Below are 55190 nucleotides of genomic sequence, written 5' to 3'. Positions count from 1 at the left end.
CAGTTCCACGCCCATCTGCTGCGCCAGGAAGGCGTGTTCGAAGTAGGCCGAGTTGTACATGCCGGGCGTCAGCACCACCACGGTGGGGTCGTCGCCGCCATGCGGCGCGACTTCGCGCAGGTTGTCCAGCAGCAGGTCGGGGTAGTGCGCGACCGGCTCGACCTTGATGCGGCCAAAGGCGTCAGGCATGAGCCGCATCGACATCTTGCGGTTTTCCAGCATGTAGGAAACCCCGGACGGCACGCGCAGGTTGTCCTCCAGCACGTAGAACTCGCCCGCGCCGGCTCGCACGATGTCCACGCCCGCAATGTGGCAATAGATGTCCTCGGCCACGTCGACGTCCTGCATCTCGGGGCGGTACTGGGCATTCAGGAACACCTGCTGGGCCGGCACGATGCCGGCGCGCACGATGTCGTGGCCGTGGTAGATGTCGCGGATGAACAGGTTCAGGGCGCGCACGCGCTGCTTCAGGCCGGCTTCCAGGTGCCGCCATTCCTCGGCCGGGATGATGCGGGGGATGAGGTCGAACGGGATGAGGCGCTCGGTGCCGGCGGCGTCGCCCGCGACCGAAAACGTGATGCCGACGCGGCGAAAGCTCAGGTCGGCTTCCAGCCGGCGCACGGCCATGGCCTCGTCCGATTGCTCGTTGTGCCAGCGCTCGAAGGCCTGGTAATGGGAGCGTATGCGATTCTCGCCATCGCGCATCTCGTCATACGCGGGGGGACGGGCGGGTCGGTCCTTCATGGCTCCTCCGATGCAGATGCTTGCGGCCGCTTGCGCGCGGCCGTCGTCCGGCCGTTGCCGGCTGGTCCTGAGTTACAAGCAACCCTCATGCCAGCTTTTGCGGCAGACGGGGGATTTCAAGACCAATATGCGCTGAAGGCGGAGGAATTGCCATCCCCAGGGCGGGCGATCGTGCAAATCCGGGGACGGGCCGCGACGGGCGGCCTCGCATGCGCCGTGACGCCGTGCACCGTCCTGGTGCGCGGCGCCGGCCGAAACTGGTGCGTCAGTTCAGCCGGTAGGAATGCAGGGTGGTGCCGCCCGTGCCGCCTTGCTCCAGCGGCGCCTGCGGCACCCAGCCGTCCTGGGTCAGCACCGCGTCCAGCCGGACGTCATGCGCGGCGGGGACGTATCCCGGATCGAGCTCGCCGCAGCTCCAGGCGATGCCGATGGCGATAAAGGGGTGGCCGCGCTGGCGCAGGGCGGCGAGCGTGCGGTCGTAGTAGCCGCCGCCATAGCCCAGCCGGTCGCCCTGTTCCGTATAGCCCAGGGTGGGCACCAGCACCACGTCGGGCAGCAGTTCCGGGCCTGCCACGGGTTCCTGGATCCCGTATGGGCCGGCGCGCAGCTCGGCCTCGGGCGTCCACGGCAGGAATGCCAGGGGCGCGTTGCGCTCGCGCACCACGGGCAGCGCGACCGTCATGCCGGCTTCGGCCCACTGCGTCAGCAGGGGGCGCAGGTCGGGTTCGTCGGCCATGGGCCAGAAGGCGGCGACGGTGGTGGGGGCCGGATTGCCCGCCTGCACGGCCTGGTCGCTGGCCACGTTCAGCCAGGTGAAGAGCCGTGCGCGCATGAGCAATCCGCCGCGGCTGCGCTGATCTTCCGGCAATTCGGCGCGCAATTTGCGCAATCGCGTGCGGTGGACTGCGGTATCCTCTGGAGTATTTTGCGTAGTCATGCGGTGGCTGTAACCGGGGGGTTGAAGATGAAGGCAAACATGCTGAAGACGAACTTGCGTATCGTCGGCGCGCGGATCGGCACCCGTGTCAGCATGCGGCTTGGCATGCGGGAGCGTCCCACGACGGACACCCGACAGCCCTCACGGTATCAGAATTCTCCGCCGCAAGCCGCCGCCGACGCCCGTGCGAGCCTGCGCCGCTGGCTGCCCCTGCTGGCGCTCTTTACCGCCGCCTGTGCCCCGGTGGACGCGCAGCAACGCAGCGCCGCCATCAATACCCAGCCCCAGCCCGCCCCGCAGGCGGCCCAGCCGATGATCGCCGTGCCCCCCGCGGTGCTGGCGGGCCTGCCCCCCACCGCGGAAACGCCCGCGCTGGCCGCCGTCGTGGCCGCCCGCGAGGCCATGAATCGCAAGCAATGGTCCGTGCTGGGCGCGCTCGTGCCGCAGGCCAAGGGCGATCCGCTGGGCATGTACCCCGAATACTGGCTGCTGCGCTATCAGCTCTGGAGCCCGCCCGCCACCGGCCGTCCCGCCGCAGCCCTGCAGACGTTCATCAGCAGCAACGGCGACGCCTATCTGGCGGACCGCCTGCGCGGCGACTGGCTGCTGGCCGCCGCCCGCAGCGGCGACTTCGAAACCGTGCGCAAGCTCGCGCCCGTCAAGAACAGCAATGCGCAGATCGAATGCGCCATCCTGGACGGCAAGCACATGACCGGCCAACGCGCCACCGCCGAGCAGGCCATGGCCGTGTTCGCGCCGGGCAGCGCGTGCTGGGCGCTGTACGACCAGCTCGTGGCGGACGGCATCCTGGGCTGGGAGCAGCTCGAACCGCAACTGCGTGACGCCATCGAGGCCAACAAGACCACGGACGCGCGCAAGTTCGTGCAGTACATGTTCGAGCCGCGCGACGTGAAGACCTACGATGTCCTCATGAAGGACCCCATGAAGTGGCTGACCCGCCAGGACCGCATGCCGGTGGGCCGCAACGAAAAGGAACTGGTCACCATCGCGCTGGCCCGCCTGGCGCGTTCGGACGTCGGCGTGGCCGATTCCTACCTGCGCCGCGAGTGGGCCAAGTCCATGTCCAAGTCCAACCTGGCATGGGTGCGCGGCCAGTACGCGCTCGCTGCCGCGCTCGATCTGGACAGCCGGGCGAACGACTGGTATCGCGAGGCCGGCCACATCCGCATGACGGAATACAACGCGGCCTGGAAGGTGCGCGCCGCCTTGCGCCAGCCCAAGATCGACTGGAAGTGGGTCGTCGAATCCATCGACGAAATGCCGCCCTCGCAACAGGCGGAGACGGCCTGGGTGTACTGGAAGGCGCGCGGCCAGGCCGCGCTGGGGCACAAGGACAAGGCGCAGGCCGCCTACGCCAGCATCGCCGACCGCTTCGACTTCTACGGCCAGCTCGCGGCCGAAGAGCTGGGCCGCCGCATCGACGTGCCCCCGCGCCCCGCGCCCATCAGCGACCGTGAGATCGCCGAGGCGCGCGCCAATCCGGGCCTGCAGCGGGCCGTCCTGCTGTTCCGCCTGGGCTGGCGCGCCGAGGCGGTGCCGGAATGGAACTACTCGCTGCGCGGCATGAACGACCGCCAGCTCATGGCGGCGGCCGAACTGGCCCGCGCCGAGAACATCTATGACCGCGTGGTCAACACCTCGGACCGCACCGAGAAGGAGTTCGACTTCAGTCAGCGCTTCATCGCGCCCTTCGAGGGACGGGTGACGGCCAAGGCCAACGCCATCGCCCTCGATCCGGCGTGGGTCTACGGGCTGATCCGCCAGGAATCGCGCTTCATCATGAATGCGCGCTCGCATGTGGGCGCCTCCGGCCTGATGCAGCTCATGCCGGCCACGGCCAAGTGGGTCGCCGGCAAGATCGGCATGAGCGATTTCACGCCCGCGAGCGTCAATGATTTCGACACCAACACCGAACTGGGCACCAACTACCTGAACATCGTGTTGCGCGACCTGAACGGGTCGCAGATGCTGGCCAGCGCGGGTTACAACGCCGGCCCGGGTCGGCCGCGCAACTGGCGCTCGACCTTCTCGCATCCTGTCGAAGGCGCCATCTTCGCCGAGACCATCCCCTTCACCGAAACGCGCATCTACGTGAAGAACGTAATGTCCAACGCCACGTATTACGCGGCGATGTTCAGTGGACAACCCCAATCGCTGAAGGAACGCCTGGGCAACGTCGTGCCGGTGGGCACCGAAACCGCCGCCGCGCGATGACGAGGGACCCGGCCACCGAGGGCCTGCGCGCCTATGTCGTGGGCGGGGCGGTGCGCGATGCGCTGCTCGGCCTGTCCCCCGGCGACCACGACTGGGTCGTGGTGGGCGCCACGCCCGAAGACATGACGCGCCGCGGCTTCATCCCGGTCGGCGGCGATTTCCCCGTCTTCCTGCACCCCCGCACGAAAGAGGAATACGCCCTGGCGCGCACCGAGCGCAAGTCGGGGCGCGGCTACAAGGGGTTCACCTTCTACACGGGCGCGGACGTCACGCTCGAAGACGACCTGCGCCGGCGCGACCTGACGGTCAACGCCATCGCGCAGACCGAGGACGGCGACCTCGTGGATCCGCTGGGCGGCGCGGACGACCTGCGCGCCCGCATCTTTCGCCATGTGGGCGACGCCTTCGAGGAAGACCCCGTGCGCATCCTGCGCCTGGGCCGCTTCGCCGCGCGCTTTGCCGACTTCAGCGTGGCGCCCGAAACGATGGAACTGTGCCGCCGCATGGTGCAGGCCGGCGAGGCCGATGCGCTGGTGGCCGAACGGGTCTGGAAGGAGCTGTCGCGCGGCCTGATGGCCGATGCGCCGTCGCGCATGCTGGACGTATTGCAGGCATCCGGCGCGCTGGCGCGCGTGATGCCGGAACTGCGCGGCGCCGACGAGGTCGGCCCGCAGCTGGATCGCGCCGCCGGACTGGGCCTGCCGCTGGCAAGCCGCTACGCCCTGATGTGCAGGCTGACGCCCGAGCGCGAGGCCCTTGGCCGGCGCATGCGCGTGCCCACCGAATGCAATGACTATGCGCGCCTGCTGCCGGAAGTGCTCGGCGCGCTGGATGCCTTGGACGGCATGCCGGCGGGCCCGGATGGCGCCGACACGCAATTGGCGCTGATGGAGCGCGCCGACGCCTTGCGCAAGCCCGGCCGCTTTTTCGATCTGCTGGATGCCGCCGCGATCTTGCGGCCGGTGGACAAGCCCGCCTGGGAGTCGCGGGTGGCGGCGGTGCGCGGCGTGGATGCCGGCGCCATCGCCAAGTCCTGCGCCGGCGAGCCGGCACGCATCAAGGAAAGCGTGCGCCAGGCGCGGCTGGCGCGGTTGCAGGCGGGCTGAGGCCGGTTTTCCCTGGCGGGCGCGTCGCCGGCCCGCCCGGCGCCCGGCTTACAGCTTGCCCAGCCGGTCGCCGCGCGAGAAGCCCGACAGGGGCGCCGTCATGCCGCGCCCGACCGCCAGCACCTTGAACAACTCGCCCATCTCGGCTTCTGACAGCAGCTTCTGCACGGGCGCGACCGCTTGCGCGTAGGCCTGCGCATCCGACGGGTCCAGGCCGGCCAGCAGCTCCATCAGGCCGGCATTCATGAGAAAGCGCGCCTGGGACGTGTAGCCCAGCACCTGCAGCCCGGCCGCGAGCGCGGCATCGGCCATCGCCGTGAAATCCACGTGGGCGGTGATGTCCTGCAGGCCGGGCGCGGTGAAGGGATCGCCGTGCGCGTGGTGGCGCAGATGGCACATCAGCGTGCCGCCGGCGCGTTGCGGATGGTAGTACTCGCTGCGCGGGAACCCATAGTCCACCAGCAGGGCCGCGCCGCGCTCCAGCCAACTGCCCATGGCCGAGATCCAGGCTTCGCCCTGCAGATTGATTTCCGACACGTAGCCGGGCAGCGCCGGCATGCGCGCCGCGACGGCGGCCGCCAGCGCCGCGGGCGCCGGGCGGTCTTCCCAGATGAAGGCGCCGTCGGCATCCAGGGCCACGCCGCGCTCCAGCACGTCGCCCGCGCCGCTCCAGGCAAAGAGCGACACCGGCATCGCGTCCAGCACTTCGTTGGCCAGCACGCAGCCCGAGAACGCGCGGGGCAGGGCGTCCAGCCATTGCACCCGGTCGCCAAAGGGCGCCAGCCGTTCGGCCTGGCGGGCGCGCAGGTCCGCCGACACTTCCAGGATCAGATAACGCGTGTCCGCCAGGCCCTGCGCATCCAGCTCGCGCAATACGCCCTCGGCGAGGGCGCCGGTGCCGGCGCCGAACTCCAGCACGGTGTGCGTGCCGGTCTGGCGCAGCACCTCGGCCGCCTGCCGCGCCAGCGTGCGCGCAAACAGGGGCGTGAGCTGCGGCGCGGTCACGAAGTCGCCGGCGGGCGTTTTACCGCCATCGTCCGCGTCGGCCAGCTTGACGTTGCCCGCCGCGTAGTAACCCAGTCCGGGCGCATACAGGGCTTCGGCCATCCAGTGGTCGAACGGCAGCCAGCCGCCATTGGCCGCGATCGCGGCGCGCAGGTGCGCGGCGACGGCATTGCTGTGTTGCTGCGCGGCGGGGGAGAGCGAGGGCAGATTGGCGGGGGCAGGGCGTTGCATGGGGAATTCAGGCGTGGGTAATACGGCATTTTCCCAAAAAAAAGCCCGCGGCATTTGCCGCGGGCTTTTGGGATCAGTCGGGCTGCTTAGCCGCGGCGATCGTTCGACTTGACGAAGCGCTTGGCGGGACCGCCGGGACGCTTGTCGAACGAGGGCTTGGCACGGAAGCCGCCTTCGGGACGGTCACCGCCGCGAAAACCGCCTTCGCGTTGCGGACGGTCGCCGAAGCTGGGGCGATCGCCGAAGCTGGGACGCGAATCGCGGTCGCCGCCACGGAAGCCGCCTTCACGCGGGCCGCGCTCGCTGAACGGGCGCGCATCGCGTTGGGGGCGGTCGCCGAAGCTGGGACGGTCGCCAAAGCTGGGACGCGAATCGCGATCGCCGCCGCGGAAGCCGCCTTCACGCTGGGGGCGGTCGCCGTAGGGACGATTGCCCTGGTAGCCGCCTTCGCGCTGGGGACGATCGCCGAAGCTGGGACGGTCACCGAAGGAACGCTGGGGACGGTCGCCGAACGGGCGGTCGCCTTGGTAGCCACCTTCGCGCGGCTTGAACTCGCCACGCGGACCGCCGAACGAACGGCCTTCGCGGGGCGCGCCGTCGCGGTTGCCCTGGTAGCCGCCGCCATGGCGCGAGCCGCCGAAGCCGCCGGGACGCTTGCCGAAGGGCTTGCCGCCACGCGGCGCGGCGCCGGTCGACGGACGCGGGGTGCGCTTGGGCTCCAGGCCGGCAATCACTTCAGGGGTGATCGACTGGCCGATGTAGTGCTCGATGCGGCGGACCTTGTGGCGCTCGGAGTGCGTGGCCAGCGTGAAGGCCAGGCCGTTGCGGCCGGCGCGGCCGGTGCGGCCGATGCGGTGCACGTAGTCTTCGGCCTGCATCGGCAGGTCGAAGTTCACGGCGTGGCTGATGCCTTGCACGTCGATGCCGCGGGCGGCCACGTCGGTGGCCACCAGGATGCGCAGTTGGCCGCGTTGCAGTTGCGACAGCGTGCGGGTGCGTTGGCGCTGGTTCATGTCGCCGTGCAGGGCGGCGGCGGCAAAGCCCTGGTCGGCCAGGCGGTCGGCCAGGTCGTCCGCGCCGCGCTTGGTCGACGTGAAGACGATGGCCTGGTCCAGCGAGGCGTCACGCAGCACGTGATCCAGCAGTTGCATCTTGTGGCTGGCGTCGTCCGCGTACAGCAGGCTTTGCGTGATGTTGGTGTGCTTTTCCTTGCTGCCGGCCATCTCGATGCGCTGCGGATCGCGCATCATGCGCGCCGCCAGCTTGGCGATCGTGCCGTCCAGCGTGGCCGAGAACAGCAGCGTCTGGCGGTCTTCGGGCAGGCGGCCGACGATGGTTTCGATGTCTTCGATGAAGCCCATGTCCAGCATGCGGTCGGCTTCGTCCAGCACCAGCGTGTGCACGGTGTTGAGCTTGACGCGGCCCGATTGCAGGTGGTCGATCAGGCGGCCGGGGGTGGCGACCAGCACGTCCACGCGGCGCGACAGCGCCTTCAGTTGCGCGCCGTAGGGCATGCCGCCCACGACGGTGGCGGTGCGCAGGTCGGCCAGCTTGCGGCCGTAGGTGGCGGTGGCTTCGGTGACCTGCAGGGCCAGTTCGCGCGTCGGGGTCAGCACCAGCACCTGGACGCCAACGCCCTTGTTGGCGGGCATCTGGGCAATGCGATGCAGGGCGGGCAGCATGAAGGCGGCGGTCTTGCCGCTGCCCGTCTGCGAGGAAACCATCAGGTCATGGCCGGCCAGTGCTTGCGGAATGGCGGCAGCCTGAACGGGGGTGGGGGTGGCGAAGCCAGCTTCTTGAACGGCCGACAACAGAGCGGGCGCGAGGCCCAGGGTATCAAAAGACATTACTTTCCCTTGCCGCAATCAATGCGACGCAGTGCTTGGTCGGGCCAGGGGATTAGGCGGCCGGATCCAGGCGACGGTTGATGGAGCATCGTGCCGACCGGATCAACCATGCGCGTGGCGCGTTCTCTTGTACAGATTGGAACGCAGGGCGAAAGGAAAGGGGTCAGGAATCGATGATAGTTCGGCATGGGGCCGGGGTCTTGGACTTCCCGGCGGACTGCAAAAAATTCCGCTAAATCAAGGCGGTAAATGCCGAACTCGTTTTGTGCAGTGCGGCGATCATAACCCGAATTCGCCTTGCAGGGGAATTATTTTTTTGTCCAATGCCCAATCAATAGGGTTTTTCCCTTGGTCCCGCAGCCATTCATTGGTGGTCCGGAAATGGCCGCATCCCAGGAAGGGCACGGGCGGCCGCCGGGCCGACAGCGGGGACGGGTGATTGGCCATCAGCACGAGGTGGCCGCTGTCGGGCGGAAGCAACAGCCGCTTGGCCTGCGCGTGCGCGCCCCACAGCATGAACACCTTGGGCGAGGGATCGAGCGCGACGTGTTTGATCAAGGCGTCCGTCACCGTTTCCCAGCCGCGCTTGGCGTGCGACGCGGGCAGGCCGTCCTCGACCGTCAGCGCGGTATTGAGCAACAGCACTCCCTGGTCTGCCCAGGCGCTCAGATCGTTTCCGGCCGGGACGCCGGCTTGCGGGTAGTCGCGCGCGATCTCGTTGAAGATGTTGCGCAGGCTCGGCGGGCGCTTGCAGTCGTCCGGCACGGAGAAGGCCAATCCCTGCGCCTGGCCGGGGCCATGGTAGGGGTCTTGTCCCAGGATCACGACGCGGACGTCCGAAGGCGCCAGGCCGTGCAGGGCCCGGAAGGGCGTGGCGGGGTACACCACCGCGCCCTGCGCGAGGCGCGCTTCGACGTGCGCGGCGGCCGCGGCGAGCGCGGCGGCGACGGCGGGGTCGGCGGATAGCGCGGCCTGCCAGGCGGCGGGAAGTTGTGCTATCTGGGTGGCGAGCGCGTTGGGCGTGAGGCGGTTGTCGATCGGCATGGACGCGATTTTGGCACAGGCGACCGGGCGCATTGCCCGGATATCTTGGCCATATCGGCCGATGTCAGCCCACATCAGCCCCACATCAGCCCCACATCAGCCCTGCGTCAGACCGGCCAGCCGGCCTGGCGGTGCGCCGAATCCCAGAACATCCATTCGAGCTGGGCCGCGTGCGTGTAGGCCTGGTGCATCGCCTGCACGGTCTGCGGCGCGGCCGTTTCCGCGACGCGGTCGACGGTGGCGATCACGGCGCGCACCAACGCGTGGAATTCGTCGCCCGCATAGGTGTCGATCCACGCCGCATATGGATTGGGCCGCACCGCCCGCGCATGGATGTCGCGGCCGATCTCGGCGTAGATCCAGAAGCAGGGCAGCAGGGCGGCCAGGGCGACCGGGTAGGGCGCGCTGAAGGCGGTGGCGATCAGGAAGCTGGTGTAGTGGTGGCTGGCGGGCGTGAGCGGAGTAGCCTCGAAGGTGGGCGCGTCAATGCCGAACTGCTTCATGAACCCGGCGTGCAGGCTGCGTTCGGCCACGACCGCGCCCTTGGCCGCCTCGGCGAACTGCACCACGCCATCGGCATCGTCGGCTTTGGCGGCGGCGATGGCCAGGGCGCGTCCGAACGCCACCAGATAGTGCGCGTCCTGGATCATGTAGTGCTTGAACGCGTCCTCGTCGAGCTGGCCGCTGGCCAGTTCGCGATTGAACGGCATGTCGCGGGTCTTCTCATAGAGCGCGGCGTTGCGGGTCCAGGCGTCGGAGCTGAAAGACATGGAATTCCTCGTAGGCGTGGCCGTGGGGCGCGCACCGTGCGCGCCGTGGGCGGGGCATAAGGGTAACAAGGGGGAAATAGGGAGGAAGCAGGGGGGAAACAGCGCGCCAGCGAGCTGCGCCGGCGGGGGCGGCCCCCTCAGGGCGTTCAGGCGGCGCGCGCGCGGTGGCCGCGGGCGTAGTCGAGCAGGGCGTCGCGCAGCACGATGGCCTGGTTGTGCTCGGTATTGCGCGCGCCATACAACAGGGTCAGGGGACGATCGCCCGCCGCGTCCAGCAGTGCCGTCATGCGCGCTTGCTGTTCGGGCACGGCCAGTTCGGCCAGGTACTTGGCGCGAAACGCGTCCCAGCGGTCCTCGGCATGGCTGAACCATTTGCACAGTTCGGCGCTGGGGGCGATGTCGCGGGCCCACTCGTCCAGCCCCAGGTCCGCCCGCCGCAGTCCGCGTGGCCACATGCGGTCGACCAGGGCAAGGTAGTGTCCTTGCGGACCGGTGCCTTCATAGACGCGCTGCACGATGATGCGGGACGATTTCATGCGGACTCCTGCGGCCGAGGTTGCAGCCAGTCTACTGCAAGCCCTCGCGCCAGGCAGTCAGCGCGCGTCCGATTCTTGATCTCGCGCACGGGCGATGCGCAACACCGCGAATCCCACCAGGGCGGACGCCAGCGACCCGGTCAGCACGCCGATCTTGGTGGCGTCGACCGTGGCGGCGTCGGTGAAGGCCAGGGCGCCGATGAACAGGCTCATGGTGAAGCCGATGCCGCACAGCAGGGCCACGCCGTAGAGCTGGGTATAGGTGGCGTGCCGCGGCAGGGCGGCGATGCCGGCCTTGATGGCAAGCCAGGCAAAGCCGAACACGCCGAGCTGCTTGCCCAGGAAGAGGCCGAGCGCCACGCCCAGCGGCACGGGCTCGGCCAGGCTTTCCAGGCCCATGCCCGCAAAGGACACGCCCGCATTGGCAAAACCGAACACCGGCACGATCAACAGGGCCACGGGCTTGTGCAGCGCATGTTCCAGTGTGTGCAGGGGCGAAGGGACGCGGGTTCCGCCCTGGTGCTGCCGCCGCAGGGGAATGGCGAGCGCGAGCGCCACGCCGGCCAGCGTCGCGTGCACGCCGGACTTCAGCACGAAATACCAGAGCACCGCGCCCAGCAGCAGGTAGGGCGTCAGGCGCAGGACGCCGGCGCGGTTCAGGACGAACAGGCCGGCCAGCAGCGCGCCCGCCATGCCGAGCGCGAACAGGTTGAGCTGTGACGTATAGAAAAGCGCAATGATGACGATGGCGCCCAGGTCGTCCAGGATGGCCAGCGCGGTCAGGAATATCTTGAGCGACGTCGGCACGCGGCTGCCGAGCAGCGCCAGGATGCCCAGCGCGAACGCGATGTCCGTCGCGGCGGGGATGGCCCATCCGCGCAGGGTGCCGGGACTGCCCAGGTTGACCGCCAGGTAGACCAGCGCCGGCACCGCCATGCCGCCCAGGGCGGCCACGCCGGGCAGGACGATGCGGCCCGCGCCGCGCAACTGCCCGTCCAGCATCTCGCGCTTGATTTCCAGGCCCACCAGCAGGAAAAAGACGGCCATCAGTCCGTCATTGATCCAGTGCAGCACCGTTTCCTTGAGCACCACCGGCCCGGCTTGAAAGCCGACCTTGGTGCCGAGCAGGTCGAAGTACGCCGGCGCGACGCCGCTGTTGGCGACCACCAGGGCGGCCAGCGCGGCCGCCATCAGTACGTAGCCGCCGAGCGCTTCGGAGCGCAGGAAGGCCAGGAGGAAAGAGGCGGGCGGCTGCGGACGGGGCGCCCCGGGCGTGGCGGGAGTGTGCTGCATGGACTAGGTGCTTGGGTTTGCTGTCAGAAACCTGAATGGTACCTGAACGGTCGGCATGTTCATGCTTATTGCGGGGAATTTCGCGCAATCAGGGGGCAATTGACGCGATTTCGGGGTGCGGCGGTCCTTGCCGCGCCCGGCGGCTCAATGCCAGAGCAGGGCGTTCATGGCTTCGACCAGGCGGTCGCGATAACGCGGCAACTGCCCCGCGACGTGCGCCTGCCGGGCCTTCCAGGCTGCCGGCTCCGTGCCTGGCGCGATGCGCGGCGCCGCCCAGATCGGGTCGGGAAAATGCCGGTCGCCGCGCCAGCGCGGGATCACGTGCCAATGCAGGTGCGGCACCATGTTGCCCAGCGAAGCCAGGTTGATCTTGTCGGGCGTCAGGATCGATTGCTGGGTTTCCTCGACCACGTACACCGCCCGCATGAGCAGGTCGCGCCCGTGCGTGGACAGGCTGGTCATTTCGGGCAGGTGGCCGTTCCAGATGACCCGGGTGAAGCCCGGGTAGTCGGGGTCATCGACTTCGATGATGCGCAGGTGCGGCCCGCGCCACAGCACCGTGCCGCCGTCCTCCTGGCACAACGGGCAGTTGGGATCGCGCGCGCTCAAGCCAACACCTTGCGGTACTGGATGAAGCCGGACCGGTCGGCGATGTGGTCGTACAGCTGCATGGCGGTGGCGTTGGTCTCGTGCGTCAGCCAGTACACGCGCGCGCAGTTGGCGGCCGCGGCCTCGGCATAGACGTGTTCGATCAGCTTGCGGCCGGCGCCGGTGCCGCGCGCGTCCTGGTCCACATAGAGGTCTTGCAGGTAGCAGTAATCGCCGGCGGTCCAGGTCGAGCGATGGTAGATCCAGTGCACCATGCCGATGGCGCGGCCGCTTTCATAGGCCAGCGCGGCGTGGACGGGCTCGGCGGGGTCCAGGAAGCGCGCCCAGGTGTTGCGGGTCACGGCGTCGTCGATGCTGACGCGGTAGAAGTCCTGGTAGCCCTTCCATAACGGCAGCCATGCGTCGAAGTCTGCGGCGACGATGGGACGGATTTCGGCGGTACTCATGGCGCGAGGCCTCCTGGCGATGTTCAGAGTTGGTTTTCCATGGCTTCGACGATATGCCGCAGCACTTGCAGGCGAGCGTACCGCTTGTCGTTGGCCGACACCAGATGCCAGGGCGCGTGCGCCACATCGGTGCGCATCATCATCTCGTTGGCGGCGGACGCATATTCGCGCCACTTGTCGCGGTTGCGCCAGTCGTCAGGCGTGATCTTGAAATTCTTGAAGGGCGACTTCTCGCGCTCGCGGAAGCGTTCGAGCTGCACCTCGGGCGTGATCGCCAACCAGAACTTCAGCACCAGCGCGCCGCTGGCGGCAAGCTGCTCTTCGAAGTCATTGATCTCGGCGTACGCCCGGCGCCATTTGGCGGGCGGGATCAGCTTCTCGACGCGCTCGACCAGCACGCGGCCGTACCAGGAGCGGTCGAAGATGGCGATGCGGCCATGGCTGGGAAGGCGGCGCCAGAAGCGCCACAGATAGGGCCGAGCCATTTCCTCGGTGGTGGGCGCGGAGATCGGCGTGATGTCGAACTGCCGGGCGTCCAGCGCATGCGTGACGCGGCGGATCGCGCCGCCCTTGCCGGCGGCGTCCTGGCCTTCGAACACCAGGATCAGCGATCGATTGCGGAACTTGTCGGACCGGGCGGCGCAGGCCAGCCGGCCTTGCAGCAGGCCGAGTTCGGACTCGTAGTCGTCCTTGTCTTCCTTGGCGTCGTAGTCCAGCTTGCCCAGTCGGTCGACGATGCGGGTGGAACTGGAATGCGCCACGAAGGCCGGCGGCAGGCGCGGCACGCCTCGGCGGCGCATGGCAAGCAGCACCGCCTCGGCCGTGCGCACGGTGCGCAGGTTTTCGTCCGCGCTGGGGATCACCACCCAGGGCGCATGGCCGCAGTCCGTGTGGTTGAGCACCACGTGAGCGCCGGCCCGGATGCGGTCGAATTTCTTGTTGACCTTGAGATCCACCGGACTGACCTGCCAGGCGGTCTCCGGACTGGCCAAGAGGCGCTGCGTGCGCGCCTTCTGGGCCTTGGCGGACAGATGGAACCACAGCTTGACGATCTGCACGCCCTCCGAGGCCAGCATGGTCTCGAAGCGCATGATGGCGGCCGCGTGCGCCTCGATGGCGTCCGCATTGGGCCTTTTGCGCGCGGCTTCGATCAGCAGCGGCGCATACCAGGAGCCGAACACGATGCCGGTGCTGCCCTTGGGCGGCAGGTCGCGCCAGTAGCGCCAGAGCGGCGGGCGCTCCAGGTCGTCGCCTTCGCGCGGGCCGTAGGCCAGCGTGCGGATGTGGCGCGGGTCCATCCATTCATTGAGCAGATTGACCGTGGCGCCCTTGCCCGCGCCGTCGATCCCCGTCACCACGACCAGCAGGGTCTTGTCGGCCTGCTTGAGCCGTTCGTACTGTGCGTTGACCAGCGCGATCCGCAGCCGCTCTTCGAGCGCTTTGAATTCATCTTTTGACAGGGTGGGGTCGGCTTCGGCTTCGGCGAACATGGATACGTCGGATCGGGTTGCTGCGATCGGGCGATCTTGCGGGATATGGCTGCGCGGCGCAAGTGCGCCGCGCAGCGGCTCAAAGCGCGTTGACGGGAATCTTGAGATATCTCACGCCGTTGTCTTCGGCGGGCGGGAAATGTCCCGCGCGGATGTTGACCTGGATCGCGGGCAGGATCAGCGTGGGCATGCCCAGCGTGGCGTCGCGCCGGGTGCGCATGGCGACGAACTCGTCCTCGCTCACGCCGTCGCGCACGTGGATGTTGGCGCGGCGCTGCTCGGCCACGGTGGTTTCCCAGGCGACCTCGCGGCTTTCCGGCGGATAGTCGTGGCACATGAACAGCCGCGTGGCGTCCGGCAGGCTCAACAGGCGCCGGATCGACCGGTACAGCAGGTGCGCATCGCCTCCGGGAAAGTCGCAGCGCGCCGTGCCCACGTCCGGCATGAAGAGCGTGTCGCCGACAAACGCCGCGTCGCCGATCAGGTAGGCCATGTCGGCCGGGGTGTGTCCGGGCACGTGGATGGCGGTGGCGGTCAACGCGCCGATCTGGAATGTCTCGCCGTCGGCGAACAGGTGGCCGAACTGCGATCCGTCGAGCTGGAATTCGGGTTCCAGGTTCAGGATCTTCTTGAAGACGCCCTGCACGGTCCGGATGCTCTGGCCGATGGCGATGACGCCGCCCAGCTGCCGCTGCAGGTAGGGGGCGGCGGATAGATGGTCCGCGTGGGCGTGGGTTTCCAGCAGCCAGACGGTCCGCAGCCCGTGCTCGCGCACGTAGTCGGCCACGCGGTCGGCATTGGCCGTGCTGCTGCGGCCCGACTTGGGATCGTAGTCGAGCACCGAATCGATGATGGCGCAGGCGCCGCCGGGCCCGGGTTCGTGGATGACGTACGTGACGGTGCCGGTGACGGGGTCGAAAAATGCCTGGATCTGCGGGTTCATGAGTGTTCGCGTGAGGGACTGGCGCGGGGCCTAAGCGGGGCTTGAGCGGGGTGCAAGGGCGGCCCGGCAGGATCACTTTACGACATTAAATAATATTTGCATATAGTTTATTCGCAAATATAATGACATGGCCATTTTCGCTATTCAAAGCAACCGCCCCGCCCATCATGAATGCTCCCCTGACCGACTGCGAACTCGCCGCCCTGCGCGAATCCGCCACCCAGGCTTGCGCCTTGCTCAAGGCCCTGGCCAATGAAGACCGCCTGCTGCTGCTGTGCCAATTGGTCCAGAGCGAACGCAACGTGGGCGAGCTCGAATCGTTGACCGGCATCCGCCAGCCGACGCTCTCGCAACAGCTGGGCGTGCTGCGCGACGAAGGGCTGGTCGCGACGCGTCGCGAGGGCAAGTACATCTACTACCAGATGGCCAGCTTCGAGGTCAGCCAGGTCATGAAGACGCTCTCCAGTTTGTACTGCGGGCGCGCCATGGAGTCACTCAAATGAACGTGGACTGGTCCGCCTTCACCCCGGGCGCCGGCACGGCGGGCGGCCTGCTCATCGGCGCCGGTGCGGTGCTGCTGATGCTGGGCGCGGGACGCATCGCCGGCATCAGCGGCATCCTGGGCGGGTTGCTGACGCCCGAACGCGGCGGGAGCTGGCGGCTGGCCTTCCTGCTGGGGCTGTGCGCCGCGCCCTGGATGTTTCGCGCATTCTCCGAATTGCCGGCCATCACCGTCGATGCCAGCACGCCGCGCCTGATCGTGGCGGGCCTGCTGGTCGGCCTGGGCACCCGCTACGGCTCCGGATGCACCAGCGGACACGGCGTGTGCGGCCTGTCGCGGGGATCGCGACGCTCGATCGCCGCCACGGCCATCTTCATGGCCGCGGGCTTTGCAACGGTCTACGTGCTGCGGCACGTCGTGGGAGCCTGACATGGCCGCACTCTACGCTTTCGCCGCCGGTCTCGTCTTTGGCCTGGGCCTGCTCGTGTCGGGGCTAGCCGATCCCGCGCGCGTGCTGGGTTTTCTGGACCTGGCCGGACTGTGGAATCCCACGCTTGCCTTCGTGATGGGCGGCGCCGTGCTGGCCACCAGCATCGGCTACGCGCTCCTGCGGCGGCGCACGCACAGCCTGTCGGGCGAACCCCTGCGCTGGCCGCAGGCCACGCGGATAGATTGGCGCCTGGCCGGCGGCAGCCTGGCGTTTGGCGTGGGCTGGGGCCTGGCGGGCTTCTGCCCGGGGCCGGCGCTGGTCGCCGCGGCGGCGGGCATCGGCGAGGCCGCGATCTTCGCGGCGGCCATGATCGCCGGCATGCTGATCCACGCGGTCATCGAGCGCGCGCGGCGCCGCGCCAGTGACGCGGCCACCCCCCGCGCCTAGCCCCGCTACTCGTACGTCCGGATGTCGTCGATGACCTTGCCATCGTTCGGCAGGCCGCCCTCGGCCACCCACTCGACGTCGGCGCGCAGCTTGGTCACGTCGCGCGCCGAGTCGGCGATGCGCCGGGCCAGCGCGTCGCTTTGGTCCCGCGTTTCCACCTTCAGCACCATGCGGTCCGAGCCGGTGGTGCCGCTGATGACGAGCCGGGCCCGCAGGATCTCCGGGTGCCGCCGCGCCACATCGGCCACTTGCGACGGATGCACGAACATGCCGCGCACCTTGGTGGTCTGGTCGGCGCGTCCCATCCAGCCCCGGATGCGCGTGTTGGTGCGTCCGCAGGGCGAGATGCCGGGCATGACCGCGGACAGATCGCCGGTGCCGAAGCGCACCAGCGGGTAATCGGGGTTCAGCGTGGTCACGACCACTTCACCGACTTCGCCCTCGGGCACGGGCTCGCCGGTGCCCGGACGCACGATTTCCACGATGATGTCCTCGCCCACCACCAGTCCCTCGCGGGCGGGCGTCTCGAACGCGATCATGCCCAGGTCCGCGCTGCCGTAGGCCTGGTAGCCGTCGATCCCGCGCGCGGCCAGCCAGTCGCGCAGCGACGGGGGAAAGGCCTCGCCCGAGACCAGCGCGCGGCGCAGCGAATCGAGCTTCACGCCCAGTTCGTCCGACTTTTCCAGGATGATCTTCAGGAAGCTCGGCGTGCCGGTGTAACCGCTTGGCGCCAGGTCCTGGATCGCGCGCACCTGCTGTTCGGTCTGGCCGGTGCCGCCCGGGAACACCGTGCAGCCCACGGCATGGGCCGCGGTTTCCATCATCGAGCCGGCCGGCGTGAAGTGGTAGGAAAAGCAGTTGTAGGCCAGTTCGCCGGCGCGAAAGCCCGCGGCGTACAGGGCGCGGGCAAAGCGCCAGTAATCCGACCGCGCGCTTTCCGGTTCGTAGATCGGGCCGGGTGAGGCGAACACGCGCATGGCCTGGCCCCAGCCGATGGCGGAAAAGCCGCCGAAGGCCTTTTCGGGGCCCGCGGCACGGCTTGCGTCGTCGCGGCTTAGCTGCTGGCGCTCCAGCAGTTCATGCTTGCGCAGCACGGGCAGCCGGGCCAGGGCCTCGCGCGAGGTGATCATGGCGGGGTCGACGCCGCGCAGTTGCTCGGCAATGGCCGGCGCGCGCGCGACCGCCCGCGCAATCGCCCCAGGCAGGGCGGCCATCAGATCGCGCTCGCGTTGCTCGGGCGCGCGGGTTTCGAGGTCATCGAAAAACTCGGACATGGGATCGCACCTTCTCGTGTGCCGGTTTGCGGCGCCGTTGCCAGCGCCATGCGGCAAGCGCTGGCTTGCGCGCGTCGGGAATCAGGCCAGCCAGCGTTTGCGGCGGCGATAGAACTTGTTGTCTCGGAAACTCTTGCGTTCCCCGCTGGAAATGCCCAGGTAGAACTCCTTGACGTCCTCGTTTTGCGCCAGGTCAGAAGCGGCGCCGTCCATCATCACGCGCCCGTTTTCCAGGATGTAGCCGTAATCGGCGTACCGGAGCGCGATGTTGGTGTTCTGTTCCGCCAGCAGGAAGCTCACGCGCTCGCGCTGGTTCAGATCGCGCACGATCTCGAAGATCTCTTCGACGATCTGCGGCGCCAGGCCCATGGACGGCTCGTCCAGCAGGATCATGTTGGGATTGGCCATCAACGCGCGTCCGATCGCGGTCATCTGCTGCTCGCCGCCCGAGGTGTATCCCGATTGGCTGGTGCGGCGTTGCTTCAGGCGCGGGAAGTACTGATAGACCCGTTCCAGCGCCGCGCTGGTGTCGGCGCGGCTCATGCTGCGGGTGTAGGCCCCGGTCAGCAGGTTTTCCTCGATGGTGAGATGGGCAAAGCAATGCCGGCCCTCCATCACCTGCACGACGCCGCGCTTGACCAGCTCGGCGGGCGTCAGCCTTTCGATGCGCTGGCCGCGGTACTGGATGTGGCCCTTGGTGACGTCCCCGCGCTCGCCCTTGAGCAGGTTCGAGATCGCGCGCAGCGTGGTGGTCTTGCCCGCGCCGTTCGCGCCCAGCAGCGCCACGATGCGGCCTTCCGGCACCTGCAGGGATACCCCCTTGAGCACCAGGATCACGTGGTTGTAGATCACCTCGATGCCGTTCACATCGAGCAGCACCTTGGGCGCGTCGGCGGCGGCGATATTGGCGTCGTTCATAAACATTCCTGCAGCGTGGCGGCGGCCGGCCGTCAAGGCGGCCGCCGGTTCATATCAACATGCATTGCGCGCCCGCCGCGTTGTCGCGACGGGCGCTCCAGGGGCATCACTCACACTTGCGGGGGGTAATGTTCTTTTCCTTGGCGTACTTGGCGGCCGATTCCTTGACCATGGGGTCCAGGATCGACTTGTCCGACTGATACCAGTCGGAAACGACCTTGAACTTGGAACCGTCCCACTGCACGATGCGGGCCCAGTCGTCGCCCATGTGGTTGGCGCACGAGGTCTTGACCGGACGCATGATCTGGCCAAAGCCCAGCTTGTCGAGCTTTTCCTGGGTCAGGTCCAGGTTCTCGAAGCCCCAGCGCACCTGTTCCGGCGTCAACGCCTTGCCCTTGCCGAACTTCTCCTGCGCGGCGCGGATGGCTTCCACCTGCAGCATCGAGATCATCATGCCGCGCGTGTGGGCGATGGTGCCCAGCGTGGTGTTGCCGGTCTTGTCCGAGCCCTGGCCTTTGTCGTAGACGTACTTCTTCAGATCGTCGTAGACCTTGTCGGTATCGGCGCCGCTGTTGTGGACCGTGATGGCGTTGTAGCCCTTGGCGACATCGCCCAGGTCCTTGACGTCGCCTTCGGAGCCGGCCCACCAGATCGCGTACATCTTGTCGCGCGGATAGCCGCTGGCCTGCGCCTCGCGGATGGCGGTGGGCGTCATGATGCCGGCGCTCCACAGCAGCACGTAGTTCGGGCGGGCCTGGCGGATCTGCAGCCAGGTGGACTTTTGCTCCACGCCGGGGGCGGTCACGGGGTACAGCAGCAGTTCGAAGCCTTCCTTGGCCGCGCGCTTCTGCAGCAGCGGGATCGGCTCCTTGCCGTAGGGCGAATCGTGGTAGACCAGGGCGATCTTCTTGCCCTTGAGCTTGTTCATGCCGCCTTCTTTCTTGGCGATGTCCTGGATCATCACGTCGGCCGCGGTCCAGTACGTGCCCAGCAGCGGGAAGTTCCACTGGAACACGCTGCCGTCCACGGACTGCGACAGGCCATAGCCCATCGTTTCGACCGGCACCTTGTCGATGATCGCCTTGTCGCTGACCGCGAAGGTGATGCCGGTGGACTGGGTATCGAAGCCCGACGCGCCGGTGCCCTTGCCCTTCAGGCGTTCGTAGCACTCCACGCCGCGGTCCGTGGCGTAGGAGGTTTCGCATTCTTCGTACGTGATCTTGACGCCGTTCACGCCGCCATCGCGCTCGTTGATGAGCTTCAGGTAGTCCAGCTTGCCGTCGGCCCAGGGAATGCCCAGCGGCGCGAACGAGCCCGTGCGATACACCAGCAACGGAACGAACTGCTCTTCGGCCGCCATCGCCGGCGTGACCACGGCGCTTGCGGCACCGGCTGCGGCCATCAGGGCTGCCGCCAACTTCAGGTTAAGACGCTTCATCTCCATTTACCTCCTGCGTGGTGCTTGGGTAGTAGACCCTGGGACACCGGGATTGGCCCGGTCTGGAGCCGGGTATTCGGGACGCAGATCCGGGGCGGTCGTGCCGCGACGGATCCACGGAAGTCAAAACGAAACGTGATCAGTGGGGGAACGGCCAGATCCTCAGCTTTTCCTTGCCGATGCTCCACAGGCGAGCCAGGCCGTGCGGCTCGGCGATCAGGAAGAACACGATCAGCGCGCCGAACACCATGTGTTCGATGTGGGCCGCGGTGTCCACCGCCAGCGGCAGTCCCAGCATGTGCGGAATGTTGGACAGGGCCACGGGAACCAGCACGATGAACGCGGCGCCGAAAAAGCTGCCGATGATCGAGCCCAGGCCGCCGATGATGACCATGAACAGGAGCTGGAACGAGCGCCCGAGGTCGAATGCCAGTGGCTCCCACGAACCGAGGTGGATGTAGCCCCACAACGCCCCGGCCACGCCGACGATGAACGAGCTGACCGCGAACGCCGTCAGCTTGGCGTACATGGGACGGATGCCGATGACCGAGGCGGCCACGTCCATGTCGCGGATCGCCATCCACTGCCGGCCGATCGCGCCGCGCACCAGGTTCTTGGCCAGCAGGCTGAAGACCACCACCAGGATCAGTACGAACAGGTACTTCTCCATGGCGCTCTGCACCGGCAGCCCGAAGGCCGTCAGCGGCGGCACCGACACGCTGCCCGAGGACGAGTAGTTGGTAAAGAACGGAATGCGCAGGAACGCCCAATCCACGAAGAACTGCGCGGCCAGCGTCGCCACCGCCAGGTACAGGCCGCGGATGCGCAGGCTGGGTATGCCGAAGATCACGCCGACGACGGTGGCAAAGCACCCGCCCAGCAGGATCTGCAGGATGAGCGGCATGCCCGGAAAGCGCACGCCGAAGTTCCAGGCGGCATAGGCGCCCACCGCCATGAATGCGCCGGTCCCCAGCGAGATCTGGCCGCAGTAGCCGACCAGGATATTCAGGCCCACGGCGGCCAGCGCCAGGATCAGGAACGGGATCAGGATGGCGCGCAGCAGGTAGTCGCTGGCCAGCGCCGGGACGGCGATGAACGCCACCGCCATCAGCAGCCCGATGAAGACGCGATCCTGGCGGATCGGGAAGATCTGCTGGTCAGCGCGATAGCTGGTCTTGAATTGGCCGTTTTCGCGATAGAACATGTTTTATCCTTGGTGAGCCGCGGGCTTAGACGCGGTCGATGATCTTCTCGCCGAACAGTCCTTGCGGACGGAACAGCAGGAACACCAGCGCCAGCACGTAGGCGAACCAGATTTCGATGCCGCCTCCCACGAGCGACCCCAGATAGACCTCGGACAGCTTTTCCCCCACGCCGATGATCAGGCCGCCCAGGATGGCGCCCGGCACCGACGTCAGGCCGCCCAGGATGACGACCGGCAGCGCGCGCAGCGCAGCGGTGGACAACGTGAACTGCACGCCGAACTTCGAGCCCCAGATGATCCCGGCCACCAGGGCGACCAGCCCCGCCACGCTCCAGACGATGACCCAGATGCGGTTCAGGGGAATGCCGATGGACTGCGCGGCCTGGTGGTCGTCGGCCACGGCGCGCAGCGCGCGGCCGGTGGAGGTGTACTGGAAGAACAGGGCGAGCGTCGCCACCAGGAGCGCCGCGATGACGGCGGCCGTCAGGTCCTCCAGGTTGATCAGCAGGCCGCCCTCGAACACCGAGTCCAGGACCAACAGGGGATCCTTGGGCATGCCCACGCTGATGGAATACACCGAGCTGCCGAACGTGATCTGGCCCAGGCCGTCCAGGAAGTAGCTGATGCCCAGCGTGGCCATCAGCAGTGTCGTGGCCTCCTGGTTGACCAGGTGGCGCAGCACGAAGCGTTCGATCGCCACCGCCAGCAGGAACATCACGAAGGCGCTGACGATGAACGCCAGCACGTTGGCCAGGATCATGTTGTCAAAGCCCAGCCACTGCGGCAGCCATTCCGAGAAGCGCGCCATGGACAGGGCGGCCACCAGCACCATCGCGCCCTGCGCGAAGTTGAAGACGCCGGACGCCTTGAAGATCAGCACGAAGCCCAGGCCGATCAGCGCGTACAGCATGCCGCTCATCAGGCCGCCGAGGAAGGTCTCTAGAAAAAATCCCATGTCTGTCCGCCTTAATGCGACACGCCGAGGTAGGCGCGGATCACGTCTTCGTTGGCACGGACCTCGTCCGGCTTGCCGTCGCCGATCTTTTTGCCGTAGTCCAGCACCACCACCCGGTCGGAGATGTCCATGACCACGCCCATGTCGTGTTCGATCAGCACGATGGTGGTGCCGAACTCGTCGTTCACGTCCAGGATGAAGCGGCTCATGTCCTGCTTTTCTTCGATGTTCATGCCGGCCATCGGCTCATCGAGCAGCAACAGGCGCGGCTCCATCGCCAGCGCGCGGCCCAGGTCGACGCGCTTTTGCAGGCCGTAGGGCAGGCGGCCGACCGGCGTCTTGCGGTAGGCCTGGATCTCGAGGAAGTCGACGATGTTCTCGACGAACTCGCGGTGCTGGATTTCCTCGCGCTCGGCCGGCCCCAGGCGCAGCGCCTGCGCCAGCAGGCCGCTCTTCATGCGCAGGTTGCGGCCCGTCATGATGTTGTCCAGCACGCTCATGCCCTTGAAGAGCGCCAGGTTCTGGAACGTGCGCGCGATGCCCATTTCGGCGGCGCGCCGCGGGTTCATCTTCGAAAACCGCTCGCCACGGAACTGGATGCCGCCCTGCTGCGGTGTGTAGACCCCGTTGATGACGTTGAGCATGGAGCTCTTGCCGGCGCCGTTGGGACCGATGATGGCGCGGATTTCATGTTCGCGCACGTTGAAGGAGATGTCCGTCAGCGCCTTGACGCCGCCGAAGGACAGGGAGATGTTCTGCATGTCCAGCATGACATCGCCGATACGCTGGTCGCGGTCGTTGTTGCTCATGGTCTCTACGCGGCTCGGGCGGTGATGGCGGGAAACGTCTTGACCGGGCGGATTTTCAGGTCCGCTGCAATCTTGCCGGTGCGTCCGTCTTCGAATTTCACTTCGGTCTCGATGAACTGCGACTGCTTGCCGCCAAAGAGCGCATCGATCAGCACGCCGTACTTCTGCGCGATGAAGGCGCGGCGCACCTTGCGCGTGCGGGTCAGCTCGTCGTCGTCGGGGTCGAGCTCTTTGTGCAGGATCAGGAACCGGCTCACCTGCGACGCCGCCAGCTTGGGATCGGTGGCCAGGTCTGCGTTGACCTGTTCCACGCATTCCGCGATGAGCTGGTAGACCTCGTCCTTGCCTGCCAGGTCGGTGTAGCCGGCGTAGGGCAGGCCGCGGCGCTCGGCCCAGTTGCCCACGGCTTCCAGGTCGATGTTGATGAAGGCGCACACGTCTTCGCGCCCCGCGCCGAACGCGACCGCTTCCTTGATGTGCTGGAAGAACTTGAGCTTGTTCTCGATGTACTTGGGTGCGAACAGGCTGCCGTTGGCGAGCTTGCCCACGTCCTTGGCGCGGTCGATGATCTTCAGTTGCCCGTCGGTATCCAGATAGCCCGCGTCGCCCGTGTGGAACCAGCCGTCGGCGCTGCGCGCCTCGGCGGTGGCGTCCGGGTTGCGGTAGTACTCCTTGAAGAGGCCGGGGCTCTTGACCAGGATCTCGCCGTTGTCGGCGACGCGGATTTCCACGCCCGCGACGGGCGGGCCGACCGTGTCGTCGCGCACGTGGCCGTCCGGCTGCACGCAGACGAACACCGAGGTCTCGGTGGACCCGTACAGCTGCTTGAGGTTGATGCCGATGGAGCGGTAGAAGACGAAGAGGTCGGGGCCGATGGCCTCGCCGGCCGTGTAGGCCACGCGCACACGGCTCATGCCCAGCGCGTTGCGCAGCGGGCCATAGATCAGCACGTTGCCGACCGCGTAGCGCATGCGGTCCCAGGCGTTCACGGATTCGCCGTCCAGGATCTTCGCGCCCACGCGGCGCGCGAGCTTCATGCAGGCGGCGAACAGCTTGCGCTTGAGCCAGCCGGCGTCCTCCATGCGGATCATCACATGCGTCAGCAGCCCTTCCAGCACGCGCGGCGGCGCAAAATAATAGGTGGGGCCGATGTCGCGCATGTCGATCGACACGGTGTCGGGCGACTCGGGATGGTTCACCGTGAATCCGGTCACCAGCAGCTGCGTGTACGAGAACATGTTCTGGCCGATCCACGCGGGCGGCAGGTACGCCAGCACGTCTTCCTGGTCGGTCAGCTTTTCCATGTCGGAGACGGCGCGCGCGCGGTCGATCAGCGCATGATGGGTCAGCACCACGCCCTTGGGCTTGCCCGTCGTGCCCGACGTGTAGAACATCGCCGCGGCATCGTGCGGCTGCACGGCGGCCACGGCGCGCGCGTAGAAATCAGGGTGTTGCGCGGCGAATTCGCGGCCCAGCTCTTCCAGGCGCTCGTAAGAGAGCAGCATGGGGTCGGCGTAATGGCGCAGGCCGCGCGGATCGTCGAACACGACGTGCTTGAGGGCGGGGCATTGCTCGCGCACCTCGATCATCTTGTCGACCTGTTCCTGGTCTTCGACGACCGCGACGCTGACCTCCGCGTCCTGCAGCACGTAGACCATCTCCTGCGCGACCGCATCCTGATAGAGCGGCACGGGGATCGCGCCCAGCGACTGCGCGGCCATCATGGCCATGTACAGGCGGGGACGGTTTTCACCGATGACGGCCACGTGCATGCCGGGCTGGATGCCGAGCGATGCGAGACCGTTCGCGACGTGACGGACGTGCTCCGCCACTTCGGACCAGGTCAGGGTTTGCCAGATACCCAGGTCTTTCTCTCGTATCGCGGGCCGCGACCCGCGAACGTTGGCATGCGCGAGCAGCAGCGCCGGAAAGGTGTCCGGCGCCGCCGGCATCTGTGCAGATGCGGGCGATGAATGTGCCACGTTGTCTCCTCCGGTTTGGGCGCATCGCGCCTGGCGCCCGTAATGAAACGGCGGTGGCGTCGGCGAGCTTGACCAGTTGGTTTTAGATTTACGGCAGCAGTTAAGGTATAAGGTTGGGTTGCTACCAACTGTCACCATCGCGACATTCAAGGACCTTTTAGGGTATTCCCGATGCAGCTATCCGACTCCCTGCAACTCGCCGCCGCCTGGTTTCGCGTGCTCAACGCCGAACAGCAAACGCGCGTGGAGCGGGACCTTTCCGTGCAGCAGGTGGTTGCCGGGTCGATCATAGAGCGCAAAGGCGAACTCGCACAGGCTTGGATCGGCGTACTCGCGGGGTTGGTCAAGGTGTCGGTCGGCAATTCCGAAGGCAAGGTCGCTTCGCTGACCGGCGTGCCCGCCGGCGGCTGGATCGGCGAGGGGTCGTTGCTCAAGCGCGAGGTCCGCAAGTACGACATCGTTGCGCTGCGCGATTCGGTCGTGGCCCGCCTGCCCGGCGCGACCTTCGACTGGTTGCTGGATACCAGTATTCCCTTCAACCGCTACCTGCTCCACCAATTGAACGAGCGCGTCGCGCAGTTCATCGGCAAGGCGGAGTACGACCGCCTGCTGGACCCCGATGCGCGCGTCGCCCGCTGCCTGGCCGAGCTCTTCAACCCTTTGCTGTATCCCGGGATGGGCATGCGCCTGACCATTACGCAGGAAGAAGTCGGCTATCTGGCCCGGGTTTCGCGTCAGCGCGCCAATCAGGCGCTGCGCAAGCTCGAGGAAGCCGGCCTGCTGAACGTGGAATATGGGGCGGTGCGGGTGCTGGACCTGGACGGCCTGAAGCTCTACGGCTCGGACCGCGGCGGGGCGGAAGGAGAGCAGGCGGCCTGAGCCGCGCGGATTGCCCGAAAAAAAGGTTTGACGATAAATCGCGCGCTATTTAATATTGCGCCATGAAATCCAGAACCAAGACCAAAGGCGCTTTCAACCCGCTGCTGCTGGACAGCCAGTTGTGCTTCGCCCTGTACTCGACCTCGCTGGCGATGAACAAGGTGTACCGCAAGCTGTTGCGCGGGCTGGATCTGACCTACCCGCAGTACCTGGTGATGCTGGTGCTGTGGGAGGGCGACGAGATCACGGTGACGGATATCGGCGACCGCCTGTTCCTGGACTCCGCCACGCTCACGCCGCTGCTCAAGCGCCTGGAGGCCGCGGGCCTGGTGACGCGCCAGCGCGCCGTGGACGACGAACGCCAGGTGATCGTGGGCCTGACCAGACAGGGCCGCGACCTGCGGGAAAGGGCCGAAGCCGTGCCCCATTCGGTCGCCGCGGCCGCGCAGTGCTCGCTGGACGAGGCGCAGGGCATGATGAAGACGCTGCATGCGCTGCGGGAGAAGCTGGTCGAAAGTCTTTGAGAAGCCAGGAGGATGCCTGTCATCGTCCGGTCTAATAAGTAGTGCACGATATGATCGTGCGATATTGAAATGGCAGTATTGCAATGGCAAGTCAGCGGTAACCGCCGAACCGGGAATGGGTCCCGAGAAGGCAAGCAGTCCCACTTTTCATCCAAAAGGAAACGCACCATGTCCATCGAAAAAGTCCTCTACCGTGCCAGCGCCACCGCAACCGGAGGCCGTGAAGGCCGTGGCGTCAGCGACGACGGCAACCTGGACGTCAAGCTGACCACGCCCCGCGAACTGGGCGGCGCCGGCGCCGCGGGCACCAACCCGGAACAACTGTTCGCCGTCGGATACGCGGCCTGCTTCCTGGGCGCCATGAAGTTCGTCGCCAACCGCGACAAGATCGCGATCCCCGCGGACGTCTCGGTCAACGGCAACGTCGGCATCGGCGCGATCCCCACCGGTTTCGGCATCGAAGTCGAGCTGAAGATCTCGCTGCCGGGCCTGGACCGCGAGCAAGCGGAAAAGCTGGTGGCGGCGGCGCACATCGTCTGCCCGTATTCCAATGCAACGCGCGGCAATATCGATGTGACGCTGACGATCGTCTGAGGCCGACGTCGCCCCGTGGCGCGTAACGCCCGCGCTGGCTCTCCTGCCAGGCGGCCGCGCCGCGGGAACCGGCGATTCGAAGACATAGCCCGGCACCAGCCGGGCTTTTTTGCGTCCCGCCCGTGCGGGAGAGGGCGGCGACGCGCAGGGGGCGGTAAGAGAGTCAGACGCCCTTGATGGCCAGGCTGAGCGCCAGGCCGGCCATGACCACGGCGATGATGCCGTCCAGCACGCGCCAGGCCGTGGCGCTGGCAAAGAAAGGGGCAAAGAGCCGCGAGCCGATGCCCAGCACCGCCAACCACAGCAGGCTGGCCGTGAAGGCGCCCGCGGCGAAGGCCATGCGCGCATCCTCGAAACCGTGTGCCAGCGAACCGACCACCACCATGTCCAGCCAGAAGTGCGGATTGAGCAGCGAAAAGCCCAGGGCGCCCAGCACGGCGGCACGGCGTGAAGGGACGACGTCGCGGGCCGCGGCCAGGCCGCCGGTCGCGGTCCATGCGCGGCGCGCGGATTGGGCCGCGTACCAGGTCAGGAAGGCCACGCCGAACCACAATACGGCAGTCGTCAGCCAGGGAAACCAGGCCGTCAGGGCCTGCAGTCCGGACACGCTGGCAAAAATGAAGACGGCGTCGATCAGCGCGCAGATGGCGACGACGCTCAGGAGGTGCGCGCGCATCAGCCCCTGGCGCAGAATGAACGCGCTTTGCGCGCCCACCACGGCGAACAGGCCCAGGCCGGTGGCGGTGCCGCTGACCCAGGCGGTGAGGAATGCGGGGGATGACAAGGTGGCGAACATGATGCGATTACCTGTGACTGCAACGCCTGTGGCGGCGCTTTGATGGCTGGCCGGACGCGGGGAGCGTTCGGCAATGCGTCATTTTCCCTTGCCATGCGTATGAAATACAGCTAATTTTCCTTCACTATATTAAGTATTTCTAATCCAATGAAAATCGACCACGGGAACCTGCGCGCGTTGGCGGCGGTGGTGCGCGAAGGCAGCTTCGAACGGGCGGCGTTGTCCCTGAGCGTGACGCCGTCAGCGGTGTCGCAGCGCATCAAGGCGCTGGAAGATCGGATGGGCCGGCTGCTGGTCCAGCGCACCGTGCCCGCCGCAGCCACCGCGGACGGCCAGGTGCTGGTCCAGCTGGCCGAACAGACCGCGCTGCTGGAGCACGACGCGCTGAACCGGCTGGGCGTGGCCGACGACGATGTGCCGCACGCCAGCATTCCCATCGCGGTCAATCACGACAGCCTGGAAACCTGGTTCGTCGATGCGGCCCTGCAGTTCTCGACACGCACCCGCGCCACGCTGGACATGCTGTCCGAAGACCAGGACCACACCGCCGCGCTGCTGCGCAACGGGTCGGTGCTGGGCGCCGTGACCACACTGGCCGATCCGGTGCAGGGTTGCCGCATCCACGCGCTGGGCAGCATGCGCTACGTGGCCACGTGCACGCCCGACTTCCATAAGCGCTACTTTTCCTCGGGCGTCAATGCGCAGACCCTGGCGCAGGCGCCCGTGCTGGTGTTCAACCGCAAGGACGCCCTGCAGGCGCGCTTTGCCCACAAGATCGCGGACCCCGCGCCGTGGGAGCCGCCGGTGTGGTGGGTCCCCTCGACGCGGGCCTTCGTGCAGGCCACGCTGGGCGGACTGGGCTGGACGATGAACCCGCTGCCGCTCGTGCAGGAGCACCTTGACGCCGGTCAACTGGTCCTGCTGCGCGGCCGCGCCTGGGAGGACGTGCCGCTCTACTGGCAGCATTGGCGGGTAAACTCCGAGGCGATGGAAGCCTTGACCGACTCGGTTCTGTCAGCCGCGCGCAGCCTGGTCAGGCGTCGTTAACGTCTCAGGAGGACACCAATGCACTTCCGCAAGTTTGTCGCCATTGCCGCTATTGGCCTGTGCACCGCCGGCACGGCGTGGGCCAAGGACTACAAGGTTGGACAGATCGAGGTCGATGACCTCTGGGTTCGCGCCTCCGCGCCGGGCCAGGCCAACGGCGCGGGGTACATGGATATCGACAACGACGCCAAGGCGCCGGACCGCCTGGTGTCGGTGACCTCGGACGCCGCGGAACGCGTGGAACTGCACACCGTGCAGACCGAGAACGGCGTGTCCCGGATGCGCCAGGTCGACGGCGGCATCCCGCTGCCCGCAGACGGCGGGGTCAAGCTCAGCCCGGGCGGCTATCACGTCATGTTCATCAAGCTGAAGGCACCGTTCAAGGATGGCGCCACCGTGCCGGCCACGCTCAAGTTCGAAAAGGCGGGCGAAGTCGCCGTGGAGTTCAAGGTCAAGCCGGCTTCGCACAATCCCGGCATGAGCCACGACCACGGCGCCATGAAGCACTGATCTGCGCGGGCGGGCAAGGCCGCGCAATGGGCGCGGATGCCGGCGCGGATGCGGGCGTTGAAGCGGGCGCAAGGCCCCCTTGCTCCTGCCGTCTCCGGCAAAAAGAAGGCCGACTCAGCGAGTCGGCCTTTCCTTATGTACCGCCCGAGAAGCCGGGATGGGCCGTCGGGCGGTGCGGGCTCCGCGGGCGCGGATGAATGGGCATAGGTCAACAGGCCCGGATCAACAGGCCTGGATCAACGGGCCCGGCTCAATACAGGCCTTGCTGGCGCATGGCGTCCGCGACCTTGACGAAGCCGGCGATGTTGGCGCCGTCCAGATAATTGACGTACTCGCGCTCGGTGTGGCCGTGGCGCACGCAGTTTTCGTGGATGTCGCGCATGATGGCGTGCAGGCGGGCGTCGACTTCGTCACGGGTCCACGACAGGCGGGCCGAGTTCTGGGCCATTTCCAGACCCGATACGGCCACGCCGCCGGCGTTGCTGGCCTTGCCCGGCGCATACAGCACGCGCGCGGCGATGAAGGCCTTGGCGGCGTCCAGCGTGGCGGGCATGTTGGCGCCTTCGGCCACGCACAGCACGCCGTTCTTGATGAGCGTCTGCGCATCGGCCAGTTCCAGCTCATTCTGCGTGGCGCAGGGCAGGGCGACATCGACGGGCACGTGCCACGGACGCTTGCCGGCTTCGTACTGCAGCCCGAACTGGCGGGCGTAGGTGTCCAGGCGGCCGCGCAGGTCATTCTTGATGTGCATCAGCGCCACGAGCTTTTCGTGGTTGAAACCCGCCTCGTCCACGACCGTGCCGCTCGAATCCGACACCGTGACCACGCGTGCGCCCAGCGACATCGCCTTCTCGATGGCGTATTGCGCCACATTGCCGGAGCCCGACACCGACACGCGCAGCCCGTCGAAGGACTTGCCCACACGCTTGAGCATTTCCTCGGCAAAGTAGACGGTGCCGTAGCCCGTGGCTTCGGGGCGGATCAGGCTGCCGCCGAAGGTCAGGCCCTTGCCGGTGAAGACGCTGGCGGTCGAATTGGACAGCTTCTTCATCATGCCGGCCATGAAGCCGACCTCACGCGCGCCCACGCCGATATCGCCGGCGGGCACGTCGGTGTCCGGACCCAGGTGGCGGTACAGCTCGATCATCAGCGCCTGGCAGAAACGCATGACTTCGGCGTCGGACTTGCCCTTGGGATCGAAATCCGAGCCGCCCTTGCCGCCGCCCATGGGCAGCGTGGTCAGCGAGTTCTTCAAGGTCTGTTCAAAGGCCAGGAACTTCAGGATCGACAGGTTCACCGAGGGATGAAAACGCATGCCGCCCTTGAAGGGGCCGATCGCGGAACTGTGCTGGATGCGGAAGGCGCGGTTGACCTGGGCGCGGCCCTGGTCGTCGGTCCAGCAGACGCGGAACTGGATGACGCGTTCCGGCTCGACCAGGCGCTCCAGCAGGGCGTGTTCGGCATAGTGGGGATGCTTTTCGACGAAAGGCCACAGACTGAGCATCACCTCCTGGACGGCTTGCATGTACTCGGGTTGCTGCGGGTCGCGCGCGGCGACGCCACGCAGGAAGTCGTCCAGACTCTGCACTTTCACCATGATCTCCTCGGGGGTGCTTCGAATAGGTGCGGAAATTGCGCCAGATTGGGGCGCTATCAGTTTGTTTTGGTGCAAGACTGCACCTGATTGGTGCGGCGATTGTAGGGGCAAAATGTTGCCCTGCGCAAAGTGGAAAATCGCGCCATCGCATTGATATCAAACGGATTTTTGCAAGCCTATAAATGGGGACGCAAGAATGCGGGAGTATCCCCGGATATCGGGGGAGAGCGGCCGCCGATGCTTGTCAGGCTTGAATTTTCAGGGGAAATTAATGTGTCCCCGTTTAATTGACCAATACGCTCATAGGAGAGCGGCCGATGTTTTGCCGAGGCGGCATGCCGCTGGCGAGCCCGCACGGGCGGCATTGCGGCGAATGGGGATGCATTGCGTCCCCATTAATTTCTTGAGAAAAATCAGGCTCGCAAGGTCGTGTCGTAATCGATCGTCAGGGGCGCGTGATCCGAGAAGCGTTCGTCCTTGTAGATGGCGACGCTGCGTGCCTTGGCGGCGATGCCCGGCGTGGCGATCTGGTAATCGATACGCCACCCGACGTTCTTTGCCCAGGCCTGGCCCCGGTTGCTCCACCAGGTGTACTGGTCGGGCCGGTCGTCGATGGTGCGAAACACGTCCACGAAACCGCGCTTGTCGAAGACGTCAGTCAGCCAGGCGCGTTCTTCGGGCAGAAAGCCCGAGTTCTTCATGTTGCCCTTCCAGTTTTTCAGGTCGATTTCCTTGTGGGCGATGTTCCAGTCGCCGCAAATGACGAATTCGCGGCCGGTCGTCTTGTGTTCGTGCATCAGGGCGTCGATCCACGGGCCGAACCGGTCCAGGAAGCGGTACTTCGCCTGCTGGCGTTCGTCGCCGCTGGAGCCCGAGGGCAGGTAGGCGCTGATGATCGACAGGTCCTTCCAGTCGGCGCGGATGATGCGGCCTTCAGGGTCGAATTCCTCGCAGCCCAGGCCGTGGTTCACGCGCTCGGCGGCATCGCGCAGGTAGATGCCCACCCCGCTGTAGCCCTTTTTCACGGCATGGTGAAAGTGGCCGGTATAACCAGGCGGATGGCGCAGGTCGTCAGTCAGGTCCTCGTGGGAAACCTTGATCTCCTGCAGGCACAGCACGTCGGCGGCGTGCTTTTCCATCCACGGTTGCAGGCCCTTTTTGAAGGCGGACCGGATGCCATTGAGGTTGATCGACGTGATGCGCAGCAAAGCGAAACTCCTGTAATGCGGCCGCCGGTGGCGGACAATGCCAGGAATTTAACCGACTCGGCGGCGATGGTCCGGATGTGCGCCGACAGCGGATAAAATGCGGGGTCTTCCCCTTACCGGATCTACTTGCATGCCCGCCGCCCCGTCCTCCGTCACCGCCCTGGATTTCGTCCGCTTCGCCTTGAACGAGGGTGTGCTGCGCTTTGGCAGCTTCAAGGTCAAGTCCGGCCGGATGAGTCCCTATTTCTTTAACGCCGGCCTTTTCAATAGCGGCCGCTCGGTTGGCAAGCTGGCGCAGTTCTACGCGCAGGCGCTGCTGGACTCCGGTGTGGCGTTCGACATGCTTTTCGGGCCCGCCTACAAGGGCATCCCCCTGTCGACCGCGACGGCCGTGGCGCTGGCCAGCCATCCGGACTTGCAGGGCCGCAACGACGTGCCCTTTGCCTATAACCGCAAGGAAGCCAAGGACCACGGCGAAGGCGGCACGCTGGTCGGCGCCCCGCTCAAGGGCAAGGTCGTCATCATCGATGACGTGATCACGGCAGGAACCTCGGTGCGCGAGTCGGTTGAAATCATCCGCGCGGCTGGCGCGGAGCCGGCCGCTGTGCTGATCGCCATGGACCGCATGGAACGCGCGGGCCCGGACGACGCGCTGTCGCCGCATTCGGCCGTGCAGGACGTGGCCAAGACCTACGGCATTCCGGTGGTGGCGATTGCGTCGCTGGCGGACATCATGGCGCTGCTGCAGGACGACGCGGCGTTTGCCGAGCATCGCGATGCCGTGCAGGCTTATCGGACGAAGTACGGGGTGAAGTAAGGCGGGGCCGGCGACTTGCCTGCCGGCTTTCGTAGTGAGTGACCGGGGATTCAAGCCGGTTGGCCGGCTTGTCCATTCCGATCACGACGACATCGCAGGCATGCGCCGCCTGCGCCAGCCGCTTGTCGAAAGTGGCCAAGGCGGCGCCTTGCCACAGGGCGAGTTCCAGGTAGGACGCGTCGTACACCGTGAGCGCGTGTTGCCGCGCAAGCGATATGCTGCGGGACAGCCAGGCGGTGGCGTGGCGCGACTCATGGATCACCGGCGCCTTGTTCAATCGAGCGAAGAACGCAGCCAGCATGTCTGGCGTGGATTGTTGCTGCCGCTCGATGCGCAGTGCACCCTGCGCGACTTCCAGCGCCCAAATCAATGGGACGAGCGCGGGTTCGTCTGTCAGGTCTTCCAGGATGGCGAGCGCTTGAGCGCTGAATGTCTGGCTGGGCAGTTGCAGCCAACTCAGGGCGACCGACGCATCGAGCACGAGCTTCATTCGTGTATCCCCTTGACGGCATACCACCAGGTGGCTTCGTCCACGTAAGGGATCCCTTTGGTCTGCTTGAGGCCTTCGAGCGCGCGGTGCGCCTCTTCGGTCAGCAGCGGATTGACTTGCCGAAGCTGGGCATAGGCCATGCCGTCCCGTGTGATGACGACACGGGTGCCGGTGTGGGCGGCTTCGATGAGTTCATCCAGTCGCTGCGCGACTTGTTCGTGCGGAATGGACAGGTATGGAGGCGTCATGGCCAAATCCCTGGGGCAATATCGACCAGACCATTCTTGGCCAAACAAAAGGCCGCGACAAGATGCCGCGGCCTTCGGATTGGTCTGATATTGCGCCGGCCCCGTGATGACGGGCTGGCCCGTCGATCAGCTATCCAGCTTCTGCTTGAGCAAATCGTTGACCTGCTGCGGGTTCGCCTTGCCGCGGGCGGCCTTCATGATCTGGCCGACCAGCGAGTTGAACGCCTTCTGCTTGCCCGCGCGGTACTCCTCGACGATGGCCGGGTTGGCGGCCAGCACCTCGTCGATCATGGCGCCGATGGCGCCGGTGTCGCTGATCTGCTTCAGGCCGCGGGCCTCGATGATGGCGTCCGCGTCGCCGCCGTTTTCGCCGGCCCACATGGCGCCAAAGACTTCGCGCGCGATCTTGTTGGAGATCGTGCCGTCGATGATGCGGACGATCAGGGCCGCCAGCGCCGGCGCCGCGACGGGCGATTCGGCGATGGTCTTTTCTTCTTTGTTGAGCGCGGCGGCGACTTCGCCCATGACCCAGTTGGACGCGAGCTTGGCCTGCCCCGCCGGCAGCACGTGCGCGACCGCCTCGAAGTAGGCGGCCAGGTCGCGGCTGACGGTCAGTTGGGCGGCGTCGTAGGCGGGCAGGCCGTATTCCGTTTCGAAGCGGGCGCGCTGGGCGGCCGGCAGCTCGGGCATGGCGGCGCGGACCTCGTCGACCCATTCGCTGGAGATCACCAGCGTGGGCAGGTCGGGATCGGGGAAGTAGCGGTAGTCGTGCGCGTCTTCCTTGCTGCGCATGCTGCGGGTTTCGTCGCGGTCGGCGTCGTACAGGCGGGTTTCCTGGACGACCGTGCCGCCGTCCTCGATCAGCTCGATCTGGCGGCGCGCTTCATAGATGATGGCGCGTTCCAGGAAGCGGAACGAGTTGACGTTCTTGATCTCGGTGCGGGTGCCGAATTCCTTCTGGCCCACGGGGCGCACCGACACGTTGGCGTCGCAGCGGAACGAGCCTTCCTGCATGTTGCCGTCGCAGATGCCCAGCCAGACGACCAGGCTGTGCAGCGCGCGGGCGTAGGCCACGGCCTCGGCCGCGGAGCGCATTTCGGGCTCGGTCACGATCTCCAGCAGCGGGGTGCCGGCGCGGTTCAGGTCGATGCCGCTGGCCGGGCCGCCATTGGACAGGCTGAAGTCGTCGTGCAGGGACTTGCCCGCGTCTTCTTCCAGGTGGGCGCGCGTCAGGTTGACGGTCTTTTCCTCTTCGCCGACAAAGAACGACAGCGAACCGCCCACCACTACCGGCAGTTCGTACTGGCTGATCTGGTAGCCCTTGGGCAGGTCGGGGTAGAAGTAGTTCTTGCGCGCAAAGACCGAGCGCGGCGCGATTTTGGCGCCCACGGCCAGGCCGAAGCGGATGGCGCGTTCGGCCGCGCCGCGGTTCATGACCGGCAGGCTGCCCGGCAGGGCCAGGTCGACTTCATTGGCCTGCGTGTTGGGCGCGGCGCCGAATCGCGTGCTGCTGCCCGAAAAAATCTTGGAGTCCGTGGAAAGCTGCGTGTGCGTTTCCAGGCCGATGACGATTTCCCAGTTCATGTTCTCAGCCTTGCTGGACAGGGGCACGCTGATGCCAGTCCGTCACGTGTTGGTAGCGGTCGGCGATGGCCAGCAGGCGGCCTTCGTCGAAGTAGTTGCCGATGATCTGCAGGCCGATGGGGCGCAAACCGCGCTCTCCGCCGAAGCCGCAAGGAATCGACATGGCGGGCAGGCCCGCCAGGCTGACGCCCAGCGTGTAGACGTCGGCCAGCCAGTCGGCGGTCGGGTCGTCGCGGTTGTCGCCGATGTTCTTGGCGACCGTGGGCGTGACCGGGCCCATGATGACGTCGCACTGGCCGGCAAAGGCGCGCTGGAAGTCCTGCGCGATCAGGCGGCGCAGGCGCTGGGCCTGCAGGTAGTAGGCGTCGTAGTAGCCATGGGACAGCACGTAGGTGCCGATCAGGATGCGGCGCTTGACCTCGTCGCCGAAGCCTTCGGCGCGCGAGCGGCTGATCATTTCGTTCAGGTCGCCGTACTGCTTGGCGCGATGGCCGTAGCGCACGCCGTCGTAGCGGGCCAGGTTGCTGGACGCTTCGGCGGGGGCGATCACGTAATAGGCGGGGATAGCCAGTTCGGTGCGCGGCAGCGAGACCGGCACGCGCACGGCGCCCAGCGCCTCGAACTGCGCCAGCGCGGCCTGCACGGCGGCCGCCACGTCGGGGGCGAGGCCCGCGCCGAAATATTCTTCCGGCACGCCGATGCGCAGGCCCTTCAGGGGCTGGCTGCCGGCCGCGTCGAAACGGCCTTGGGCCGCGTCGAAGTCGCGGCGCACGCGGCCGGGCGCATTGACCGCGCCGTCGCATTTTTCCAGGCTGGTGGCGTCGCGCGGATCAAACCCGCTGATGACGTCCAGCAGCTCGAGCAGGTCGCGGCTGCTGGGGGCCAGCGGACCGGCCTGGTCCAGGCTGGAGCCGAAGGCCACCATGCCGTAGCGCGAGACGGTGCCGTACGTGGGCTTGATGCCGCTCACGCCGCACAGGGCGGCGGGCTGGCGCACCGAGCCGCCGGTGTCCGTGCCGGTGGCCGCCGCCACCAGGCGCGCGGCCACGGCGGCGGCGGAACCGCCCGAGGAGCCGCCGGGCACGGCCGCGGGGTCCCAGGGGTTCTTGACTGCGCCGTAGGCGGAGTTCTCGTTGCCGGACCCCATGGCGAATTCATCGCAGTTCAGCTTGCCCAGCGACACGGCGCCAGCCGCGCCCAGGCGTTCCACGACGGTGGCGTCGAACGGGCTGACGTAGCCTTCGAGCATCTTGCTGCCCGCGGTGGTGCGCCAGCCGCGCGTGACGAACGCGTCCTTGTGGGCGATCGGGATGCCGGCCAGCGGACCCGCGGTGCCGGCCGCCAGGGCGGCATCGGCCGCGCGCGCCTGGGCGAGCGTCAATTCGGCGTCAATATGTAAAAAGGTATTCAGGCCGCTGGCCGCTTCGGCGGCCGACAGGGCGCTTTGCGCCAGGTCGACGGCGCTGACTTCGCGCTGGGCGAGGGCCGCGCGCAGGCCGGCGATCCCCTCGAATTGGGTGTGCAGGGCAGGTTTCGTCATGACTTATTCCAGGACCTTGGGAACCAGGAACAGGCCGTCCTGGGCGTCGGGCGCGTTGGCCAGCAGTTCCTGGCGGCGGGCTTCCGAACCGGCTTCGGTCACGGCGTCTTCACGCAGGCGCAATACGATGTCCTCGTGGGCGGACAAGGGATGCGCCAGGGGTTCGACGCCTTGGGTATCGACGGACTGGAGCCGTTCGATCAGGTGGAGGATGCCGTTGAGTTCGGCCTGCGCGACGGTGCGCTGGTCGGGGGTCAGTTCGATTCTGGCCAGCCGGGCAATGCGGGCCACATCTGTGTCATTGAGCGCCATGGGGGATTGCAAAATCGATAAGCGAAGGCCGAGGGGCGGGACTGGGCAGTATGCATACGCCGAACCCGTTACAAAGCTTGAATAGCCTGCATTTATGCGCTATTTCCGGGGAAATTATAAGTTATGATTCACGGTTTAATCGCCGTGATGACAGGCGGACCCGTTGTTTTGCGGGCCAGACGCCCCGCGGCTTGACCCCAATTCCCCCCAGAATTTAGCTGAGCTCCCATGTTCGGATTCCTGCGCAGTTATTTTTCCAGCGATATGGCGATTGACCTCGGTACCGCCAATACGCTGATTTACGTCCGCGGCAAGGGCATCGTGCTCGATGAACCGTCCGTGGTCGCAATCCGTCATGAAGGCGGCCCCCACGGCAAGAAGATCATCCAGGCCGTCGGGCACGAAGCCAAGCAGATGCTCGGCCGAGTTCCCGGCAACATCGAGGCCATCCGGCCCATGAAGGACGGCGTGATCGCCGACTTCACGGTGACCGAGCAGATGCTCAAGCAGTTCATTCGCATGGTGCACCCCCGCAACATGCTGGCCCCCAGCCCGCGGATCATCGTCTGCGTGCCTTGCGGCTCCACCCAGGTCGAACGCCGCGCCATTCGTGAATCGGCGCTGGGCGCCGGCGCTTCGCACGTCTTCCTGATCGAAGAACCCATGGCCGCCGCCATCGGCGCCGGCCTGGCCGTGTCCGACGCCAGCGGTTCGATGGTCGTCGACATCGGCGGCGGCACGACCGAAGTGGCCGTCATCTCGCTGGGCGGCATGGTCTACAAGGGTTCCGTGCGCGTCGGCGGCGACAAGTTCGACGAAGCCATCGTCAACTACATCCGCCGCAACTATGGCATGCTGATCGGCGAACCCACGGCCGAACTGATCAAGAAGGAAATCGGCTCGGCGTTCCCGGGTTCCGAAGTCCGCGAAATCGAAGTCAAGGGCCGCAACCTGGCCGAAGGCGTGCCGCGCAGCTTCACGGTGTCGTCCAACGAGATCCTGGAATCGCTGACCGATCCGCTCAACCAGATCGTGTCCGCCGTCAAGATCGCCCTGGAACAGACGCCGCCCGAGCTGGGCGCCGACATCACCGACAAGGGTATCGCCCTGACCGGCGGCGGCGCATTGCTGCGCGACCTGGACCGGCTGCTCCAGGAAGAAACCGGCCTGCCGGTCGTGGTGGCCGACGATCCCCTGACCTGCGTCGTGCGCGGTTGCGGCGAGGCGCTCGAACACCTTGAGAAACTGGGCGCCATCTTCATCAACGACTAATATTGCCCGCCAGCCCGGAGCCCCGCTTTTTTCTGGCTCCGGCCGCTGCGGGGGCCTCGGACGCGGGCGCCCGGGCTGAGATTCATGCAACGACAAGGGACTCCCCCCCTATTCAGGCGCGGCCCACCAGCCGAGGTGCGGCTCGTTGTTCTGGTCGTCCTGGCCCTGGCCCTGATCGTCATGGATTCGCAATGGCGCATGCTGGAGCCGGCGCGCCGGGCGATTTCCGTGGCGCTTTATCCTTTCCAGCGCGCCGTCATGGCGCCGCGCGACCTCGTCCAGCAAGTCAATGAGTGGGTCAACGCGGCCAATCTCATCCGCAGCGAAAACGAGGCCCTGCAGCGCCAGCGCATCGAACTGGCTCAGGTGGCCTCCCATGCGGCCCAACTGGCCGCCGAAAACTCCCAACTGCGTCGCCTGCTGGGCGTGACCGACACCGTGGCGCAGTCCGCCGTGGTGGTCGAAGTCATGTACGAGCCCACCAACGCCTTCACCCAGCGCCTGGTCTTCAACAAGGGCAGCAAGGACGGGCTCGCACCGGGCATGCCCGTGATCGACGAAGGCGGGGTGGTCGGCCAGATCGTGCGCGTGACGCCCATGACCGCCGAGGCGGCGCTCGTCACCGACGAGCAGGTCTCTATTCCCGTGCAACTGCTGCGCAACGGACTGCGCCTCATCGCGTTCGGCGGCAATTCGCCCGGCAAGATGGAAGTGCGCTACCTGGCGGCCAATGCCGACATCAAGGAAGGGGATACTATTGTCACCAGCGGCGTCGGCGGCCTGTTTCCCGCCGGCCTGCCCGTGGCCAAGGTGACCTCGGTGGAACGCGATACCGCATCGGGCTTCGCGCGCGCCGTGTGTGAACCGCTGGCCCACCCCGAACGCTATCGCCACTTCCTGGTTCTACAGGTGGATGTGGATCGCGCCGAATCCAACCGTCAGGAGGTCGATTCCGGTGGATCGGAGTAACCAACAAGCTGCTGGCCAGTCCGCGCGCCGGCTGGGCACGCCCAGCAACGTGCATCCCGACAGGCTGTCCGGCCCGGCGCACGCCGTGTTCGTGTGGGGCACCGTGCTCCTCGCATGGCTGGTGTCGTTGCTGCCGTGGCGCCTGTGGCAGGGCGCGCCCGACGTGCTGCTGCTCATCATCGCCTTCTGGTGCGTCCACGAGCCGCGCCGCGTCGGCCTGTTCACGGCATTCTTCTTCGGCCTGCTGATGGACGTGCACGATGCCGGCCCGCTGGGCGAGCATGCCTTGTCCTACACGCTCGTGGCCTACGGCGCCGTCGTCCTGCACCGCCGCCTGCAGCGGTTCGATCTCTGGAGCCAGGCGATGCACATGCTGCCTGTGTTCTTCATCGCCCGTTTCCTGACCCAGATCATCCACGCGTGGCTGGCCGGAAAATGGCCGGGCTGGGACTGGGGCATCAGCGTGTTGCTGACGACCGCCCTGTGGCCGTTGGCGGGCTGGGTGCTGCACCTGCCGCAACGCGGTGTCGACGACGCCGAATCTTCCTCCGCCTGACCGCGGCGTTGCGTCATGTTTGAATTCAAGAAAACCGGCCAGCAGCAGAAGCAGCGCTTCCGCCTGCGCGCCTGGGTGGGCGGCGCCTTTGCGCTGGTCTGCTTTGGCGTGCTGGTGGGCCGGTTCTGGTACCTGCAGGTCGACCGCTACGAAGGCCTGTCCGAACGCGCCGACCGCAACCGCATCGCGGTCGTGCCGATCCCGCCCCGCCGCGGCGAGATCCTGGACCGCAACGGCGAGGTCCTGGCCCGCAACTATCGCACCTACACCCTCGAAGTCGTGCCCGCGCAGGCGGGCAACATGAACGAACTCTTCGAGCGCCTGACCCAGGTCGTCTACATCAGCCCGTCCGACCAGCGCCGCTTCAAGCGCCGCGCGGCCGAGTCCAGCCGCTACGCCAGCCTGCAATTGCGCAACAACCTGAACGACACCGAGGCGGCCTGGTTCGCCGCGCACGCGTTCCAGTTCCCTGGCGTGGAACTGCGCGCCCGCTGGGTGCGCGAGTACCCGCAAGGCGTGTCCGCCGCGCACGTGGTGGGCTACATCGGCCGCATCGCCGACAACGACATCGAAGAGCTGGACCGCGCCGGACAGCTCGGCAACTATCGCGGCACCGAGGTCATCGGCAAGAAGGGCATCGAAAAGACCTGGGAAGAACAACTGCACGGACGCACGGGACTGGAAGAAGTCGAAGTGACCGCCGGCGGCCGCCCCATGCGCACGTTGCGCCGCATCGATCCGGTGCCGGGCTCGGACATCATGCTGTCCATCGACATGGGCCTGCAGAAGGTGGCCGAAGAGGCGTTCGCGGGACAGCGCGGCGCGCTGGTCGCCATCGATCCGGACACGGGCGAGGTCCTGGCCTTCGTGTCGCAGCCGTCCTTCGACCCCAACCTGTTCGTGGACGGCATCGACGTGGACAACTGGCGCATGCTGAACGAATCGCCGGACCATCCGCTGATCAATCGTCCCCTGTACGGCACGTACCCCATCGGATCCACATACAAGCCGTTCGTGGGCCTGGCCGCGCTGGAGCTGGGCAAGCGCCGCGCGACCGACCGCATCTCGGACCCCGGCTATTACGAATTCGGCGGACAGAAATTCCGCAACGCGGGGGGCGCCGCCTACGGCATGACGGACATGCACAAGGCCATTGTCGTGTCCTCCGACACCTATTTCTACTCGCTCGGCCCCGAGATCGGCGTGAACGCGCTGCACGACTTCACCAAGCAGTTCGGATTCGGCCAGATCACCGGCATCGACCTGGAAGGCGAGAAGCGCGGCGTGCTGCCGTCCACCGACTGGAAGCGCGCGGCCTACAAGGACAAGGAGCGCCAGCGCTGGTACGCGGGCGAAACGATCTCCGTGGCGGTCGGACAGGGCTACAACGCCTTCACGTTGCTGCAGCTGGCGCAGGGCACGTCCACGCTGGCCAACAACGGCCTGTACCGCCGCCCGCATCTGGTGCACGCGGTGCGCGACTCGCGCACGGGCGTGGCCAAGCCCACCGAGGCGCCGCCCGACTACCGCATTCCGCTCAAGCAGGCCAACGTGGACGTGATCAAGAACGCCATGGCCGACGTGGTGAAGGCCGGCACGGCGCGCCGCGCGTTCGCCAACACCCCCTACCAGGCCGCCGGCAAGACCGGCACCGCGCAGGTGTTCAGCCTGCGCGGCGGCCACTACCGCGCCAGCGCCATCGATGAGCGCCTGCGCGACCACGCCCTTTTCATGGGCTTTGCCCCGCTGGAACACCCGCGCATCGCCGTGGCGCTGATCGTCGAGAACGCGGGCTGGGGCGCCAGCGTGGCAGCCCCCGTTGCGCGCAAGGTGTTCGACTACTGGCTGGCCAAGGACCGCCAGGACAAGATCGTGCGGCCCGAGGCCGCCGATGCCATGGCGACCGTCGACACCATCACCTCCGATCTGGTGCGCCAACAATGAAGCGTCTTGGCCTCATCCTGCTGCGCGTCTTCACGGCCTTCGACTGGCCGCTGCTCGCCATCCTGCTGATGTTCGCGGCGCTGGGCCTGACGGTGATGCATTCGGCCGTCGGCGGCACCGACTGGCGCTTCGCGGAACAGTCGCGCAACTTCATCATCGCGTTCTTCGCGATGTGGACGATGGCGCTGATACCGCCCAAGCTCCTGATGAAGCTGGCCTTGCCCTTCTATGTGGTGGGCGTCGTGCTGCTGCTGGGCGTCGAGTTCTTCGGCGAGACCAGCAAGGGCGCGACCCGCTGGCTGAACCTGGGCGTCACGCGCATCCAGCCTTCGGAAATGATGAAAATCGCGGTGCCCATGATGCTGGCCTGGTACTTCCAGCGCCACGAAGGCGCCGTGCGCGTACGCGACTTCCTGGCCGCCGCCGCGATGCTGGCCGCGCCCTTCGGCCTGATTGTGCTGCAGCCCGACCTGGGCACGGCGCTGCTCGTCTTCGGCGCCGGCTTCTTCGTGATCTATTTCGCCGGCCTGTCGTTCAAGCTGCTGGTGCCGGTCTTGCTGGCCGGCGTCATCGGCATCGGCACGCTGGTCTATTACGAAGATCAGCTCTGCGAACCCGATGTGGACTGGGTCGTGCTGCACGACTACCAGAAGCACCGCGTCTGCACGTTGCTCAACCCCAGCTCGGACCCGCTGGGCAAGGGCTTCCACACGATCCAGTCGATGATCGCGGTGGGCTCGGGCGGCATGTACGGCAAGGGCTATATGAAAGGGACGCAGACGCACCTGGATTTCATCCCCGAACGCACGACCGACTTCATCTTTGCCGTGTACGCTGAGGAATTCGGCCTGTATGGCGGCATTGCGATCCTGGTGCTGTACGGCCTGATGATGGCGCGCGGCCTGACGATCGCTTCCCGGGCCTCATCCCAGTTCGGCCGCCTGCTTGCCGGGGCGCTGACGATGATGATGTTCATCTATGTGTTCGTGAACATCGGGATGGTGACGGGGATCCTGCCGGTGGTGGGCGTGCCGTTACCGTTCATGAGCTACGGGGGGACGGCGCTGTTCACGATGGGGATCGCGTTCGGGATCATGATGAGTATCAGCCGGCATCGGTCAGTGAAGACGTGACGGCCGGCTTGATTCTGTCTGCAGGGCACACCGGATCTTCGTAGGTCGCCCGACACCGCGGAACCCCCCCTCGTCCTAGCGCCCGTAAAGCTGAAACCACCCGAGCCCGGTGTGGCGTGGGCCTGGGGTGGGCGGGGCGTTTAGGTGCGCCCGACGGAATCCGAAGGAGTCGCCGAAGGCGAGGACGAGGATGAGGATGGGGCAGTCCGGAGCGAAGGCTCCGGACCGCAACCGGAGCCCCGCCCGCCCCAGGCCCACGCCGCGCCGGGCGTCTCAAGTACTCCACTCACCCCCAGCCTCAATACCCCCAGCAAAACCTACCCCGGCAGTACCTCCGCCACCCCCAACTCCGTAGCCAGCTTCGTCAGCCCATCCCAGATTCGGCTATCAAACTCCACCGAATCCGCATTGACCGCCCGGTTCCGCGCCTCGTATTCACCCGGATACTGCACGGATTCGACCCCCGGCTGCGGCTTGCAGGCATGCAGATAGTCGATGAATGCGCCCACCTCCATCGACCGCCAGTCCGTGTTGAAGTCGACCTGCGGATCCAGCAACAGCGCGAACATGTTGTTCGTCGCCACGCCGATGCGCGGATGTTCAGGCTGGATCGTGCCGCCGCCGGACAGCACGCCGGCCAGCAGTTCGGCCACCAGGCCCAGTGCATACCCCTTGTGCCCGCCGAACGGCAGCAGCGCGCCCGGCGGATCGGTGAACAGCGCGCCCGGGTCGGTGGTCGGGTTGCCGTCGGCGTCGATCAGCGACCCCGGCGGGGCCTGTTCGCCCTTTGCGGCCAGCACGCGGGCCTTGTTCACGGCGATCGAGCTGGTGGCCATGTCCACGATGAAGGGCGGACGCCCGCCCGGCAGCGGTCCGGCGAAGCACAGCGGATTCGTGGTCAGGCACGCCTGCGCGCCGCCGAAAGGCGCGACGGTCGGCGAGCGGTTGATCACATTGGTGAACGCCAGCAGGATCAGCCCCTTGGCCGCCACCATCTCGCCGAAATGGCCCATGCGGCCCAGGTGATGGCTGTGGCGCAGCGTCAGGATGCACTGCCCGTGTTCCTGCGTGCGCTCGATCGCCTTCTCGATGACGACCTTGCCCACGTACTGCCCGAGTCCATGGTGGCCGTCGTACGCCAGCATCGCGCCGCGGTCGTTGACCAGCTCGGGGCGGCCATCGGGTTGCGCCAGTCCCTCGGACAGCACGCGGCGGTAATTCGTCAGGATGGACAGCCCGTGGCTGGTGTAGCCCACCCGGTCGGACTCGACCAGGTGCTCGGCCACGTCCCGCGCGATATCCTCGGGCACGCCTTGCGCCATCAGCACCCGGCGGCCGTACTCATTGGCTTGGGCGATGGTGATTCTCATGGCAACTCCTTACAGCCAGCCCAGCCAGCGCCAGTAGGTCATGCCCATCAGCAGCATCAGCAGATAGCCCACGATGGTGACGATGATCCCGACCTTTGCGAACTGCTTGGCATTGAAAGTCTCCGTGCCCAGGCACACCATGTTCTGCGGCGCGTTGATCGGCAGGATGAAGCCATAGCTGACCACGAAGCCCAGCAGCATCGTCATGCCGAGTCGGCTGAAATCGCCCGGCAGCGTCGCCAGCACCGAAATCAGGATGGGCAGCATGGCCGAGGTCAACGCGGTCGCGCTGGCAAAACCCAGGTGGATGACGATGAGGAAAGCGGCCAGGATGGCGAAGATGGCGAGCGGTCCCAGATGGTCCAGGCCGGTGTGCTGCACCACCTGGTTGCCCAGCCATTGGCCGGCCTGCGTCGTCAGGAGGGCGGTGCCCAGGCTGATGCCCACGCCGAACACGATCACCGTGCCCCATGGAATGCGCGATTGCACGTCCTTCCACGTCATCACGCCAAAGCGCGGCAGCATCAGCAGCACCAGGCCGAAGTAAGTGGTCGACGTGGTGTCGAACTTGTGCAGCTTGCCTTCCGTCGACCAGAACAGCAGCAGCATGATCGACACCGCCATCAGGCGCTTCTGCGCGCCGGTCATGGGGCCAAGGTCAAGCAGCGACTTCTCGACGGCTTCCTTGCCGCCGGCGATGCTGTTGCTTTCGGGCGGCAGCAGCTTGAGCACGATGACGATCAGCACCGCCGACATGATCAGCGACCAGGGGGCGCCGGCGATCAGCCAGTCCGACCACGCCACGCGTTCGCCCAGCATCTTTTCCATGAAGCCGACCGTCAGCAGGTTCTGCGCGGCGGCGGTCTGGATGCCGACGTTCCAGATGCTCGTGGCCTGCGCCACGATGATCATGATGCCGGCCGCGATGTTCGAACGCTTGTCCACGCCGAAGGCCGCGATCACGCCCATCATGATGGGCACCACGGCCGCGCTGCGCGCGGTGGCGCTGGGCACGACCAGGCTGAGCACGATGGTGACCGCGATACATCCGATGAGGATGCGCCGGGTGCTGGTGCCCACCTTGGACAGCGTCACCAGCGCGATGCGCCGGTCCAGCCCCGTGAAGGTCATGGCGGCGGCAATGAACAAGGCGCCGGTGACGAGCGCCAGCGCCGAGTTTGCAAAGCCGGTCAGCGCCATGCTGATGGCGGCCGAGGTGCCGTAGAGGACGTTAGGGTCTTTGATGGTGGGCGCCGTGCCCAGCAGGAACGCCATCAGCGTCGTGATCATGATGGCGCTGGCTTCGTAAGAAACCGCTTCGGTGATCCAGACCACCACGGCAAATGCCAGGATTGCCAGCATGCGATGCCCGGCCACGGGCAGGTCTGCGGGCAGGGGCATCATCAACACGCCGATCATCACAAGGATGCCGGCGATCAGGCCGATGGGAACTTTGGCTTTCTTTGGGGCTTGCGAGGCGGGGACAGCGGTTTCCGCGGCCATATCCTTCTCCGGTTGTGGTCAAACTGACGAAACACCGCCCGCGAGCACGGGAGTCAATCAAATCGGTGTGTCGACGCTACAGGATGATCGTGACGGCATTGAGGAAAACCCGTATTGATGTTGCGCAAACGGATTGGGATCAGCGCTTGTGGAAAACTTGTCATGGGCATTATGCTCGTCGCCCTTCGGGCGCCGCAAGCGCAAGACTGTTGCATTCGCGCAAACGAATCAGGGCACGCCGCGCCCATCAAGCCGCCGAAGCGGCGCCGATTGATGCGCGAAACGGCGCGAAAGGGCAAGAATGCGGGCGATTCAGCCCAGGGCCAGACGCAGCTGTTCGTCCAGATGCAGCGTCGGGGCGACGCGCCAGCCGCTCTGGGCATAGCGCAACCAGCGGCCCAGGACCAGGTGCGTCAGCAGGCTGGCGTGCGCGGCGACATTGGCTTCCTGGGGCAGGCCGCCGTCGGTGATGGCGATGCGCAGGGACTGCTTGAGCGACGCTTCGATCCGGTCATTGATGTGATTGATGCGTTCCTGCAGCCGGTTGTCTTCCGTGACCAGCGCGTCGCCGGTCAGCACCCGCGTCATGCCCTTGTTGCGTTCCGAGAAGGTCAGCAGCATCGCGACGGTCTTGTGGGCCTGGGGCACGCCATAGGGTTCGGCGGTGGCGATCTGGTTCACCAGCGTGAAGATGCTGGTCTCGATGAACTCGATCAGCCCTTCGAACATCTGCGCCTTGCTCGCGAAATGCCGGTAGAGCGCCGCTTCCGAGACCTCCAGGCGCGCGGCCAGGGCGGCCGTCGTGATGCGGGAAGCGTGCGGCTGCTCCAGCATCTCGGCCAGGGTCTGCAGAATCTGGGTCTTGCGCTCGCCGGGTTTGCTCGCCATGGAAGGGACTGCTTCGCGCAGGATGACGGGTGGGAAGGGGGGGTGGAGCGCGCCGTCAGCCCCGCAGGGGGCGTCGGCGTAACAATAAATCACTGACGCAGTTTACCCGCAAGTCGACGTAGGCCGGGCGGTGCGATCGTCCGCGGCCGAAGGGGGTGCCGGGATGGTAGACGTGAACCGTGCGCAGCCCCGCGAGGCGGGCGCCGCGCAGGTTGGCCAGCGTGTCTTCCACCAGCACGGCGCGGTGGGCGGGGACGCCCTCGCGCGCCAGCACGTAGCGCAGCAGGGCAGCCGAAGGCTTGGGCCGGTATTCGCCATGCAGGCGCATGTGCTCGATGGCCCACAGGCTGTCGAACTGGCGCAGGATGCCCAGGTGCGACAGCACCGAGCGCGCGTAATGCAGCGGCGCGTTGGTCAGCAGCACCTTGCGGCCGGGCAGGCGGCGCAGCTTGTAGGCCAGCGCCTTTTCCGACCGCACCAGCGGCTTGACGTCGAAGTCGTGGCTGCGATGCAGGAATTCGTGGGCGTCCACGCCGTGATGGCGCACCATGCCGATCATGGTGGCGCCGTAGCGCTTCCAGTACTGGGAACGCACCACGTTGGCGGCGTCCACGTCCACGTTGAGCGCTTCGGCCACGGCCATTGTCATGCCGTGGTCGATCCTGGAAAAGATGGCGTGCGACGTGTCGTGCAGCGTGTTGTCCAGGTCGAACAGCCACAGGCGTTCGGCATCGCCCGTGGCGAGGCTGCGCGAGCGGCGCAGGCGCACCGCCGGCCGCAGCAATTGTCGATGGATTCGCATCGGAAGCGCCGCGGACGCGGCCTCCATCAGTGCGAGCTGATCATCGTGCCGACGCCCTGGTCGGTCAGGATTTCCAGCAGCAGGCAGTGCGGCACCCGGCCGTCGACGATGTGCACCGAGTTCACGCCGTTCTTGGCGGCATCCAGCGCGGACGAGATCTTGGGCAGCATGCCGCCGGAAATCGTACCGTCGGCGAAGAGCTCGTCGATGGTCTGCGCGGACAGGCTGCGCAGCAGCTTGCCGCTCTTGTCCAGCACGCCCGGGGTGTTGGTCAGCATCAGCAGCTTTTCGGCGCCCAGGACTTCGGCCATCTTGCCGGCGACCACGTCGGCATTGATGTTGTAGGCCGTGCCGTCGTCGCCATAGCCGATGGGCGAAATGACGGGGATGAACTGGTCGTCCTGCAGCGCCTTCACGACGGCCGGCTCGACCATGGTGATGTCGCCGACGAAGCCGATGTCGATGGGCTCGGACGGATTGTCCTTGTTGGCCATCAGCTTCTTCTGGGCCTGGATCAGTCCACCGTCCTTGCCGGTCAGGCCGACGGCCTTGCCGCCGACCTCGTTGATCATCATGACGATGTCCTGCTGGACCTGGCCGCCCAGCACCCATTCCACGACTTCCATGGTTTCGGCGTCGGTGACGCGCATGCCCTGGATGAAGGTGCCTTGCTTGCCGATGCGGCGCAGGGCGTCATCGATCTGCGGACCGCCGCCGTGCACCACCACCGGGTTCAGACCCACCAGCTTGAGCAGCACGACATCGTGCGCGAAGCTGCGCTGCAAGCGCTCTTCCGTCATGGCGTTGCCGCCGTACTTGACCACGATGGTCTTGCCGTGAAATCGTCGGATATACGGCAGAGCCTCGGACAGCACGGCGGCTTTGACGGCAGGAGACGAAACGGCGGCAGGGTCGGGGGTGTCGGTCATGGCAGCTAAGTCGGCAGATAAATAACAGATAAGTTAGCGGGCGTTGAAAAGCGGGCGTTAAAAAAATGCCTGCACAAAATCGCGGTTGGGACGCGCTGGCGCAAGCATACGACGGATTGTAGTCCCCACAGGTTTCTTATGCTGCAAACCCATGTCCATATGCCCGACAAATAACAGGCATTCAGGTAAATTGGGGGCGTTTTCACAACGGCGCGCCCCGCAAAAGGGGGCCCGCACGACCCCGCGGGGCATCGATCCCCGTTTTTACCCATAAAAGAGGCAAGACATGCGTTTGAACTTCGTCCGTTCCGTCCTGGCGGCGTCGGTGGTGCTGGCCGCCGCCAACGCGGCCCACGCCGAGAAAGTGGTGGTGGGCGCCACGCAGGTGCCCCACGCCGAGATCCTGGAAGTGGTCAAGCCCGGGCTGGCCAAGCAAGGCGTGGAGCTCGACATCAAGGTGTTCAGCGACTACGTGCAGCCCAACCTGCAACTGGCGGACAAGCAGCTCGACGCCAACTTCTTCCAGCACAAGCCGTACCTGGAGACCTTCAACAAGGACCGCAAGGCCACGCTGGTGCCGGTGGCGCTGGTCCACGTCGAGCCCTTCGGCGGCTACTCCAAGAAGATCAAGAGCCTGTCCGAGCTCAAGGACGGCGCGACCGTGGCCATTCCCAACGACCCGTCCAACGGCGGCCGGGCGCTGGTCCTGATGCAGAAGCAGGGCCTGCTCAAGCTCAAGGACCCGTCCAACATCCTGGCGACCGCCGCGGACGTCGTTGAAAATCCCAAGAAGCTGAAGTTCCGCGAACTGGAAGCCGCCATGCTGCCGCGCGCGCTCGACGACGTGGACCTGGCGCTGATCAACACCAACTATGCGCTGGAAGCCGGCCTGGTGCCGACCAAGGACGCGCTCTTCATCGAAGGCGCCGATTCGCCCTATGCCAACGTCCTCGTGACCCGCAGCGACAACAAGGACGCGCCCGGGATCAAGAAGCTGGTCCAGGCGCTGCACTCGCCGGAAGTCAAGACGTTCATCCAGGAAAAGTACAAGGGCGCGGTCGTTCCGGCCTTCTGAGGCACGGGTCGCGGGCGGCTTGCCTGCCGCCCGCGGCCGGGCGTAAAAAAACCGCCCTGTGAACTGCCGGGCGGTTGTTCGAGGCGGTTGGCCTGGCCGGTTCAGCCGGCGGCCAGCGCCTTTTCGACGGTGGCGTGGAATTCCGCCTTGTCGTATTCGCCGAGATAGCGCTTGATGATGTGCCCCTCTTTGTCGATGAGGAACGCCGTGGGCGTGAGGCGGATGTCGCCGAAGGCGCGGGCGATGTCGCCCTTGGTGTCCAGGGCGACGGGGAAGGGCAGCTTGCGCGTTTCGGCGAAGTTCAGCACGAAGTTGGGCGGGTCGTAGTTCATGGCGACCGCGATGGCTTCGTAGCCCTTGCCGGCGTACTCGTTGTAGGCCGAGATGGTGTCGGGCATCTGCTTGACGCAGGTGACGCAACTGGTTGCCCAGAACTTGACCAGCACGACCTTGCCGCGCAGGTCCTGCATCGAGAAAGTCTTGCCTTCCAGGGTGGTGAAGGTGACGTCGGGGGCGGTCTGGGCCGGACGCAGTACGAACCAGGCGCCGATGCCGACCGCCACGAGGACTGCGAGGGCTACGATGGCTTTTTTCATTTGATGGGCATCGCCTCGACGCCGCTGCTGGTGCCGGCCGGGGCGTCGCCGCCCGTGCCGGCGCCGCTTTCGATGGGCGCCTTGGTTTCCGTGGTGGTGGGTTTGGTGCCGCTGCCCGACAGGCGGATGGCTTCTTCGCGGCTGATGGTTTCAAAGAGTTTGACCACCTTGGCCACGCCGCTGACATCCGCGGTGGCGTTGGCGGCGTATTCGCCCTCGGTCTGCGTGACCTTGCCCATCAGGTAGACGACGCTGCGGTCGGTCGTGACGGCGATGGTGCCCGAGGGCACGTACTTGGTGTTGAGGAGGGCGGTCTTGACCTTGGAGGTCAGCCAGGTGTCGTTGGAGCGCACGCCAAACGAGGCGATCGGGCCGACGTAAAGCTGGTTGATGACCTGCTTCACGTTTTCCACGCTCTGGGCGATGGCCGTGGCCTGGTTCTTGGCTTCTTCGGTGGGCACGTCGCCGGTCAGGAGCAGATGGCCGCCGTAGGCCATGGCATTGACACGCGCCGTCTCGCCCAGTTTCTGGGAGATCTGGTTCTGCGCCTTGAACGCCATGTTCTGGTCTTCGAGCTGGACGCCGGACGTGCGGCGGTCGGTCACCACGACCGCCGTGGTGGCGGCGGCGCCGCCCACGATCAAAGGCGCGCAGGCCGACAGCGACAGCGCCGCGGTGGACAGCGCGGCGGCGAGCATCAGCGGGCGGACTGCGGGTCTGGCGTCAAGAATCATTCGGTGTCTCCAAGCAGAAGAGCGTCGATGCCGTCGCACAGCGCGTGCAGCAGCAGAATATGGACTTCCTGGATGCGCATGGTGCGATCGCTGGGAACACATAGATGGACGTCCATCGGGGTAATGAGTTCCCCCATGACGCCGCCACCCTTGCCCGTCAGGGCCAGGACATGCATTTCGCGCGCGCTGGCGGCTTCCATGGCGCGGACCACATTGGGCGAATTGCCGCTGGTGGAGATGGCCACGAGCACGTCGCCGGCCTGGCCGAAGGCGTTGACCTGCCGTTCGAAGACCTCGTCGAAGCCGTAGTCATTGCCGACCGCGGTGAGGATCGAGGTATCGGTGTTGAGCGCGATGCCCGCGAGCGGCAGGCGTTCGCGTTCGAAGCGGCCCACCAGTTCCGCGATGAAATGCTGCGCGTCGGCGGCCGAGCCGCCATTGCCGCAAGCCAGAATCTTGCCGTTGTTCGCCAGGGCGCCGAACAGCACGTCCACCGCCACGGCCAGCGGTTCGGCCAGGACGTTCATGCTTTGTTCGTGAGCGGCCATGGCGTCGCGAAAGTGCGACGTCATACGAGAGGTCATATCCATGGCCGCGATTATCTCACGGGGCAAGGCCGCCGTTCTGTCTTCGCGCGGCGATGGCGGGCCCGGCGGATCCGGGCGGCATCGCGGCGGATTCCGACACGTCTGAACACGTCACGACCCGTCACGACCCATCACGGTACCCAGAATGCGCCGCGCAACCAGGTCGGCCGGCCGTCGTCGAAGACCACGGCATCGAAGCGCGCGGCCGGGAGCGCGCCCTGCCAGTGCCGCCGGGCCAGCTCGGGGAGCCAGTGCGCCGCCGTCCGGGCGAGCCGGGCCTGCTTGTCGCGTCCGATGCTGGCGGCGGCGTCGCCGAAGCGGCTGCGGGCGCGCGCCCGGACCTCGACGAAGACGAGGGTATCGCCCTCGCGCATGGCCAGATCGATCTCGCCGGCGCGGCACGCCAGGTTGCGCGCCAGCAGGGCCAGTCCATGTTCCTGCAACAGGCGCAGCGCGGCGGCCTCGTGAAGGTCGCCGCGGCGCTGCGTGGGCGAGCGGCGCGGGGGCGGCCGGTCGGCGGCCGCGCGGCCGGTCCGTCGCCGGCGCTTTGCGGCGCGGCGGCGGGCGGCAAGGGCGAGTTCGCAGGCCAGGCGCAGGGTGTCATCCACCATGGGAGTCCAAAAGACAGCGGGCGTAGGCGGCTACACTGACATGGTTTCTCCGTGTCAGCAGGCTGCAATGAATCAAAACGTCTCACCCCCCATGGCCGGCGATGCCTGGTCCCGCGTTGCCGAACGCGTGGCGGGGCAGCATTGGCCCGCCTCGACGCTGTACGTGGTGGCCACGCCCATCGGCAACCTGGGCGACCTGGGCCTGCGCGCGTGGCACGCCTTGCAGCGGGCCGACGTGATCGCTGCCGAAGACACGCGCGCCAGCCGCACCCTGCTGGACGCCTGGGGCGTCGGCACGCCGCTCATGGCCGCGCATCGGCACAACGAGGCCGCGGCGGCGCAGGCCATCTGCGAGCGCCTGGCACTAGGCCAGCGCGTGGCCCTGGTGTCCGATGCCGGCGCGCCGGCGGTCAGCGATCCTGGCGCGCGCGTGGTCCGCGCGGTGCGCGCCGCCGGCTACGCGGTGGTGCCGGTGCCCGGCCCCAGTGCCGTGATCGCGGCCCTGATGGGCAGCGGCGTGACGACGGACGAGAACCCCGCCTACGCCTTCGCGGGGTTTGCGCCGTCCAAGGCGGTGGCCCGGCAGCGTTGGCTGCGCCAATGGTGCGCCTTGCCCGCGCCCGTCGTGATGTTCGAGTCGCCTCACCGGCTGGCGGCCGCTTTCGCCGACCTGCTCGCGGTTTGCGGGCCGGATCGCGAGCTGACCGTCGCGCGCGAGCTGACCAAGCGCTTCGAAGAGATCGCTACCGTCAAGCTGGGCGAGGCGGCGGCCTGGCTGGCCGCGGATGCACACCGCGAACAGGGTGAATTCGTGCTGATCGTCCATGCCGAAGTCCAGGAGGCGCCGGACGACGAGGCGGATCCGGCCCACGACGTGCTGCTCGATGCGTTATTGGAATCGCTGTCGGTGCGCGATGCCGCGCGCGTCGCGGCCAAGGTCACCGGCCAGCCGCGCGACGTGCTGTACAACCGGGCGCTGTCCCGCAAGAAGGCGCAGGACTGAGCCATGGCGTATTCGACCGTCGTGGCCCGCAAGCCGGCCGATCCGCAGGCGCCCCTGACCTACCGCGACATCTCCACGCCGTTGGGCGAGATGCGCCTGGTGGCCAGCCCGGCGGGGCTGCGCGGCGCGTGGTTCACCGATCAGGCGCTGCTGCCGCCGCCGCAAGACTGGACGCTGACGGACTGCGATCCCATCCTGGAGCAGGCGCGGCGCGAGTTGGACGCGTGGTTTGCCGGCGGGCGCCGTGCGTTCGACGTGGCGCTCGACCCGGTGGGCACGCCGTTCCAGCACGAGGTCTGGCGTGCGCTGTGCGCGCTGGACTTCGGCACGCTCACCAGCTATGGCGAGCTGGCTCGCGCGGTGAACCGGCCCAAGGGCGCGCAGGCGGTGGGCGGGGCCGTAGGCCGCAATCCGATCAGCATCATCATTCCCTGCCACCGCGTGATCGGCGCGGACACGTCGCTGACCGGTTTCGGCGGCGGGCTGGCGCGCAAGCAGGCGCTGCTGGCGCACGAAGGCAATCGCTATCTGAGCCGCAGCGCGCGCGCCCGCCGGGTGTGCGACGGGCAGGCCGAACTGCCCTGGTAGCGCCTCAGTCGTTCATTGCGACGCGATGGTCGGCAGGATGCCGATGCGGTCCGACACGAGCGGCACCGCATCCAGCGCGCTCTGGCGATCGGGGTACGGGCCGATCCGCACGCGGTACAGATTGTTGGCCTGTTCGACGGATGCCGGCGGCGCGCCTTCGGCCCCCAACTGGGTATTGATGCGACTGACGAGCGACTGCGCATTGGCCGGCTGGCTGAACGCGCCCACCTGCAGGTAGACGCTGCCGCTGGCGATACCCGGCGCCGGACGCATCGGGGCGGGGCCGGGCGCCGCGGGCGCCAGCGGCGTGGGCGTCAGCGCGACGGGCGTCGCGGCCACGGGGGCCAGCACGGGCGTCGAGCCCGTCGCGGATGCCGGTTCCGGCGCGGGCGCGGCCGGCGCGCCTTGCGAGGCAAGGCGGCGGATCTCGTCGGCCTGGATGGCTTCCACGATCACCTGGCCGCTGCCCGGGCCGATGATGCCCAACTTGTAGGCCGCGACGTAGGAAAGATCCATGATGCGGTCGCTGTGGAAGGGGCCGCGATCGTTCACCCGCACGATGATCGTCTTGCCGTTGACCAGGCTGGTCACGCGCGCGTAGCTGGGGATCGGCAACGTGGTGTGCGCGGCGGTCATGGCGTACATGTCGTAGGTCTCGCCGATCGACGTGGAGTTGCCGTGGAATTTCTTGCCGTACCACGAGGCGATGCCGCGCTTCTTGTAGGGCTGTCCGCTGGTGTCCGGCACGTAGCGCTGGCCGAACACCACATAGGGCCGGTTGGCGCCACTGGCGTAGGGCTCCAGTTTGGGCACCGCGTCCGGGATCTGGTCCAGGTTGGACGGCGGGTTGGCGTCGGGACCGTCGTCCTTGTAGTACCCGCCCTTCTTGCGCCCGCCGCTGGTGGAGCAGCCTGCCACGGCGATGGCCAGCAGCAGCACGAAAATCAGATGCAGGGGGCGGGAAAGCGTCATGCGGATTCGTCGGGCAGTTGGGTGCGGTGGCGCACCAGCAGGGGATCGTGGTCGGCGAAGCGCTGCGCCAGTTGCTCCACCACGTAGACCGAGCGGTGCTGGCCGCCGGTGCAGCCGATGGCCACGGTCAGGTAGTTGCGCGTGTCCTGGGTATACATGGGCAGCCAGCGGTTCAGGAAGCCGGCGATGTCGTCGATCATCTGGCCCACCTGCGCGTACCCGGCCAGCCACGTGGCCACGGGTTCGTCGCGGCCCGTCAGCGGACGCAGGTTGCGGTCATAGTGGGGGTTGGGCAGGCAGCGCACGTCGAACACCAG

General features: G+C 66.8%; 57 protein-coding genes (2 of these 57 only partly in view). 19 read left to right on the top strand and 38 right to left on the bottom strand.

The genetic code is table 11. The annotated features are described in order from the left end of the window. Both BMW75_RS11285 and BMW75_RS11280 read right to left on the bottom strand, forming a co-directional pair. Positions 1-744, bottom strand: the 5' portion of a protein-coding gene (locus tag BMW75_RS11285) for a circularly permuted type 2 ATP-grasp protein (RefSeq protein ID WP_076518475.1). It extends 687 nt beyond the left edge of the window; 744 of the gene's 1431 nt are visible here — the first part of the coding sequence; its start codon is at positions 742-744; the stop codon falls past the left edge of the window. A gap of 265 nt (positions 745-1009) precedes the next feature. Next, positions 1010-1681 carry a 5-formyltetrahydrofolate cyclo-ligase gene (locus tag BMW75_RS11280; RefSeq protein WP_092579313.1) on the bottom strand — a complete coding sequence of 224 codons (672 nt, stop codon included), beginning with the start codon at positions 1679-1681 and terminating at the stop codon, positions 1010-1012. A 192-nt stretch (positions 1682-1873) separates the two neighbouring features. Here BMW75_RS11280 and BMW75_RS11275 point away from each other — a divergent pair, with 192 nt between their 5' ends. Together BMW75_RS11275 and BMW75_RS11270 are read left to right on the top strand one after the other, a co-directional pair. Continuing rightward, positions 1874-3916: a lytic transglycosylase domain-containing protein gene (locus tag BMW75_RS11275; protein WP_175493153.1), complete on the top strand. Its 2043-nt coding sequence runs from the start codon at positions 1874-1876 to the stop codon at positions 3914-3916. Then, the gene (locus BMW75_RS11270) at positions 3913-5022 is read left to right on the top strand and encodes a CCA tRNA nucleotidyltransferase (RefSeq protein ID WP_092579309.1); all 1110 of its coding nucleotides are present in this window, start codon (positions 3913-3915) and stop codon (positions 5020-5022) included. Before BMW75_RS11275 ends, BMW75_RS11270 begins: the two co-directional genes overlap by 4 nt. Positions 5023-5070: 48 nt before the next feature. Here BMW75_RS11270 and BMW75_RS11265 read toward each other — a convergent pair whose 3' ends face one another. The 10 genes from BMW75_RS11265 to BMW75_RS11220 all read right to left on the bottom strand — a co-directional run bounded on the left by BMW75_RS11265 (position 5071) and on the right by BMW75_RS11220 (position 15236). After that, positions 5071-6258: a class I SAM-dependent methyltransferase gene (locus BMW75_RS11265; RefSeq protein ID WP_092579307.1), complete on the bottom strand. Its 1188-nt coding sequence runs from the start codon at positions 6256-6258 to the stop codon at positions 5071-5073. An 86-nt stretch (positions 6259-6344) separates the two neighbouring features. After that, positions 6345-8105 carry a DEAD/DEAH box helicase gene (locus BMW75_RS11260; protein ID WP_092579305.1) on the bottom strand — a complete coding sequence of 587 codons (1761 nt, stop codon included), beginning with the start codon at positions 8103-8105 and terminating at the stop codon, positions 6345-6347. A 279-nt stretch (positions 8106-8384) separates the two neighbouring features. Then, positions 8385-9149, bottom strand: a complete 765-nt coding sequence (locus tag BMW75_RS11255; protein WP_092579557.1) for a uracil-DNA glycosylase — start codon at positions 9147-9149, stop codon at positions 8385-8387. 107 nt (positions 9150-9256) lie between these two features. Then, entirely contained in the window at positions 9257-9919 is a 663-nt protein-coding gene (gene tenA / locus BMW75_RS11250) for a thiaminase II (protein WP_092579303.1), read from the bottom strand. A gap of 146 nt (positions 9920-10065) precedes the next feature. Further along, positions 10066-10455 (bottom strand): DUF488 domain-containing protein, encoded by a 390-nt coding sequence (locus BMW75_RS11245; protein ID WP_092579301.1) that lies wholly within the window; start codon positions 10453-10455, stop codon positions 10066-10068. A gap of 57 nt (positions 10456-10512) precedes the next feature. Further along, positions 10513-11748: a Na+/H+ antiporter NhaA gene (gene nhaA, locus BMW75_RS11240; protein ID WP_092579299.1), complete on the bottom strand. Its 1236-nt coding sequence runs from the start codon at positions 11746-11748 to the stop codon at positions 10513-10515. A 144-nt stretch (positions 11749-11892) separates the two neighbouring features. Beyond that, positions 11893-12357: an HIT family protein gene (locus tag BMW75_RS11235; protein WP_092579297.1), complete on the bottom strand. Its 465-nt coding sequence runs from the start codon at positions 12355-12357 to the stop codon at positions 11893-11895. Next, entirely contained in the window at positions 12354-12803 is a 450-nt protein-coding gene (locus tag BMW75_RS11230) for a GNAT family N-acetyltransferase (protein WP_076518484.1), read from the bottom strand. The genes BMW75_RS11235 and BMW75_RS11230 overlap by 4 nt, the downstream gene beginning before the upstream one ends. 23 nt (positions 12804-12826) lie before the next feature. After that, on the bottom strand, positions 12827-14293 hold the full coding sequence (gene pap / locus BMW75_RS11225) for a polyphosphate:AMP phosphotransferase (RefSeq protein ID WP_092579295.1): 1467 nt from the start codon (positions 14291-14293) through the stop codon (positions 12827-12829). A 79-nt stretch (positions 14294-14372) separates the two neighbouring features. Further along, on the bottom strand, positions 14373-15236 hold the full coding sequence (locus BMW75_RS11220; protein WP_092579293.1) for an MBL fold metallo-hydrolase: 864 nt from the start codon (positions 15234-15236) through the stop codon (positions 14373-14375). Between the two features lie 167 nt (positions 15237-15403). Here BMW75_RS11220 and BMW75_RS11215 point away from each other — a divergent pair, with 167 nt between their 5' ends. The 3 genes from BMW75_RS11215 to BMW75_RS11205 are packed head-to-tail and all read left to right on the top strand — an operon-like array spanning position 15404 to position 16615. Then, positions 15404-15739, top strand: coding sequence for an ArsR/SmtB family transcription factor (locus BMW75_RS11215; protein ID WP_076521899.1), 336 nt, complete (start codon positions 15404-15406; stop codon positions 15737-15739). Continuing rightward, positions 15736-16167, top strand: a complete 432-nt coding sequence (locus BMW75_RS11210) for a YeeE/YedE family protein (protein WP_092579291.1) — start codon at positions 15736-15738, stop codon at positions 16165-16167. Before BMW75_RS11215 ends, BMW75_RS11210 begins: the two co-directional genes overlap by 4 nt. Position 16168: 1 nt before the next feature. Continuing rightward, the gene (locus tag BMW75_RS11205) at positions 16169-16615 is read left to right on the top strand and encodes a DUF6691 family protein (protein ID WP_092579289.1); all 447 of its coding nucleotides are present in this window, start codon (positions 16169-16171) and stop codon (positions 16613-16615) included. Between the two features lie 5 nt (positions 16616-16620). On the opposite strand, the gene BMW75_RS11200 is transcribed toward BMW75_RS11205, so the two are convergent. The 7 genes from BMW75_RS11200 to BMW75_RS11170 form a co-directional block, all read right to left on the bottom strand. Then, a complete protein-coding gene (locus BMW75_RS11200; RefSeq protein WP_092579287.1) occupies positions 16621-17889 on the bottom strand; it encodes a phenylacetate--CoA ligase family protein in 1269 nt (422 codons plus the stop codon). 81 nt (positions 17890-17970) lie between these two features. Further along, positions 17971-18807, bottom strand: a complete 837-nt coding sequence (locus BMW75_RS11195) for an ABC transporter ATP-binding protein (protein ID WP_092579285.1) — start codon at positions 18805-18807, stop codon at positions 17971-17973. Between the two features lie 106 nt (positions 18808-18913). After that, the gene (locus BMW75_RS11190) at positions 18914-20251 is read right to left on the bottom strand and encodes an ABC transporter substrate-binding protein (RefSeq protein ID WP_092579283.1); all 1338 of its coding nucleotides are present in this window, start codon (positions 20249-20251) and stop codon (positions 18914-18916) included. Positions 20252-20384: 133 nt separating this feature from the next. After that, positions 20385-21449: a branched-chain amino acid ABC transporter permease gene (locus tag BMW75_RS11185; protein WP_092579281.1), complete on the bottom strand. Its 1065-nt coding sequence runs from the start codon at positions 21447-21449 to the stop codon at positions 20385-20387. Positions 21450-21474: 25 nt separating this feature from the next. Then, on the bottom strand, positions 21475-22404 hold the full coding sequence (locus BMW75_RS11180) for a branched-chain amino acid ABC transporter permease (protein WP_092579279.1): 930 nt from the start codon (positions 22402-22404) through the stop codon (positions 21475-21477). An 11-nt stretch (positions 22405-22415) separates the two neighbouring features. Next, positions 22416-23213 (bottom strand): ABC transporter ATP-binding protein, encoded by a 798-nt coding sequence (locus BMW75_RS11175; RefSeq protein ID WP_092579277.1) that lies wholly within the window; start codon positions 23211-23213, stop codon positions 22416-22418. Positions 23214-23218: 5 nt separating this feature from the next. Further along, positions 23219-25195 carry an AMP-dependent synthetase/ligase gene (locus BMW75_RS11170; protein ID WP_076518494.1) on the bottom strand — a complete coding sequence of 659 codons (1977 nt, stop codon included), beginning with the start codon at positions 25193-25195 and terminating at the stop codon, positions 23219-23221. A gap of 171 nt (positions 25196-25366) precedes the next feature. Between BMW75_RS11170 and BMW75_RS11165 the strand changes: the two genes are divergently transcribed. The 3 genes from BMW75_RS11165 (at position 25367) to BMW75_RS11155 (ending at position 27192) form a co-directional block, all read left to right on the top strand. Beyond that, on the top strand, positions 25367-26074 hold the full coding sequence (locus tag BMW75_RS11165; RefSeq protein ID WP_092579275.1) for a Crp/Fnr family transcriptional regulator: 708 nt from the start codon (positions 25367-25369) through the stop codon (positions 26072-26074). A gap of 62 nt (positions 26075-26136) precedes the next feature. Further along, on the top strand, positions 26137-26598 hold the full coding sequence (locus BMW75_RS11160; protein WP_092579273.1) for a MarR family winged helix-turn-helix transcriptional regulator: 462 nt from the start codon (positions 26137-26139) through the stop codon (positions 26596-26598). 168 nt (positions 26599-26766) lie between these two features. Next, positions 26767-27192, top strand: coding sequence for an organic hydroperoxide resistance protein (locus BMW75_RS11155; RefSeq protein WP_092579271.1), 426 nt, complete (start codon positions 26767-26769; stop codon positions 27190-27192). Positions 27193-27355: 163 nt separating this feature from the next. On the opposite strand, the gene BMW75_RS11150 is transcribed toward BMW75_RS11155, so the two are convergent. After that, positions 27356-27988, bottom strand: a complete 633-nt coding sequence (locus BMW75_RS11150) for a LysE/ArgO family amino acid transporter (RefSeq protein ID WP_092579269.1) — start codon at positions 27986-27988, stop codon at positions 27356-27358. A gap of 147 nt (positions 27989-28135) precedes the next feature. On the opposite strand from BMW75_RS11150, the gene BMW75_RS11145 reads away from it, so the two are divergent. Both BMW75_RS11145 and BMW75_RS11140 read left to right on the top strand, forming a co-directional pair. After that, on the top strand, positions 28136-29035 hold the full coding sequence (locus tag BMW75_RS11145) for a LysR family transcriptional regulator ArgP (RefSeq protein WP_076518499.1): 900 nt from the start codon (positions 28136-28138) through the stop codon (positions 29033-29035). Between the two features lie 18 nt (positions 29036-29053). Then, entirely contained in the window at positions 29054-29545 is a 492-nt protein-coding gene (locus tag BMW75_RS11140) for a copper chaperone PCu(A)C (protein ID WP_092579267.1), read from the top strand. A gap of 250 nt (positions 29546-29795) precedes the next feature. Here the strand turns inward: BMW75_RS11140 and gdhA are convergent, their stop codons facing one another. Together gdhA and BMW75_RS11130 are read right to left on the bottom strand one after the other, a co-directional pair. After that, positions 29796-31142 (bottom strand): NADP-specific glutamate dehydrogenase, encoded by a 1347-nt coding sequence (gene gdhA / locus BMW75_RS11135; RefSeq protein WP_092579265.1) that lies wholly within the window; start codon positions 31140-31142, stop codon positions 29796-29798. A 413-nt stretch (positions 31143-31555) separates the two neighbouring features. After that, the gene (locus tag BMW75_RS11130; RefSeq protein ID WP_076518502.1) at positions 31556-32350 is read right to left on the bottom strand and encodes an exodeoxyribonuclease III; all 795 of its coding nucleotides are present in this window, start codon (positions 32348-32350) and stop codon (positions 31556-31558) included. 130 nt (positions 32351-32480) lie between these two features. Between BMW75_RS11130 and pyrE the strand changes: the two genes are divergently transcribed. Continuing rightward, positions 32481-33167, top strand: a complete 687-nt coding sequence (pyrE, locus tag BMW75_RS11125; protein WP_076518503.1) for an orotate phosphoribosyltransferase — start codon at positions 32481-32483, stop codon at positions 33165-33167. On the opposite strand, the gene BMW75_RS11120 is transcribed toward pyrE, so the two are convergent. The 5 genes from BMW75_RS11120 to gatC form a co-directional block, all read right to left on the bottom strand. Further along, positions 33082-33657 carry a type II toxin-antitoxin system VapC family toxin gene (locus BMW75_RS11120; RefSeq protein WP_092579263.1) on the bottom strand — a complete coding sequence of 192 codons (576 nt, stop codon included), beginning with the start codon at positions 33655-33657 and terminating at the stop codon, positions 33082-33084. The genes pyrE and BMW75_RS11120 overlap by 86 nt on opposite strands. Further along, positions 33654-33905 carry a hypothetical protein gene (locus BMW75_RS11115; RefSeq protein WP_092579261.1) on the bottom strand — a complete coding sequence of 84 codons (252 nt, stop codon included), beginning with the start codon at positions 33903-33905 and terminating at the stop codon, positions 33654-33656. Before BMW75_RS11115 ends, BMW75_RS11120 begins: the two co-directional genes overlap by 4 nt. Before the next feature lie 126 nt (positions 33906-34031). Further along, positions 34032-35489, bottom strand: a complete 1458-nt coding sequence (gene gatB / locus BMW75_RS11110) for an Asp-tRNA(Asn)/Glu-tRNA(Gln) amidotransferase subunit GatB (protein WP_092579555.1) — start codon at positions 35487-35489, stop codon at positions 34032-34034. Positions 35490-35493: 4 nt separating this feature from the next. After that, entirely contained in the window at positions 35494-37029 is a 1536-nt protein-coding gene (gatA, locus tag BMW75_RS11105) for an Asp-tRNA(Asn)/Glu-tRNA(Gln) amidotransferase subunit GatA (RefSeq protein WP_092579259.1), read from the bottom strand. 3 nt (positions 37030-37032) lie between these two features. Continuing rightward, positions 37033-37341 (bottom strand): Asp-tRNA(Asn)/Glu-tRNA(Gln) amidotransferase subunit GatC, encoded by a 309-nt coding sequence (gene gatC / locus BMW75_RS11100; RefSeq protein ID WP_076518505.1) that lies wholly within the window; start codon positions 37339-37341, stop codon positions 37033-37035. A 228-nt stretch (positions 37342-37569) separates the two neighbouring features. On the opposite strand from gatC, the gene BMW75_RS11095 reads away from it, so the two are divergent. The 5 genes from BMW75_RS11095 to rodA all read left to right on the top strand — a co-directional run bounded on the left by BMW75_RS11095 (position 37570) and on the right by rodA (position 43215). Further along, positions 37570-38613 carry a rod shape-determining protein gene (locus tag BMW75_RS11095; RefSeq protein WP_006216320.1) on the top strand — a complete coding sequence of 348 codons (1044 nt, stop codon included), beginning with the start codon at positions 37570-37572 and terminating at the stop codon, positions 38611-38613. A gap of 84 nt (positions 38614-38697) precedes the next feature. Beyond that, entirely contained in the window at positions 38698-39582 is an 885-nt protein-coding gene (gene mreC / locus BMW75_RS11090; RefSeq protein WP_076518506.1) for a rod shape-determining protein MreC, read from the top strand. Positions 39583-39631: 49 nt separating this feature from the next. Beyond that, complete coding sequence (gene mreD / locus BMW75_RS11085) at positions 39632-40138, top strand: rod shape-determining protein MreD (RefSeq protein WP_092579553.1); 507 nt, start codon at positions 39632-39634, stop codon at positions 40136-40138. 15 nt (positions 40139-40153) lie between these two features. Continuing rightward, complete coding sequence (gene mrdA, locus BMW75_RS11080) at positions 40154-42082, top strand: penicillin-binding protein 2 (protein ID WP_076518508.1); 1929 nt, start codon at positions 40154-40156, stop codon at positions 42080-42082. Next, a complete protein-coding gene (gene rodA, locus BMW75_RS11075) occupies positions 42079-43215 on the top strand; it encodes a rod shape-determining protein RodA (RefSeq protein WP_092579257.1) in 1137 nt (378 codons plus the stop codon). Before mrdA ends, rodA begins: the two co-directional genes overlap by 4 nt. A gap of 317 nt (positions 43216-43532) precedes the next feature. On the opposite strand, the gene BMW75_RS11070 is transcribed toward rodA, so the two are convergent. The 5 genes from BMW75_RS11070 to argB form a co-directional block, all read right to left on the bottom strand. Next, entirely contained in the window at positions 43533-44585 is a 1053-nt protein-coding gene (locus BMW75_RS11070; protein WP_092579255.1) for an Ldh family oxidoreductase, read from the bottom strand. 9 nt (positions 44586-44594) lie between these two features. Continuing rightward, the gene (locus tag BMW75_RS11065; protein ID WP_076518511.1) at positions 44595-46088 is read right to left on the bottom strand and encodes a DASS family sodium-coupled anion symporter; all 1494 of its coding nucleotides are present in this window, start codon (positions 46086-46088) and stop codon (positions 44595-44597) included. Between the two features lie 312 nt (positions 46089-46400). Beyond that, positions 46401-46976 carry a nucleoid occlusion factor SlmA gene (gene slmA / locus BMW75_RS11060; RefSeq protein ID WP_076518512.1) on the bottom strand — a complete coding sequence of 192 codons (576 nt, stop codon included), beginning with the start codon at positions 46974-46976 and terminating at the stop codon, positions 46401-46403. 55 nt (positions 46977-47031) lie between these two features. Then, a complete protein-coding gene (locus BMW75_RS11055) occupies positions 47032-47778 on the bottom strand; it encodes a pyrimidine 5'-nucleotidase (RefSeq protein WP_092579551.1) in 747 nt (248 codons plus the stop codon). A 26-nt stretch (positions 47779-47804) separates the two neighbouring features. Continuing rightward, on the bottom strand, positions 47805-48707 hold the full coding sequence (gene argB / locus BMW75_RS11050; protein ID WP_076518513.1) for an acetylglutamate kinase: 903 nt from the start codon (positions 48705-48707) through the stop codon (positions 47805-47807). Positions 48708-48993: 286 nt separating this feature from the next. Between argB and BMW75_RS11045 the strand changes: the two genes are divergently transcribed. Further along, the gene (locus tag BMW75_RS11045) at positions 48994-49782 is read left to right on the top strand and encodes a MetQ/NlpA family ABC transporter substrate-binding protein (RefSeq protein ID WP_092579253.1); all 789 of its coding nucleotides are present in this window, start codon (positions 48994-48996) and stop codon (positions 49780-49782) included. A 101-nt stretch (positions 49783-49883) separates the two neighbouring features. Here BMW75_RS11045 and BMW75_RS11040 read toward each other — a convergent pair whose 3' ends face one another. The 4 genes from BMW75_RS11040 to BMW75_RS11025 form a co-directional block, all read right to left on the bottom strand. Next, positions 49884-50378 carry a peroxiredoxin family protein gene (locus tag BMW75_RS11040; protein WP_092579251.1) on the bottom strand — a complete coding sequence of 165 codons (495 nt, stop codon included), beginning with the start codon at positions 50376-50378 and terminating at the stop codon, positions 49884-49886. Further along, positions 50375-51112, bottom strand: a complete 738-nt coding sequence (locus BMW75_RS11035; protein WP_092579249.1) for a BON domain-containing protein — start codon at positions 51110-51112, stop codon at positions 50375-50377. The genes BMW75_RS11040 and BMW75_RS11035 overlap by 4 nt, the downstream gene beginning before the upstream one ends. Beyond that, a complete protein-coding gene (locus BMW75_RS11030; protein WP_056319572.1) occupies positions 51109-51702 on the bottom strand; it encodes a phosphoheptose isomerase in 594 nt (197 codons plus the stop codon). Before BMW75_RS11030 ends, BMW75_RS11035 begins: the two co-directional genes overlap by 4 nt. 128 nt (positions 51703-51830) lie before the next feature. Continuing rightward, entirely contained in the window at positions 51831-52310 is a 480-nt protein-coding gene (locus BMW75_RS11025) for a YraN family protein (protein WP_092579247.1), read from the bottom strand. 67 nt (positions 52311-52377) lie between these two features. On the opposite strand from BMW75_RS11025, the gene rsmI reads away from it, so the two are divergent. Together rsmI and BMW75_RS11015 are read left to right on the top strand one after the other, a co-directional pair. Beyond that, positions 52378-53313 (top strand): 16S rRNA (cytidine(1402)-2'-O)-methyltransferase, encoded by a 936-nt coding sequence (rsmI, locus tag BMW75_RS11020; RefSeq protein WP_092579245.1) that lies wholly within the window; start codon positions 52378-52380, stop codon positions 53311-53313. 3 nt (positions 53314-53316) lie between these two features. After that, positions 53317-53901: a methylated-DNA--[protein]-cysteine S-methyltransferase gene (locus BMW75_RS11015; protein WP_092579243.1), complete on the top strand. Its 585-nt coding sequence runs from the start codon at positions 53317-53319 to the stop codon at positions 53899-53901. 12 nt (positions 53902-53913) lie between these two features. Here BMW75_RS11015 and BMW75_RS11010 read toward each other — a convergent pair whose 3' ends face one another. Both BMW75_RS11010 and rapZ read right to left on the bottom strand, forming a co-directional pair. Continuing rightward, positions 53914-54873 (bottom strand): septal ring lytic transglycosylase RlpA family protein, encoded by a 960-nt coding sequence (locus BMW75_RS11010; protein ID WP_092579242.1) that lies wholly within the window; start codon positions 54871-54873, stop codon positions 53914-53916. Continuing rightward, a protein-coding gene (gene rapZ / locus BMW75_RS11005; protein WP_076521905.1) for an RNase adapter RapZ crosses the window boundary here: on the bottom strand, positions 54870-55190 show its end. The gene runs 552 nt beyond the window's last position; only the last 321 of its 873 coding nucleotides appear in the window; its start codon lies off the right edge, out of view; its stop codon occupies positions 54870-54872. The genes BMW75_RS11010 and rapZ overlap by 4 nt, the downstream gene beginning before the upstream one ends.

It is taken from the genome of Achromobacter sp. NFACC18-2 (assembly GCF_900108985.1).
Taxonomy (GTDB): domain Bacteria; phylum Pseudomonadota; class Gammaproteobacteria; order Burkholderiales; family Burkholderiaceae_B; genus Achromobacter.
Note: the sequence above shows the minus strand (reverse complement) of the source record. Positions and strands in the feature narration are given on the sequence as shown.

Coding starts and splice junctions, on each gene's coding strand:
- BMW75_RS11255 (WP_092579557.1), bottom strand. CDS start 9,149: ATGCCGATCGACAACCGCCTCACGCCCAACGCGCTCGCCACCCAGATA.
- BMW75_RS11160 (WP_092579273.1), top strand. CDS start 26,137: ATGAAATCCAGAACCAAGACCAAAGGCGCTTTCAACCCGCTGCTGCTG.
- BMW75_RS11245 (WP_092579301.1), bottom strand. CDS start 10,455: ATGAAATCGTCCCGCATCATCGTGCAGCGCGTCTATGAAGGCACCGGT.
- BMW75_RS11065 (WP_076518511.1), bottom strand. CDS start 46,088: ATGGCCGCGGAAACCGCTGTCCCCGCCTCGCAAGCCCCAAAGAAAGCC.
- BMW75_RS11260 (WP_092579305.1), bottom strand. CDS start 8,105: ATGTCTTTTGATACCCTGGGCCTCGCGCCCGCTCTGTTGTCGGCCGTT.
- BMW75_RS11070 (WP_092579255.1), bottom strand. CDS start 44,585: ATGAGAATCACCATCGCCCAAGCCAATGAGTACGGCCGCCGGGTGCTG.
- BMW75_RS11115 (WP_092579261.1), bottom strand. CDS start 33,905: ATGACGCCTCCATACCTGTCCATTCCGCACGAACAAGTCGCGCAGCGA.
- BMW75_RS11220 (WP_092579293.1), bottom strand. CDS start 15,236: ATGAACCCGCAGATCCAGGCATTTTTCGACCCCGTCACCGGCACCGTC.
- BMW75_RS11265 (WP_092579307.1), bottom strand. CDS start 6,258: ATGCAACGCCCTGCCCCCGCCAATCTGCCCTCGCTCTCCCCCGCCGCG.
- slmA (WP_076518512.1), bottom strand. CDS start 46,976: ATGGCGAGCAAACCCGGCGAGCGCAAGACCCAGATTCTGCAGACCCTG.
- BMW75_RS11140 (WP_092579267.1), top strand. CDS start 29,054: ATGCACTTCCGCAAGTTTGTCGCCATTGCCGCTATTGGCCTGTGCACC.
- BMW75_RS11215 (WP_076521899.1), top strand. CDS start 15,404: ATGAATGCTCCCCTGACCGACTGCGAACTCGCCGCCCTGCGCGAATCC.
- BMW75_RS11015 (WP_092579243.1), top strand. CDS start 53,317: ATGGCGTATTCGACCGTCGTGGCCCGCAAGCCGGCCGATCCGCAGGCG.
- gatB (WP_092579555.1), bottom strand. CDS start 35,489: ATGAACTGGGAAATCGTCATCGGCCTGGAAACGCACACGCAGCTTTCC.
- BMW75_RS11180 (WP_092579279.1), bottom strand. CDS start 22,404: ATGGGATTTTTTCTAGAGACCTTCCTCGGCGGCCTGATGAGCGGCATG.
- BMW75_RS11200 (WP_092579287.1), bottom strand. CDS start 17,889: ATGTCCGAGTTTTTCGATGACCTCGAAACCCGCGCGCCCGAGCAACGC.
- BMW75_RS11280 (WP_092579313.1), bottom strand. CDS start 1,681: ATGACTACGCAAAATACTCCAGAGGATACCGCAGTCCACCGCACGCGA.
- BMW75_RS11030 (WP_056319572.1), bottom strand. CDS start 51,702: ATGGATATGACCTCTCGTATGACGTCGCACTTTCGCGACGCCATGGCC.
- BMW75_RS11055 (WP_092579551.1), bottom strand. CDS start 47,778: ATGCGAATCCATCGACAATTGCTGCGGCCGGCGGTGCGCCTGCGCCGC.
- BMW75_RS11045 (WP_092579253.1), top strand. CDS start 48,994: ATGCGTTTGAACTTCGTCCGTTCCGTCCTGGCGGCGTCGGTGGTGCTG.
- BMW75_RS11210 (WP_092579291.1), top strand. CDS start 15,736: ATGAACGTGGACTGGTCCGCCTTCACCCCGGGCGCCGGCACGGCGGGC.
- BMW75_RS11040 (WP_092579251.1), bottom strand. CDS start 50,378: ATGAAAAAAGCCATCGTAGCCCTCGCAGTCCTCGTGGCGGTCGGCATC.
- rodA (WP_092579257.1), top strand. CDS start 42,079: ATGAAGCGTCTTGGCCTCATCCTGCTGCGCGTCTTCACGGCCTTCGAC.
- BMW75_RS11195 (WP_092579285.1), bottom strand. CDS start 18,807: ATGAACGACGCCAATATCGCCGCCGCCGACGCGCCCAAGGTGCTGCTC.
- BMW75_RS11035 (WP_092579249.1), bottom strand. CDS start 51,112: ATGATTCTTGACGCCAGACCCGCAGTCCGCCCGCTGATGCTCGCCGCC.
- pyrE (WP_076518503.1), top strand. CDS start 32,481: ATGCCCGCCGCCCCGTCCTCCGTCACCGCCCTGGATTTCGTCCGCTTC.
- BMW75_RS11165 (WP_092579275.1), top strand. CDS start 25,367: ATGCAGCTATCCGACTCCCTGCAACTCGCCGCCGCCTGGTTTCGCGTG.
- argB (WP_076518513.1), bottom strand. CDS start 48,707: ATGACCGACACCCCCGACCCTGCCGCCGTTTCGTCTCCTGCCGTCAAA.
- BMW75_RS11025 (WP_092579247.1), bottom strand. CDS start 52,310: ATGGTGGATGACACCCTGCGCCTGGCCTGCGAACTCGCCCTTGCCGCC.
- BMW75_RS11010 (WP_092579242.1), bottom strand. CDS start 54,873: ATGACGCTTTCCCGCCCCCTGCATCTGATTTTCGTGCTGCTGCTGGCC.
- gdhA (WP_092579265.1), bottom strand. CDS start 31,142: ATGGTGAAAGTGCAGAGTCTGGACGACTTCCTGCGTGGCGTCGCCGCG.
- BMW75_RS11120 (WP_092579263.1), bottom strand. CDS start 33,657: ATGAAGCTCGTGCTCGATGCGTCGGTCGCCCTGAGTTGGCTGCAACTG.
- BMW75_RS11175 (WP_092579277.1), bottom strand. CDS start 23,213: ATGAGCAACAACGACCGCGACCAGCGTATCGGCGATGTCATGCTGGAC.
- BMW75_RS11205 (WP_092579289.1), top strand. CDS start 16,169: ATGGCCGCACTCTACGCTTTCGCCGCCGGTCTCGTCTTTGGCCTGGGC.
- BMW75_RS11270 (WP_092579309.1), top strand. CDS start 3,913: ATGACGAGGGACCCGGCCACCGAGGGCCTGCGCGCCTATGTCGTGGGC.
- tenA (WP_092579303.1), bottom strand. CDS start 9,919: ATGTCTTTCAGCTCCGACGCCTGGACCCGCAACGCCGCGCTCTATGAG.
- BMW75_RS11230 (WP_076518484.1), bottom strand. CDS start 12,803: ATGAGTACCGCCGAAATCCGTCCCATCGTCGCCGCAGACTTCGACGCA.
- rsmI (WP_092579245.1), top strand. CDS start 52,378: ATGAATCAAAACGTCTCACCCCCCATGGCCGGCGATGCCTGGTCCCGC.
- BMW75_RS11190 (WP_092579283.1), bottom strand. CDS start 20,251: ATGGAGATGAAGCGTCTTAACCTGAAGTTGGCGGCAGCCCTGATGGCC.
- mrdA (WP_076518508.1), top strand. CDS start 40,154: ATGTTTGAATTCAAGAAAACCGGCCAGCAGCAGAAGCAGCGCTTCCGC.
- mreC (WP_076518506.1), top strand. CDS start 38,698: ATGCAACGACAAGGGACTCCCCCCCTATTCAGGCGCGGCCCACCAGCC.
- BMW75_RS11150 (WP_092579269.1), bottom strand. CDS start 27,988: ATGTTCGCCACCTTGTCATCCCCCGCATTCCTCACCGCCTGGGTCAGC.
- gatA (WP_092579259.1), bottom strand. CDS start 37,029: ATGACGAAACCTGCCCTGCACACCCAATTCGAGGGGATCGCCGGCCTG.
- BMW75_RS11155 (WP_092579271.1), top strand. CDS start 26,767: ATGTCCATCGAAAAAGTCCTCTACCGTGCCAGCGCCACCGCAACCGGA.
- BMW75_RS11145 (WP_076518499.1), top strand. CDS start 28,136: ATGAAAATCGACCACGGGAACCTGCGCGCGTTGGCGGCGGTGGTGCGC.
- gatC (WP_076518505.1), bottom strand. CDS start 37,341: ATGGCGCTCAATGACACAGATGTGGCCCGCATTGCCCGGCTGGCCAGA.
- BMW75_RS11185 (WP_092579281.1), bottom strand. CDS start 21,449: ATGTTCTATCGCGAAAACGGCCAATTCAAGACCAGCTATCGCGCTGAC.
- BMW75_RS11095 (WP_006216320.1), top strand. CDS start 37,570: ATGTTCGGATTCCTGCGCAGTTATTTTTCCAGCGATATGGCGATTGAC.
- pap (WP_092579295.1), bottom strand. CDS start 14,293: ATGTTCGCCGAAGCCGAAGCCGACCCCACCCTGTCAAAAGATGAATTC.
- nhaA (WP_092579299.1), bottom strand. CDS start 11,748: ATGCAGCACACTCCCGCCACGCCCGGGGCGCCCCGTCCGCAGCCGCCC.